This is a genomic window from Metabacillus niabensis (genome assembly GCF_020524345.1).
Classification (GTDB): domain Bacteria; phylum Bacillota; class Bacilli; order Bacillales; family Bacillaceae; genus Metabacillus; species Metabacillus niabensis_B.
The window spans coordinates 57,672-115,342 of record NZ_JAIVLH010000006.1 but is presented as its reverse complement, the minus strand read 5'-3'; the positions used below and the strand labels follow the sequence as shown (position 1 = coordinate 115,342).

The following is a 57,671-nucleotide window of genomic DNA, read 5'->3' as shown; positions in this document are numbered from 1 at the left end:
CGCGCTGCTTCAATTGAAGCATTTAAGGCAAGAAGATTTGTTTGGTTGGCAATATCTCCCACTAGAGAAACGATGCTTGAAACCTCATTGGCATGCTGTTCTAAGCGGCGTACAGCTGTCATGGATTTTTCATTTTCAATCGCTAATGTTTGGATTCCCTCAATCAATCCTTCATAAACTTCTTTACTTTCATGTAATGAAGTCACCATTTCTTTTGACAATTGTTCAGATGAAGCGGCTTTGCCTTCAACTTGTGAAGCGAATTCAATGATGTCTTCAACCGAAGTAGCCGTTTCTTGAATGGCTACTGCGGACTGATCAGCTCCACGCGAAATTTCCTGGACGGTAATTAAAATCTCATCCGCCTGCTTTGATGCTCTGCTTGATGCATTGGCTATTTGACTAACTTGATCATTTGTTGTTTGAAAATTAGCCTCGATACTGTGCACCATATTACGCATATTATGAAGCATTTCGTTAAATGCAATGCTTAATCCTCTAATTTCATCATCACTATTTGTAACAGGTACATCTTCTTCAATATGGCCTTTTGCTGCTTTATAAGCGGCAGTTTCAAGTTTTTTGAGCGCTCTAGTAATAAATCCTGATCCAAAATAAGCCAAAACCCCTGACCAAAAGATTCCCATCAACAGTGTAATAAGAGTAAAGATAGCAGGTGATACAATATGATCAACGTATTCCACGATAAAAGATATGAAAATGGCACTTGTTGAGTACGTAATCACAGCAAGTATTGTGACTAATAAAACTAGCTTCATGCGCAAGCTAAACTTGTACTTTTTGTCTTCCATGACGATTTCTCCTCCAAAGGGTTGAGTCAATTCTCTAGTTTTACAATAAGCTTTTCAATTAATTTTTCTAAATCAGTTAAGGTTTTGCGATACATTGGCAGCGGACCACCGAATGGATCTGTGATATCTTGTGTGACTCCTTCTTCAGGATCTGACACATATTCTGTAAGTGTATAGGTTTTTCGACCTACATGGGGATAATAGTCAATGACCGATTGCTTGTGCTGATTTGTCATCGTTAAAATAATTGTTGCCCAATCAGCGAGCTCTGCTGTTAAACCAGAGGACTGATGATTACTTGAAATTCCTTTTTCCCTCAAGGCTTCAACAGCATTCGGAGAGGCCTGATACCCATCAACAGCAAAAACCCCCGCTGACTTCACTTGAATATGATCAGAGCTTTTTCCATGCTTCAATAATGCCTCCGCCATCGGACTTCTACACGTATTTCCCGTACAAACAAATAGTACGTTCGTCATATAAAAACACTCCTTTTTTCTATTATAATCAAAAATTGTGTCGGAAAGTAGTCTTATGAAACGTGAAAATAACAAATATGTGTGAAGGGTCTAAATAAGCGTTTGTTGTAAAGGTTTTGTGAACATTTCTGTTATTTGTTGATGAATGTCTATGAATCACATATGATGATAGTAAATAAATCGTAATGTTTCTTATTTAAAGCGAGGGATAAAGATGAACAAGCCTATAAAGGTCTATCTATTAAGTGGATTTTTAGGAAGTGGAAAAACAACCGTCTTAAAGAGAATGGTAAAGGAATTCAAAACCAGGAATATGAAGCTAGGAATTATTCTTAACGAACTTGGTGATACGAATGTGGAGCAACACTTATTTGAAGATGAAAGAGCCTATGAATTGTTAAATGGATGTATTTGCTGTTCTATTCAGGATGATCTAAAAACAACACTTAATCAATTTGTCCAAAGTCCTGTTGATGTACTTTTAATTGAAGGAACCGGTGTTGCCAATCCGCAGGAAATTATTGATGCCCTTTCAAGCCCCGACTATATTGATTCCTTTTCCCTTACGTCTTTGATTAGCATTGTGGATGCCAGTCATTTTCTCGATTATCATAGTATTTTTTCAAGCTCAAAGGAAATTCGTCAGTTACTTAAAGAGCAAATTTCCCATGCTTCATTACTTATCGTTAATAAAACAGATCTTGTTTCATCTAAAAAGCTGGAAAAAGTAATGACAAAGATAAACGAAATGGCTAGTGATCAGGCAAAAATTATTTTGTCAGAGTATGGGGAGGTTTCGTTCGACGAATTACTGGCAGTCAGAATCAAAACGATCGACTTATTCAGTTCTAACCGTTCGAATGATCTGCCACACCACACCATAAAAGCAATTAAAATAGAGGACATTCCTTCTATTAATAAAAAGACATTTGTCTCTTGGTTAAAAGAATTACCGAAGGACGTTATTCGCGGAAAAGGATTTGTGCGTTTTCATGATGACCCTTCCCTTTATTCATTTCAATTCGCATCTAAGAACGTTTATTTCGAGAAAGTGGATGGCTCTGCAACAGAAACGCCCATTATTATTTTGATTGGCAACCACCTGGATCCGAGTACAATTCGTTCTTCTTTTGACTATGCACTTTACGTGTAAACTAAAAAAGAGACTGCCCCAAACAGTCTCTTTCAAATCTATTAAAATGGCAAAAGGAGCTTAATCCCGAATGCCAGTAGAATACTGCCACCTAATGCTTCACTATAAGACCCTAGCCAATTTTGAACCCGCTTTCCGATTAAAAGCCCCAACCATGTCAACACCATACTAACTAGTCCAAAGATCGCAACAGTGAGAAATGTTTTTGCTCCATATATCCCTAAACTTAATCCGACTGAAAAACTATCTAAACTGACACTTAACGCAAACACAATGAGGCCGAAACCTACCGGTGTAATAAAGGGATCTTCATCTTTTTTAAAGGAAGCAACCACCATCTGAATCCCTAATAAAATAAGAAGTGTACCACCTAATAGTGTTGCAATTGTGCCAAAGGTGTCACTTAACAGCCTCCCGATTAATATTCCCACTAATGGCATCCAGATATGGAAAATGCCAATTGTGATCCCTATGTAAAAAATCTGTCTAATTCTTAACCTAATTAAGCCCATTCCAAGGCCGACCGAAAATGCGTCCATTCCTAGAGCTAGTGCCATAATTAGTAAAGTTAGAAGTTCTCCCGCCATTGATTCTATACTCATGTTCCCCCTCCTCGGACACGCCTAATTCACTTTATGCGTGTCCGAAGACGAATAGAACATTGATTATTTTTCCACGATCACTTGGTTACCCGCCGCCTTTAACAGCCTGTTCATGATTGCTGTGCCAACTCCACCCTGTGGAAAACTTTCACTTATGATAAGGTCTACATCTTCTTGGTCAAACTGTCTTAGCACATCATACAACTTAGCTGCCACCGTTTGAAGGTCTGAACGATTACCGCATGAAACTACTTTCGATGCGCGATAATCATTTTCTGCTTCTTCTGTTGTAAGAACACCCACCTTTTTGCCTTCTTTTTCATACTGATCGATCTGTTGTTGAATAAAGCGATGACTTCCGTCCACAACGATAACTGGCGCATTTGGCGCATAATGGGTATACTTCATTCCCGGTGATTTAGGTGCATGACCTTCCTCAACTAATGCCTGATCTACATGAACCTCTCCAACAATTTCCTCCATTTGTTCCTTTGTCACTCCACCCGGACGAAGAATTGTTGGGATCTTTGTTGTGCAATCAATAACCGTTGATTCCACCCCGACTCCTGTTGAACCTCCATCAATAATACCACTTATGCGCCCCTGAAGGTCATGGTATACATGTGAAGCCTGTGTTGGACTCGGTTTTCCAGAGCGATTTGCACTAGGTGCCGCTACAGGTACATTGGCTTCTTTTAAAAGTGCAAGGGCAATCGGATGATCCGGCATTCGAACACCAACAGTATCAAGCCCTGCTGTCACTAAATCTGATAATTGTTCACCCTTTTTCTTTAAAACAAGTGTTAACGGACCCGGCCAAAAATGATTGATTAAGGCTATTGCATACTCTGGTATATCTTCAACAAATTCGTCAAGCTGCTCCTGTGAAGCAATGTGGACAATCAGTGGATTATCACTTGGGCGTCCCTTTGCCTCAAAGATTTTACGTACAGCTTCATCTGAAAAAGCATTTGCTCCCAGGCCATAAACCGTTTCTGTTGGAAAAGCGACAACTTCATTATCTTTTAGTTTAGCTGCTGCCTGTGTAATATGTGGATAACTAGTGGATAAGTTGGTAAGATCATCCACAGTCCAAAGTGTAGTTTTCATACCTTCAAAACTCCTTATATTCCGTTCAATTAACTAATATACTAGATGGTTAACTCTTGAAAGTATAAAAGAAGAAGCTACAGAAAACAAGCCTTATCCACAAAATGTGGATAAGGCATTATTTTTTGTGGATAACTTTGTTAATAAGTGAAACTTCTAACAATTGAAGTTTTCTGGAGCTTTGCGGGCAGTTGCCTCTTAAGTGTGGGATAAGTGGATTTTATGATGATTTAATCATTACTTTTGCATTCGGGTCCTCTAGTGAATCTTTCATATGGTTAATTGTCAGCATGTCAGCAGGTATTAAATCCGGGTTTAGCTTTTGAAAACCCATGAAAGATAAAAACTGTACAGATGCTTCTTTATTCGTAACTAAAAATAAATTTGTAATTCCCCGTTTTTCAGCCAACGTTTGAATGCTTTGAAATAGTGTCACGATATGAGCCTGCTTAAGCTTGTCCGACACCACAAGGGAACGCAACAGCCCTGTGTTTTTCACAGGCTCTACTCCAATACATGCAACAATTTCTTTATCCCCATTTTCCATTAACACGAAATAATCTATTAAATCAGCAATTCCTTCTGAACTGATTCCCGCTTTTTCCACAAACATTGTTAATCGTTCAATATCCTGATTTTCTGCTATTTTTAATTGATAAAACATGTTTTCACCTCATTTTGTTTTTTCCTACTTCAACTCTATGAGGTGAATACTAGATTTATTCTCTAAATTTCTCGAAAATCTGGTACAAACTAGTTATATGGTTTTTGTGATGGATGGTTTATTTTCGATTTTTCTGCTTTATTGACGGTTTTTAAGAATTTATTTTCGATTCTCAAGATTTATTTCCTATTTGTCAATTTCCGACAAACATCGACTCCATTAGATGCCTCCAAACAATAAAAGGCGAGGGAACCCCTCACCTTTTTAAGAAAACAATCCCTCGAACCATTCAACTAAGAAGAATTTTACTTCTACTTCTTCTTTCTCTTCTTCTTCATCCACTACTAAAGACGTTAGTTTTTCATTTGTTTTTTCTTGATCATTTGTTGTTTCTGTTTCTTCTGCTTGGACAGCTTCCCCGTTTGAAAAGTCTAAGAAACAAAGCGGCGGGAATAGGACACACCACCAGTTGGCACCTCTTGCTTCGCCAAGACTGATTAAGATCGCATTATATTCACCAGCAGGATAGATATAGCTTCCATAAAGTTTAGTTGGAAAGTTAACATTGTGATCAAATTCAACAGAATAGGATTGTTGCATGTTTTCTTGTTCTAGCACATCTTCAACAATGGCTTCGATTTCAGGCAGTCTTGATTGAATCAGTTCTTCTGCTGCTTCAACTGACGTTAATTTTTCTACCCATGTTGTGATTTCTTTATTCACTTCGTCACGTACTTTTCGTTTTAATGCTTGGTCTTCATCAGAATCGCTGTTTGCTAGAATTCGTAAGCGGATGGCTTCATCCGGTATGACAACCGGTTCCTGCGAGCTTGCAGTTGTTGTGACAGGCTCCTTGTATACACTAGTAATTGCTCCTACGAATAAGATAAAGATATATATGAGTACTAATTGATTTTGTTTTTTCATGTCTCTCACGCTCCCTTGGTAGACAGTATGGACAGCGTGAGAAATTCTTAAACTATATATTTTAAAAAATAGTTTGATAGATTAGAAAGTTTCTCAAATTAGTATGGTGCTGGTTGACTTCCACTCCAGTTAAAGACCTAGTTATTAATATAAATACTACAAAAAGAGCAGGGAATCCCCTACTCTTATTTTGTAGCAAAAACCATGCGATCCTTACCATTTATATCATAAACAACTTCTACCTTTCCATCAGGTAAGGCTTGTTCTAAGAGACTTTTCACATCTTCCCCTTGACCTGCACCGATTTCAAAAGCAATGAGTGCCCGGTCGCTCAATAGGCTCTTCATGTCATTGATCAGCCTCCGATAAAAGCCCAAGCCATCTTCTCCACCTGCAAGTGCCCGCATTGGTTCATGATCTTTTACAACTGGTGAAAGTGTTTCGATTTCCCAGTCTGGAATATATGGTGGATTTGACACTAAGAGATCAATTTTCTGTGTAACAGGTTCAAGGAGATCACCATGTAGCCATTGTACGCTTGCCCCTAAGTTCTCAGCATTCTCTTTTGCCACTGCGATTGATTCTGCGGCAATATCAACAGCCGACACTTTGAACCTGGCATTTTCTAACGCCAATGTAATCGCAATAGCTCCGCTTCCTGTTCCAATATCGACCACATGCAATGTATTAGCACCAGGAAAATGGACAGATGCTCTGTCTAAAATTCCTTCTACTAGCTCCTCAGTTTCCGGTCTTGGAATGAGCACTTCCTTATTCACGAAAAACTTTCTTCCATAGAATTCTTCATGTCCGATCAAATACTGGACAGGCTGACCTTCAGCATGTTTTTTTACATCAGATGTAAATACTTGGATCTGCTCATCTGAGAGGACCATTCTCAAATTGGACAGCAATGTTGCCCGCTCCATCTGCAAATGGTGACGAAGCAACAATTCTCCAGCATTTTCATCTCTGCCTGCTTCCTTTAAAAAAGAAGAAGCCCAGTTGAGGGCTTCGTATACAAATTTCATTTGATTTTAATCTTCCGCTGCTTGAAGGCGGCTTGATTGGTCCTCAACGATTAGTGCATCCACTACTTCATCAAGCTTACCTTCTAAAATTTGATCAAGCTTTTGAATCGTTAGGCCGATTCGGTGATCTGTCACACGGTTTTGCGGGAAGTTATAGGTTCTGATACGCTCTGAACGGTCACCTGTACCTACCGCAAGCTTACGGTTTTGATCGTATTCAGCTTGTGCTTCTTGTTGGAATTTATCATAGACACGTGCACGAAGAACTTTCATCGCTTTTTCTTTGTTTTTGATTTGGGATTTTTCATCCTGACACGATACAACTGTATTAGTCGGTAAATGTGTTAAACGAACAGCTGACATTGTTGTATTAACACTTTGTCCCCCTGGACCACTTGAAGCAAATGTATCAACACGAATATCTTTTTCATGGATTTCTACTTCTACTTCTTCTGCTTCAGGTAAAACAGCTACTGTTGCCGTTGATGTATGGATACGGCCGCCGGATTCTGTTTCCGGAACACGTTGTACACGGTGGGCACCATTTTCAAACTTTAATTTTGAGTATGCACCTTTCCCGTTGATCATAAAGATGATTTCTTTATAACCGCCAGTACCAGTTGCGTTCGCTTCCATAACTTCTGTTTTCCAGCCTTGCATTTCAGCAAAACGGCTGTACATACGATATAAATCAGACGCAAATAATGCAGCTTCATCTCCACCTGCTGCACCGCGGATCTCCATAATAACGTTTTTATCATCATTCGGATCTTTTGGTACAAGTAAAAGCTTCAGACGAGCTGTTAATTCTTCTTCACGTTCTTCTAATTCGGAAAGCTCTTCCTTTGCCATTTCACGCATTTCAGCATCAAGCTTCTCTTCAAGCATTGATTTTGTATCTGAAATTTGTTCGCGGACTTCTTTATATTCACGGTAAGCTTCCACAGTTTCCTGCAAATCTGATTGTTCTTTTGAATATTCACGCAGCTTTTTTGAATCGCTAATGATATCCGGATCCATTAAAAGCTGATTTAACTTTTCATAACGGTCTTCTACCGATTGTAAACGATCTAACATACATGTTCACCTCAATTTTCATGCATAACGTTATAATTATAGTATAGGTCACAAGAAGCGTCAAAAGCAAATTGCGCCAGGACTCTTTAAACGATAAACTTTGTTGTTCTTAATTAGTGTTGTGTCGGTTGATTTCCGCTACAGGTTGCTCGCTCTCCGCGGGGTGGACGGTGAGCTTCCCGCGGGAGTCTCGCACCTTTCGCTCCAATCAGCCTAAATAGTTTTGTTTAAGACAACAATCTATTTAAAAAAGTCATATAATATATTGTAAGGAAAAAAACTCCATTATTATCGAAAGAGGGATTCCACTTATGAAACTCAACAAAATCCATCACGTCGCTATCATAAGCTCTAATTATAAAACGTCTAAAAAATTTTATACAGAAGTACTTGGCCTTAAGATTCTTTCTGAAGTTTATCGTGAGGAACGCCAGTCGTACAAGCTTGATTTAATGGTTAATGATCTTTACCAAATTGAACTTTTTTCATTTCCGAATCCTCCCAGCCGTCCAACACAGCCTGAAGCTGCCGGATTGCGACATCTTGCTTTTGAAGTAGACAATATAAGTGAGGCTGTTCAAGAGCTGATTGAAAAAGGAATTCATGTAGAAGAGATTCGAATTGATCCAATTACAAATAAAAAGTTTACTTTTTTTCAGGATCCGGACGGTTTACCTTTGGAATTGTATGAAGCCTGATCCATCGACAAACTTATTACACAATATGTAAAACTCCCACTTTCTTTGCCGAATTCGTTCTTGTTTTGTCTAACGTGAAGGGAACTGACGCAAAACGTAGAAATTCTAGTTTTGTACGTAAAATCAAGGGAGGAATGCAAATGAGTACAGCTGCTGTTGCAAAGTCACTTGGTGTTTCCAGAAGAACGTTAATGAGATGGGTTGATCAGTTGGATTTACAGCTTGAGAAAAATGAACTAGGACATTATCAATTTTCGGATGAAGATATAGAGAAAATAAAACAAATGCAGGAAAATCCAGAATCAACTTCACCACGACCCAAAGAACAACCTCGAAAAGGAATTGTCATGACTGCATCAGTTGATGAGGATAAAACAGGTGAGCTAACGAATCGAATGGAGGAATTAGAGCGAAAACTTCAAACAAAAGCAGATGATGTTGTTTCCTATCAACTTCTTCAACATCGAAAAGAAATGGAAGAGTTAATCGGAACGATCAACAAGCTTGAACATAGAATTGAAGAGCTTGAAAGTGCACAAAAAAGACCAGAATTCTCTAAGGATCCTGCACTTGTTTTTGACCAAGGACAAGCATCCAAAAAACCTCGCAGAAAAGGTCTCATCAGCTCCATTTTAGGCTTTTAGGGGCATCTTAACGCCCCTCACTGTTTTTTTCCTTCAAATTTACATCAATACGATATCTCGGTAATGCCGTAATCATATTATCATGAACTTCTTTTTCTTTTTTCTTCATTTCGTCTGCATTAAGCTTTTCTGTTGTAAAGACATTTACATGGATGGTATCACCATTAATTATCACTCGTCCTAATGATAATGTCTTATCGTTCCGAATGGCTTCTTCTAGTTTATTCTGATCATTCCCTTGATCAGGTCTTGATTCTGTTAAATCCAGAAAATTAGGACCTGGATTTTCCGTAAACTGTTCATCCTCATCTGATTCAATTTCCTCATAATCACCATACCCTGTTTTCATTAATCTCGAACCGTTTTTATCCTCTGCCTGAGGCTCATATCCGTCACGAGCTTGAAGTTGGCAACCTGATAAACATAGGGAAACAACCATTAAAATAAGTACTTTTCTCATATTCAAACACCTCCTATATGTAGGTTGTCCGAATTGGTTTTTTTTCATGATTTTTTATTCATGCTAAAAGAAACCCCACTCACTTTGTGAAATTTAGGTAAAAATCAATAATAAACTGGGTACCTTTCTTCTACTAAAGGAGGCGTTGAACAATAGAGAGTATTTTATTATGGTAAATTGGGTCAATTGTTGTACAAAAAAGGATAGATGAATACAGGGATGTCAGTCCTGTTCATCTATCCTCTCTTTTGCCTGTGACATTATATTTGTCTATTTAATTTTATTATCCTTTAAGAGCTGATTTATTTTTCCTAAGGATGAATAATAGTATACCGCCTAGAGCAATAACCAGCGCTCCAATGATTAAGATATTAAACATATTTGTCGCTGTGTCCGGTAATGGCAACAGACTATTTTGTGACTGGTCATTTCTGTCTGGTGATTCTTTATCTTCTCCATTATCCGGTTTTTGATCTTCTTTACCTGGGTCTTGGTCTCCATTACCACGATCTTGATCTCCACCATCTGGTTTTTGATCTCCATCTCCTGGATGTTGGTTTCCGTCACCTGGGGCTTGATCTCCGTCTCCTGGATCTTGATCTCCGTCTCCAGGATCTGGCCCGTCACCCGGCTCTGTTGCTTCACCTTTCGTGAATGTCCATATGTCAGAAGCAGTTTTTCCTGTAAACTTATCCTCTGCTACTGCATACCAGGAGTACGTGTTATTTTCAGTTAATCCAGTCCATTTTACTTGAGCTGTTTCACCGCTTAAGATATTTTCTTGTTTTCCAATTTCTTTGTCAGTTTTAACGGTAACACTAAAATAATCTGTTGCTACGCGTTTTTCCTTTACTTGAAGGTCAAGGTCCATGATAAACTCGTCTTTACCTGGATATTCTTCAGGCTCATAGAAGTTATAATCATCCAAGTATGGAGAGTACGTATTTACAAAGACACGGTTATTGTCCTGATCAAAGTGAAGCAGTTTCATATATCCTTGCCCACCTTCAGGACCACCTTGATAATCTCCAAGCATTTGATAGACTTCACGGTCCGGCTGTCCATCACCATCGTCATCGATTTCACTGATCAGCGTTTCAGAGTCATGATAGTGACCACTCAACACAGCAACCACATTTTCATTTGGTTCAACAACTGCTTCGTAAATTTTGTCTCCAATCGGACTTCTATTTCCGGAAACTAATAGGTATTCGTGGAAACTGAGGATCGCTGTTCGATCTGGATATTGTGCTAAAACATCATTGATCCAATTTAAATCCTCGTCTTGTACACCCCATCCCATGTAAACCATAATGAAATCATTACCGTTTGCTGAAATCAGGTCATAATGTCCCCGATTATTTTTATAGCTGCCACCATAATAGTCTTTGTCTTTAAAACGATCTTCACCAAATCGGTTGTAATATTCTGTGTAATCATTTGATAACTGGTCAACATCATGATTTCCAGCTAATACACCGTATGGAACATTATTTCGATCTAGTACACCCATGTATTCATCAGCATGAATCCATTCTTGTTCTTGACCAAAGTTATCAACTAAATCGCCTGTGTGGAAGACATATTCAATTTTTAGTTCTTCCTGTTTTTCGGCAATCCAATTTGTTTGTCTTTCGAAAATATAAGGATAGCTTTCTGCATAATACTGTGTGTCAGACATCCAAACAAATGTGTAGTCGTATTCTTCCGGACTGCTTGGGATTTCGTCCTGTATCAACACATTGATCTTGGAGTCTTTCACATATGTTGCCACTTCAACTGTGCTCTTTAGTTCAAAATCCTCTGCACCGGCAATTTTATACGTAAGTAATGTCCAATCATTTTCCTCGTGGTTCCAAGCGTACATAGACACTTTTCTACCTTCTAGTGATTGACCGCTCCATGAGAGCTCAACTGTATCCGTCTCACTTACTGATGAGTCAAGCACGACATCAAAGCGATGATATGGGAATTGTTCACTTGAATCAGTGATTAAATATTCGCCATCTTTTTCAGAAACTAAAGTAAGATCCTCCTGAGTAAGAGCTTCTTCACCTTCCGGATTCATCGTTTGAGGCGGCTCTGTATCTGTTGCGTTTTTGAATGCCTTTACGCTTTCTGTGTTGGCTGCATCATATTTATAGCCTTCATAGAAGGTTACATTAAGATCATCACCTGTTGGATCTGTTACTTTCACCTTAAGTGTTGGATCTCCAGCAACAGGCTCTGAACTGTTATCAGCAGGTGAAATCAATTCAGGTTTATTAGGATTTTCATTTGTTACTGAGAATTGAACAACCTTTTCAGTTTTATTTCCAACTTTGTCTTCTGCCACAATCGTGACAGTATGTGCACCTGGTTCAAGTTGTGAAGAAGCTGTTTGATAAGGAACTTCAATTTGCTTTCCATCCAGCATCACCTTTACTGAATGAACTCCTGCAATTTCATCAGTAACTGTTGGATCAATTGTAAATTCACCCTTATATTCTTTTCCTTCTTCTAATCTTGTTTCAACTGTTGGTGCCGTATTATCGACTAATACAGAAGTTGAAACTGTATCATTCGAGTCTTTAGCTTCAATTGTGTGCTCACCATCATCAACAGTCGTTGTGTCCCAATTATAAGTTTGTGCTGTTGCATGTTCTTCTGTAATCGTAAAGGTAAAGTCTTCGAATGGACGGAATGTACCGTCATCACCCATGTCATATACCCTTGAAGGATCATTTTTATTTGGATCTGTAATCACAGTACCATCTGCTAAAATGAGGCGAACATTTCGCAGGCTGTAATCATCGCGATTTTCTTCATCTTCTTCCAATTGAAATGGTGATGCTTTATTTCCTGCACGAACGGTTAAGACATTTTCTCCCACCTGCAATCGGTCGGGATCAACCGGAATCGTAAATGTTTTCCAATGGGATAACAATTCCTTGTCCATTAGAAAAAGAATATCCTCACCCATTGTGACAGCATTTTGAAAATACGTATTAAGACCATTCACTTCGAGAGCAAGATAAGCCTCATTTTCTAAAGAATGATACGTATTTCCTTTAAGCTCTTCACCATCAACCGTGATGGCAACGTTCGTTGCTGCTTCATCTTTTGAAGTTGCCTTGATAATTTCCTTACCGGAGACCACATCTTTTTCTTTCACATTTAATCGCAGATCAGAGTTATCAACATCATTATTTATTGTAATTTTAAACGTATCACTGCGAACCTCATTTACTCCATCAGAAACCGCAAAGAAATATTCCACATATTCTTTTCCAATTAAATCTGAAGCATAAATCATATTTTTGTATAAATGAGACTCTGAATCAAGCGCTAATAACGTTTCATTAAACACATCTTGATCGTTTGTACGATAGAATAGACGAACTGATTTTACCTCTACATTATCGGAAGCTGCAGCTGCAATTTCAATATCTTCCGTTTGCTCTACTTCTGTCACAGCTGTTTTATTTTCAATCGTTGGAGCAATTGTATCTTTTTCAATATGAACCGGCTGTTTTGGTACTTGGAAGCCTTCTACTGAACCAGGAGTTGCATCTTCTACTCCAGCACTTACTTTAATTGCCTGTTTTGATCCGTCTTCTGGATACTTATAAAGAATGCCTTTATCCGGAACCGTATCATCAACATTTGCTACATCATTATAGTAAGAAACTGTTATTTCCTCTTTTGTATTTGTCGCTACGACAAGTCCTCTTGCACTTCCATTTGCCATTCCATCACTGTGAATTTTTACAATGTTTTTGTTTTCAACAAGATTTGTGCCAAAATGTGCGTTAAAATCCGCAACAGTTTTCTCTCCATTTTGACCATTAATAATCCAGAAAACGAGTGTTTCTTGGGCAGGAATGACAGCATCATCTGGTATGGATGGCCATACCACATCACTTGCCGGATCTGTACCGTAGCGATATTGAACCTTGTAATCTTTAAAGCTAAGATCTTGATCTGTATTATTGTAAACTTCAATAAACTCATATCCATCTGCAGATCCTACATTTGCAGTGTCAGGAACAATTTCCGTTACAAGAAAGGCAGGAATTTTTGTATAGTCTACATCTTCTTTCTTTATTTTAATTTCGTATTCTTCCGTTTTAACCGTATTTATTCCATCAGAAGCTTCAATATAATAGATAATGTTAGCGTCCACGTTTGTACCAATGATTTCAGTTGTATAGCTTGCCGAATCACTGCTGGCATTCATTGCTAAAGAAGTGAAGTTTTGTTCACCTTCTTTTTTATAGTACAAAGTAGCAAAAGGAACAGCCATATTGTCAACTACATCCGCTTGAATCGTAATCGGTGAAAATGCATCACTTTCTGCAATTGGCGTATGTGTAATCACCGGTGCTTCAGCATCCTCCGGAATTTCATCTAACTCGACCGGTTTTGTTGGAACCTGAGTTTGTTCTACCGTTCCTGGAGTTGGAGCAGCAAGTGTTTCTAGCTTCGCCATTTCCGAGCCTGAACTTGGGAATAGATACTGAATGACAGCACCTGTATTATCATTCTCTGTTCCTAAATAGCTTGCAGATATGATCTCTGTATTTGTATTGTCTTTGATAACGATGGCACGATTTCCACCATTTGCAAAGCCCGGGAATACATCTTTAAATTCAACAACATTTTCGCTGGATAGATTTAATCCAAAGTTTTGATTAAATTCTTCTAAACCACGATCTCCATTATTGAACCAGAATACAAGTGTTTGCTGTGGTTCAATCGTTGTAGCAGGCACTTGGAAAGTCACTTCTTTTCCACTATCTGTGTACTTATAAACAAAAGAATAGTTTGTGAGAGAAAGTGATTGGTTACTATTATTATAGAGTTCAAAATACTCGTAGTAATCTGTTCCGCCACCTGCTGAGTTCGGTGAAAGTTCGGTAATCAGTAATGGACGATCACTATATGTTTCTTCAGGTACCTCTATCTTGACTTGATATTCTTCTGTTTTAGAAGAATTGATTCCATCTGTTGCTTCAATATAATATATTAAGTCAGACTGTACACTTGCTGCTGGAATTTCTGCTGAAAAACTTGTGCCATCTTCACTATCAGTATTCATTTTGATCGATTGAAAATTCGCTTCATCTTTAAGTTTATAATAAAGAGTGGCAGAAGCTACGGATTCATTATCTGTTATCGAAGCATTCACTTTTACAGTGTTAAGCGCTTTCGACTCTGTTACAGCTGTATGAGTAATGACCGGAGCTTCAGAGTCTAAAGGAACCTCTTCTATTTCAACCGGCTGTGCAGGTACTTGAACAGCCTCAATCGTTCCAGGTGTAGGCTCTGCTAACACTTGAAGCTTGTCCATAATAGGTTGACCAGGTGCATACTTGTACTGCACAACTTTTCCTTCATTATCTGTTTCATCTGGTAAGTAGGCCGCAGCTACAATGCCCTTTCCTTCTTTATCCTTGATGACAGCAGCGCGGTTTCCACCGTTTGCAAAACCGGGAAATACGTCTTTATATTCAACAACCTGATCTTTTGTCAATTCTAAACCGTAATGATTGTTGAAATCCTCAAGAGTTAGTCCGTTGTTATTAAACCAAAAAACAAGTGTTTCCTGCGGTTCCATTGTTGTAGCAGGCACTTTGAACTCTACTTCTTTTCCACTATCGGTATAATGATAAATAAAAGCATAGTCTGTTAATGGTAATGTTTGATTTGTGTTGTTATATACTTCGAAATACTCAAAGTTGTCTGTTCCCTTTGAATTTGGTGAGATTTCTGTGATGAGTAAAGGGGCGTTCAGGTTAAAATCTTCTTCAACAAGCTCAGTCTTGTCGGCTTCTTGTTCCTCTGTTTCTGCAGTTTGCAGATCTTCTTTTTGTTCTGTAGATGTTTCTACTTGTGAAGTTGTCTCTTGTTGATTAGTAGTGGCAGGATCTTTTTGAAGTTCTTCTTCATATCGAGAAGCCGGTTCTTCAGTAGATTCCTCTGTTTTTGGCTGTTGTTCTGCTTCTTGGACAGCCTTCTCATCTTCTTCGTTTCCTTCTTTACTTACGGTTGTCTCTTCTTGTTGGGACTCATTGGTTTCTTTATTAGTTTCTTGTTCTGCTGTTGTTTCAGCTTGTTCCGATACATTTGTATTTGTATCCTCAACAGGCTTTTCAGTTTGAATGGCTTTTACAGGAATGACTGAAACAAAATTAGATAGCACAATGACTGCCATACAAATAAATAAAAATAATTTCTTCAACCTTTTCCTACCGATTCGTTTCCCCATAGCTTCCTCCCTCTAATATGTAGTCGTCATTGTCAATACTAATCGAAATTTGTAAAACTAATTTTAATGTAATGTAAAGGTTTTTAAACATTTCGATAAAGTACTGTTAATTTTGTAAACGCTTATTTACAATTTTATTAAAGAGAGGAAAACACACTTAGAGGAGATGTATATATACCAAGGTATGATTCAATTTCTAGGATTCTCTATTCTACTTCATCTATTTACATAATTTTTACATCACTCTTACAAATTTACAGAAGATGCGACATTTTTTGAAAAACAAAAAACCTATGCCTTCTCGTTTAAGGCATAGGTTTTGTCACGAATTAGCTGCGCTATTCTCTTTTTTAAAGGTTTTTACAGGTGCACCTGGCACTTCATGGTGATGTCTACATCTAGGCTCGTACGATTCAGATGCACCAACTAAAATAATAGGATCATCATATGATGCCGGTTGTCCATTAATTAATCTTTGTGTACGGCTTGCCGGTGATCCGCACACAGAGCATACAGCCTGAAGCTTTGTTACAAGCTCTGCAAGTGACATAAGCTTTGGAACAATACTAAATGGCTCACCTCGGAAATCCTGATCTAAACCTGCTGCAATAACACGGTATCCTTGATTCGCTAATAACGTTAACACATCAGCAATATTATCATCAAAAAACTGTACTTCATCAACAGCAATGACATCCGTCTTTTCCGTAATAAAGTCAAAAATCTCCTCAGATTTAGAGATCGGTTTACAAATGATCGCCGTTCCATTATGAGATACGACACTTTCTTCACTATACCGATTATCGATAACAGGCTTAAAAACTTTTACCTCCTGCTTGGCAAATGTTGCTCGTCTTACTCTTCGAATGAGCTCTTCAGATTTACCTGAAAACATGCTTCCGCAGATGATTTCAAGCCAACCACTTTGCTTCATAACATACATGAAACGGCCTCTCCCTTCCATTGAAAAGCGCAAGCGCCTTGATCAGACCCGACAGGCATAAAACGATTTGGAATAGAAGGCGTTCTTTGTCTTCAATTCCAAATTCACTTATGGACCTGAGGCAGTTACAAACGCGACGTCCTGTCGCTATAACTGCACTTGCACGTCCTGTGCTTCGGGTCTAGGTGCTGGAGCTAGACACCAGCACTAAGTACAAATTTTTATCCTTTGAATCAATTGACCAAATTCCTAGTATCAATATTTATCTATATGACATGCCTAAAGACAGACATGATTATTCCGCTTAAAAATCCTAACAATATATGTAGGATAACCAAATTCCCACCCAAAAAATGCAAAAGTAGGCGTGAAAAAACAGGCAAGAGCCAGTTGTCTTGCCTGTTGAGAAAATCCTTATTGTTGTTTAAGGCCGTATTTTTTGTTGAATTTATCTACACGTCCACCTGCATCTGCAAATTTTTGACGTCCAGTGTAGAATGGATGGCACTCAGAACAAACCTCAACTTTGATTTCGTTTAAAACAGAACCAGTTTCGAATTCGTTACCACAAGCGCATTTCACCATAACCTTATTAAAGTTTGGATGAATTCCTGTTTTCATTCTTTTCATCTCCTTCCGCCCTGAATCATTTCGAGACAGAGTTATATATCTAGGTAGGTCAACTCGTCCAATTGACGAACTAATATCCTAGAAAAGCACATGATGAAATTATAACAAGTGCCAGGTCTAAAATCAAGCTGAAGTTAAATATTACTAATAAGCTAAGTGTACATAGAGGAATAATCAGACAAGATTGTATGGAACTTTAATTGAAGAACTTTGGTCTTTTCTTAAACGCTGATTTTGTCCTTCATTGTCCTAATGAAAGACTTTCCTCGCTTTGCTACCTCTGATTTTGTCCTTCATTGTCCTGATGAAAGACTTTTCCCTCTTAGCTATCTTTCATTTTGTCCTTCAGAAAAACAACACTCTTATTTTCACTATCTAAATGCCCCTCATGAATGGATGAGGGGCAGAAAAACTTTATTCAACATTTACCGATTACGTAAACCTTTCATTTCCGCATCTAAGTTGCTAAAGAATTCTTCGTTTGATTTCGTTTGACGAAGCTTACGAAGGAACTTTTCAACGAAATCCGGTGAATCTGTCATGGACTTACGAATTGCCCACAGTTTTTCCAGATGATCTTTTGGAATAAGAAGCTCTTCTTTACGTGTTCCAGAACGGCGAATGTCAATGGCAGGGAAAATTCGTTTCTCTGCTAGTGAGCGGTCAAGATGCAGTTCCATGTTTCCTGTACCTTTAAACTCTTCGTAAATGACATCATCCATCCGTGAACCTGTATCAACTAATGCTGTTGCAAGAATGGTTAAGCTTCCACCTTCTTCAATATTACGCGCAGCACCAAAGAAGCGCTTAGGACGATGGAATGCAGCTGGATCAATACCACCTGATAGTGTACGACCACTTGGCGGAATAACAAGGTTATAGGCACGAGCTAAACGTGTGATGCTATCCATTAAGATGATAACATCTTTTTTATGTTCAACTAATCTCATGGCTCTTTCAAGGACAAGCTCTGCAACCTTAATGTGGTTCTCAGGAACTTCGTCGAATGTTGAGCTGACAACATCCCCGGCAACAGAACGTTCAATATCTGTTACTTCCTCAGGTCTTTCATCAATCAATAGGACGATGAGCTCTGCTTCTGGGTTGTTTGTCGTAATGCTGTTGGCAATTTCCTTTAATAGCATAGTTTTACCTGCTTTAGGAGGTGCCACAATAAGACCACGTTGTCCAAAGCCGACAGGGGCAATGAGGTCCATAATTCTTGTAGATAAATAGTTTGGTTTTGTCTCTAGAAAAATTTGTCTATCTGGATATAGAGGTGTTAGTGCTGGGAAGTGAACACGTTCCTTAGCTGTTTCTGGATCTTCCCCATTTACAGCTTCTACATGTAATAAACCGTAATAACGTTCGTTTTCTTTTGGAGGACGAACCTTACCTGAAACTTTATCACCATTCCGTAGATCGAAACGTCTAATTTGGGAAGCTGAAATATAGATATCCTCTGAGCTAGGTGAATAATTAATTGGTCTTAGGAAACCAAATCCTTCAGATTGGATAATTTCTAAGACACCTTCCATAAATAATAAATCCTCTTGCTCTGCATTTGCTTTTAAGATTGCAAAAATTAGTTCCTTTTTCGTTAGCTTGCTATAGTAGGAAACCTTGTATTGGCGGGCAAGCTCATATAATTCTTTCAGTTTCATATGTTCTAATGAAGAAATTGAAACCTGACTCATAAAAACACCACTCTTTTTCAATTTTCATAATTTTTTAACTTTCACCTATCAATGTTCAAACTCAATTCAAATTGAGAACTTGTCTAATAGTAAATACTATTTATTGCACTAATGAAGAGAAAAACTAGTTACGTTTTGGATAGAGAAGGAAATGAAGGTGAGCTTGAAGTAGTTTTTGTAGTATTCATTCAATGCAGCACTCTTTATTTTAACCCTATTTCAAAGATTTAATCAATGATTTTTGGAAAATATACATATCGTAAGAGGCAAAAATTGAAGAAACCATAAGAGAAATCAAGGATTATCCTTGATTTCTCTAAATTTATGAATTTTGCAGCTGTTCAATCTCTTTTTCCGTCATTTTTTCACGCCAGATGGTTGCGCCCAGTCCTGTTAGTTTTTCTTCTAGTTGACTATATCCGCGATCAATATGTTCTAAACCAGTGATCTCTGTGATTCCATCTGCCATTAAGCCTGCACATACTAACGCTGCACCGGCACGTAAGTCACTTGCCTTCACTTTTGCTCCTTGAAGCTTCGTTGGGCCGGATACGATAGCTGAGCGTCCTTCTACTTTTATGGTTGCTCCCATTCTTCTTAACTCATCGATATGTTTAAAGCGGGCAGAATAAATCGTATCTGTCACAACACTTGTTCCTGTTGCTTTTGTTAAAAACGATGTGAATGGTTGCTGAAGGTCCGTTGGAAAGCCCGGATAGACAAGTGTTTTGATATCAACAGCTTTTAATTCCTTTTGACCGCCAACAATGAGGATCTGGTCATTGCTTGTTTCGATATGCATACCCATTTCTCTAAGTTTGGCGATCAATGATTCGAGGTGCAATGGAATGACATTATCGATCATCACTTCTCTTCCCATCGCAGCACCGATAATCATATATGTTCCCGCTTCAATTCGATCCGGGATAATTGAATGACGACAACCGTGCAGCTTCTCGACACCATCAATGCGAATCACATCCGTACCCGCACCTTTTATTTTTGCTCCCATGCTTGAAAGCAGAGTAGCTACATCGATAATCTCAGGTTCCTTTGCCGCGTTCTCAATGATCGTTCTTCCCTTTGCCAAAACAGCAGCAAGCATGATATTAATTGTCGCTCCCACACTTACTACATCTAAATATATACGCGCGCCTTTAAGCTCATCTGCCCGTAGGTAGATAGCTCCTTGCTCATTTGTAATTTGTGCACCAAGTGCTTCAAACCCTTTAATATGTTGATCAATCGGACGGGGGCCTAAATGACAGCCGCCAGGAAGACCAATAACTGCCTTTTTGAATCGGCCAAGCATAGCTCCCATTAAATAATAGGAAGCTCTAAGCTTTTTCACTTTACCATTTGGTAAAGGCATTGAAATCATGGATGAAGGATCAACAATCATTTCATTGTTTTTCAGTTCTACCTTTCCGCCAATTTCTTCTAACAAGTCCCCTAAAATATTGACATCAGATATGTTTGGCAGTCCCTCAATTGTCACAGGAGATTCAGCGAGTATTGTCGCTGGAATGAGTGCCACTGCACTATTTTTTGCTCCACTAATTGAAACTGTACCGTTAAGTAAATCGCCGCCGGCAACTTTTAATTTTTCCATGTTAGTCTCCCTTCTAGGAAGTTGACTTTCCGGAAAGAACATCAAGGGCGAAGTTATTGCACACAGATAATACATGTGAAACCTTGTACTTAGCTTGAGTATCTAGCTCCAGCGCCTAGCCCCTCGAGCCAATTTAGAAATGAAGGCAAAGAACAACGCCTTCTTTTCTAAATCGTCTTATTTGCCTAGGGTGATCAAGGCGCTTCCGCTTTTCTCATTATGTATACGTTCACACGTCACGTCCATCATGTTTTCCGAATGAAACATTTTGTCAACATTAGTTCCGAATTTAGGATCAAGCTGTTTATTTATTTTATTGCCTTTAATTCATCTGTAAATACATAAGATTTATACTTATGTGTTAATTTCAGTAAAATGAATCATACCATCCTCCTATTATTAAACCATCTATTAGGCTGGACAACAATGTTTTAGGATAGATAATCTTTTAAAAAAAGAGTTAAATTATATGCTATGAGTTTTAGAAGATTCAAAAAGCCATTATTTGCGGATGTTATATATGAAGATTCAGCAGGACTAAAATTGAAAACGGACAAGCAAAGGCGAGTCCGTTCAACTATTATTCTATCAAGATTAGTCATCCAGGTAAAGGATTAGAAGGATTCAATGACAGATGTTAGCGCTTTCTTAATTTTCAGAATATAACCGCCTTTCTATTAAAGGCGGTTATATCATTGTTTCGTTCAGGATTAAGCTTTATTAGAAGAACCAAATTCACGCATTTTTCCGATAACAGTTTCTTTAATCGCGTCACGAGCTGGTCCTAAATATTTACGTGGATCATACTCATCTGGTTTAGCAGCTAACACTTCACGAACTGTTTTTGCAGAAGCAATTTGGTTCTCAGTGTTAACATTGATTTTAGCTGTTCCGAAAGAAATAGCTTTTTGGATATCTGTTGTTGGGATACCAGTACCACCGTGAAGTACTAATGGCATGTTTGTAAGACCAGCAATTTCTTCCATTTCTTTGTATCCTAAGTTAGGCTCACCTTTGTAAGGTCCGTGAACAGAACCAAGAGCTGGTGCTAGGCAATCAATACCAGTGCGTTTAACAAGTTCAGCACATTCTTGTGGATCAGCGTAGATTACGCCTTCTGCAACAACGTCATCTTCTTGTCCGCCAACAGTTCCAAGCTCAGCTTCAACTGATACACCTTTTGAATGAGCATATTCTACAACTTTAGAAGTTGTCGCAACATTCTCTTCAAATGGGTCATGTGAAGCATCAATCATAACAGATGTAAATCCAGCATCAATTGCTTCTTTACATTTGTCAAAGCTTGAACCATGATCAAGGTGAATCGCTACTGGTACAGTGATGTTGTAGTCTTCAAGAAGACCTTCCACCATTTTTACAACTGTTTTGAATCCACCGATGTAACGTCCAGCACCTTCTGATACACCAAGAATAACTGGTGAATTCTCTTCTTGAGCTGCTTGAAGAATTGCTTGAGTGAACTCAAGGTTGTTGATGTTAAATTGACCTACCGCATATCCTTCATCTTTTGCTTTGTTAAGCATTTCTGTCATTGAAACTAAAGGCATTTCGAAAATCCTCCTAATAGACCTTATTTTCTATACAGAAAAGTATATCATACCTAGCATGACCAAATAATTCCCTTATATGTAAACTTCGCATGATCACTTTTCACATCTTATAGCATACCAATATCTTCACAAAACGGCAACAATTCGACATATATTTGGGTAATATAATGTTACAGGGTTTGACAAAATCATACCCCTTTCACTTACAATAAACTCTTTACCTATTAGGGTTTCCCGAGTGTTTTCTCTTATTAGTTTGCTTTAAGTGGTAAATATTTCTTCACTGCATCTCGGATCTCATCGATATCAAACGGCTTGGCAAAATGCGTAAGAGCTCCCAGATCCTTTGCCTCCTGAATCATATCAAGCTCACCATAAGCTGTCATAATAATCACACGGATATCCTGATCTACAACCTTCATTCGTTTTAGAATTTCAATACCGTCCATTCCAGGTATTTTCATATCAAGCAACACTAAATCCGGAGAGTGATTTTCTACGATCTCCAGCGCTTGAAACCCATTAGCAGCTTGAAATGTTTGATACCCTTCTTTATGAAATACCTCATTTAATAAAATACGAATTCCATACTGATCATCAACGATTAATATTTTTTCTTTTAGCATCCTGCATACACCTCTTATAATTTTTATAGTCATTAGAAAAAAGGAAAACCTTCCGCCCATGTATCACTTCATCAATTATAACGAAGGGTCAATTACTCACCCACCTGCGCTAATCTACATAATTAATTCGTCTCAAACATTTATTTCCCTTCATGATTTCCTATTCTTTTATCGACAATTTCTGAACGTTTTGTTTTACTCATATTTAAGTTACCATAAAAAGCTATATTTCGATAACGCCTGACTTTCTTCTCTATTCTTTTATCGATATAATATACGATACAGGAGAAAGGAGATTGTCTCTTATGATGAAAATATTTACAACACAATTAACAGGACATTTCAACCGAATCTTAGATCAAGAGGAATTTTCTATAGAGGATAGTGCCAGGCTATTGGCACAGGCGCTAATGGGTGAAGGAACTTTATATATTTATGGACACAAGGAGTTACAAGCAATAGTGACAGAAGCACAGAACAGTAGTGAGCCCCTGCTTCGAACTGAGGCACTTATTGATGGAAATGGTAAATTGAAAGAACTGTCTCAGGCAGATCGAGTCCTCCTCTTTTCATACCATTCAACAGATTCTGATACCATTTCACTTGCAAAACAGTTAGCAGATATGGGAATTCCAACTGTCGGGGTATCTGCCATTGTTAAAGGAGAAGCGGCAGGCTTAGAGGCTGTAACAGATTTTCATATTGATACGAAATTACGTCAAGCTTTAATTCCTGGTGATGATGGTCAAAGATACGGCTATCCAGCACTAATGACAGCTTTATATGTGTATTATTCTCTAAAGTTTACTATCAATGAGATTTTAAGTGAATATACTGAGGAATATTAAGTTATTTCCTTTTAAACCAAGAATAACCCTGTTCAAATTGCTGGACAGGGTTACCCTATTGTCTTCTGTATTTACTTGGATGATAAGTGTTTTACATAAATAGCTTGGGAAGTATTGATCGTTTTGCAGCCTTCTAAATCTTCTTCATGCAGCAATCCTAGTTGGATGGCTGCTCTTATTTTCTCTTCATCCGGCTTTTTTTCAATAAGATCGAGTAAATGTAACTCTTCAAGTTTTTTAACGGTCTGCTGTTGTTTAAATTTCACTGTATTTCTTATTTGTCTTTGCAGCTTGTATTCCCTCAGGACCATTTCTCCTTTAACGTTTTCCCCCACTGACAAATCAAAATATTCATTAAAGGCTCTCTTCAATTCATCAATTTCTGATTCTACTTCTTTTTTCTTATATTGAAGTTCAAGAAAATGAGCAAGCATCTCTCTTGTGATGACCGTGTCAATCGCCAACCATATCCCCTCATTTCACAGATGATAATTCATCATATTGTGAAATGAGGGGATATATTCACAAATGAACAAATGCTCCCACTTTATTCTTTCCCGCAAATAGGAGTGAGATCTATTTTTTCCAGATCATCAAAAGCCCAAGCACCTGATCAGCCTCGGTCAAATAAGACGTAATAGAAGACTTCCCTTGTCTCCAATTCATTTGTGGCTAGGCGCTGACAGTCGAGAACGGCCAATCTGTGCTTCAAAATAAATCCCCCTTGTTTGATGTGGGATTTCCACGGAAATCGGTTTCTTAAATAAAAAAATTCAGAAACCTTTTTTTCACACAGTTAAAACACCCTTTGTAAAGGCTAACAAAAAATTCAGTATACTATAGACCTTTTTAATAGAAAGCAATATAGTTTAAGTATTCTAACAATTCATTCTAAACTCTAAATTTCTTTACCAGCTCCTGAAGTGCTAATGCCTTTTGACTTAATTCTTCTGATGACAAAGTAACTTTCGTCATAATCGCATTTTGTTCTTCAACTGATGCCGCCACTTCTTCTGTATTTCCTGCTGAAAAAACAGATATGTTTGCGATTTCCTCGATTAAACTCACCATACTTTGCGTGCTAGCATTTACTTGCTCCACAATAGCTGATACTTCCTGTGATTGTGATGCAACATCAGCTACCATTTCAACAATATTCTCAAAGGAATTCCCCGTTTTATTGACCATTATAATTCCTTCATTAACAGCATTGATTCCATCTGTCATTGACTTTAGTGCATTTTCAACTTCTGTTTGCATTTCAAAGATTACTTTTTTAATTTCCTCAGCCGCTTGACCTGATTGCTCCGCAAGCTTTCTGACTTCATCGGCTACAACTGCAAATCCTTTACCATGCTCGCCAGCTCTTGCTGCTTCAATAGCTGCATTTAGAGCTAGTAAATTGGTTTGATCAGCCACATTTGTTATTAAAGAAAGGATCTTGCCGATTTGGCTTGATTTGTTGCCTAATGAATTCATGACAGAAGAGGTGTGTTGGACTTTATGTTGCACTTCATTCATTTGAATAACTGTTTGCGAAACAATTCCTTGACCAGTTGTTGCTTTCTCGTTTGTTGCTAATGTTAGGTCTGAAACAGATTGTATCGAACGTGCCGCTTGTGTCATTCCTTTTGAAATCTCTTGTATCACATTATTTGCTTCTGAGGCACGTGATACTTGGTTTTCTGCACCGCCTGCAACCTCTTTAATCGCAGTTGAGATAGAATCATTTCCTGTTTGTGTTTGCTCTGCACTGACTGCGAGATCTTCTGACGTTGTTGCCACCTGCTCAGAATTTTTCATCACTTCTACGATCAATTGCTTTAAGTTGTCTGTCATAGTGTTAAAATCCGTTGCTAGTTTACCAATCTCATCCCTATTTTTAATAGAAATTGGCTCTATCATTAAGTTCCCTTGAGCTACCTGCTTCACACTCATTGACATCGCTGACAATGGTCGAGATATGCTTCTTGATAGAAGGAGCCCCATAATGATTGAGATGACTAAAGCAACCACAATTAAAATAGCTATAGTGGATAATACATTTGTTGTTACATGATGTCTCTCTTCCGCAGCTTTCTTTGCCTTTGCTTGATTAAACTCGACTAGCTTTTGTAGATAGCCTTCAACCGTTTCAATCTGTTGTCGCGATTGTTTAATCATTTCACTAGCTTCATCGTCTTGATTGGCTCTTGATAGTACAAGAACTTCCTCGTGAACAAGAAGGTATTTATCCCATTCTGCTTGAAATTCGTTATAAATGGTTTCCTCTTCTTTAGTTGAGATCGTTTTCTCAAACTGTTCAAACAACTCGTCTAACCTATTAAAAATCGTATTAAAGCGGCCATCAAATTGTTTCAATTCTCCGAGTGTTTCGGCACTAGCATAAAACAGTTGAAATGCAGTAACCTGTTCAACGAGATACCTCATTTCCCCTAGCCTCTCAACTGATGGAAGCCACACATCCTCAACTTCAATTGATTTCTTATTCATCGTATTTAATCCATTAAGAGTCGAAACGCTAAGAACGGCAATTAAAATAAAAATGATAGCAAATACAGTGAAAATCTTCCTTCCAACAGGTAGCTTTAAGGGTAATTTAACAGCATTTTGATGATTGCTAGTATTTCTAAGCTTCTTCATATATTTATGTAAGGGCTTTCTCAATATAGATCCCCCATCCCACAGCCATATTATACTGGCTTTTTATCTTATCTATTTTTTCTTTTATTATGATGATAAAAATCCCCTTTCGGAATCGAAACCGGTTTCCGAAAGGGGTGAATTTCTTAATAAAACATATCAAACCAACCATTTTTAATTGTTTGCTTGTACCAATAGTAGCTATCTTTCTTTGTTCTTTCTAATGTATTGAAATCAACATGAATAATTCCAAAGCGCTTATCATAGCCTTCTGCCCATTCAAAGTTATCAAGCAACGACCAAGTTAAATAACCTTTAATATTTACACCACTATCCATTGCTCGTTTTAATGATGTTAAATGTTGTTTCAAGTAGTCAATACGTCTTTGGTCCTTTACTCGGCCATTTTCTACTCCATCATTGTAACATGCACCGTTTTCAGTGATGTAAATCGGCACTGAACCGTATTGCTCGTTTAATTTAGTTAACACTTTATAGAAGCCTTCAGGGTAGATATTCCAATCAAAGTCTGTTTTTTCATAGCCGATATCAACTTTTTCAGCGTCTAGTAAACCATCATTTTCTTTGTATCTAGTTACACTTCCTGTATAGTAGTTGATTCCAACAAAATCGATTTTTTGGTTTATTATGTCCATATCGCCTTCTTGAATTGGAACTGTTACATCTATTTTCTCAAACCATTCCACCATAAATTGTGGATAGCTACCTTTGAATACAGGATCAAAGAACCATTCAATGAACCAACCATTCGCTCTATTACAAGCATCAATATCTTCTTGTTTATTGCTAAATGGTTCATTCCATTCAGTGTTGGGTGCATAACCAATTTCACCTTCATAATTTCCATCTCTAAAACGGGTTACTGCTTGACCATGTGCAAGAAGCAAGTGATGAGATATAGTTGTTGCAAGTTGTAAATTTTTATATCCCGGTGCATGAATACCTATAAAGTTTGATAAAAAGGAAACACACCAAGGTTCATTAATTGTTATCCATTTTTTTATCTTTCCATTAAACTCTTTGAACATTAACTCTGAATAATTAGCAAATGCTTCAACTACTTCTCGATTTTCCCAACCGCCCCTGTCTTGAAGAGCTTGTGGTAGATCCCAATGATATAGTGTACACATAGGCTCAATTCCATTAGCTAATAACTCATCAACAAAATCATGGTAATATTGAAGTCCCTTTTGGTTCACTTCACCTGATCCTGTGGGAAAAATACGTGGCCACGAAACAGAAAAACGATACGTATCAATTCCAAGTTCTTTCATTAATGCAATATCTTCCTTGTAACGATGGTAGCTATCACAAGCTACGTCTCCGTTATCACCATTTAATACTTTTCCAGGGGTGTTAGCAAAGGTATCCCAAATTGAAAGGCCTCTCCCATCCTTTGTAGATGCACCTTCGATTTGATAAGCTGCTGTTGCTGCTCCCCATTTCATATCTTCTGGAAATTCTATGATTGCCATTTGAGTTACCTCCACTAAATCATTTCTATATTTGTCCACAAGATTCTCTAACAATTAGTTCGGAATCGATAAATAGAGGTTTAAGTTGTGATTTTCCGTTTATTAAATCATCTAGCATATACGCAGCCAACTTCCCTAGTCGGTCTTTATCCTGTCTTACGGTTGTTAATTTTGGACAGCTATAACGGCAAGCATCAATGTCATCACACCCAATTACCGAGATATCTTGTGGAACATTTAAACCTTTTTCCTTAATTGCGTCTATAGCACCAAGTGCCATTAAATCAGAAGCTGCATAGATCGCACGAGGATATGGCTTTGTTTCTAAAATCTTCTTCATCGCATTATATCCACTTTCTTCGTGGAAATCTCCGTATTGCACCCAATTCGGATTAATCTCAAGTCCAAGCTGCTGCATCGTTTCTCTATATCCTTTTTCACGAAAAGATGTAATAGCAGCTCCTATATTTCCACCGATAAACCCAATATCACGCATTCCTTGTAAATAAAAATGTTGTATCACTTTTCTTGATAAATTCACATTGTCACTCATAACAAAGCTTGCTTTTGGGCCATTCAACTGAATATCGATTCCCATACAAGGAATCTCCTCTCTTACTAACTCATAAATGGCATCTTCTACTTCTTCACCAGAGATAATAATGCATCCATCAACGTGAAAGTGTCTACATCTAGCGATATAACTACCATTATCTTTGAAAAATTGTTCATTAGAAAACATAATGATATCGTAGCCTAATTGGCCAATTGTTTTTTTAAATGAGGTCACAACCTCATTAAAGTATGGATGGGTAAAGTCAACATTCACTTTTCCCGCATAGATTAACCCAATTAAATTGGATTTTTTTGTAGCTAATACTTTAGCGGAAAAGGTAGGTTGGTAACCTGTTTCCTTTATTATGTCCATTACCTTCTTCTTCGTCTTTTCACTAATTCCACCATAATTATTTATAATCTTTGATACGGTACCAGGTGAAACTCCAGCCTTTTGTGCAATATCTTTAATCGTTAAGTTCATAATTTGTCCCTCTATTGCCTTCTAAGATTCAAATGGTTTTACCTAAGTTAAGATTACTATTATTTACTGCATAATTCAATTTCATAAAAGGCAAATATATAGCAGGAACCCTTACTTAACAGCGCCGTCTGTAATGCTTGAAATAAACAGTTTATTAAATAGTAAGAATATAACTATTAAAGGTACTGTTGCCCAAAAGACTCCAGATAGGATCATCCCAAAGTCAACTTTAAACGTATTACTTAATGTTGCTAAAGCAACCTGAATTGTGTACATTTCTGGATCTCTCAGAATCGTGAATTGCCACAGGAATTCTCCCCACACAGCTGTAAATACAATAATTCCCAATGTTGCGAAGGCAGGTAGTATAATTGGCAAGACAATGCTTCGATAAATCCTAAAGTTTGAACACCCATCAAGCTTTGCCGCTTCTAATAATTCATCAGGTACAGAACCGTTGACATACTGTCTCATCAAGAAAATCCCAAGTGGATTCAAGAAGAACAATATCGCCACCCCTTGAAGTGTATCTAACAATCCCGCTTTGGAAATCATATAAAATTGTGGAATTAAACCTAACTGAGGCGGAATAACCATTGTTAATAAAATTCCTAAAAAGAAGATATTTTTTCCCGGAAACCTAAACTTTGCAAATGCAAACCCTGCAAGAGAACTAATTAGGAGTACTACGAGTGTTACTGAAGTACATAGAATAATTGTATTTAACATCGCCTTAAAGAAGTCAATTTGCCCAAGTACCTTCTGAAAGTTTTCAACTAGCAAATTCCCAGGTGTTATAGTAGGTGGAATCGAGTTGTAGGCAGCACTTGGTCGTGTAGCCATAACAAACATCCAATAAAATGGGAATAATGAGAGTAACGATGCTAATGACAGAAACAAATAGATAGCGATTCTTCCTAAAGAAAACTTTTTTGTTCCAGCTACATTACCCATCAGTTTTCTCCTTTCTTTCTACCAAAACCAGATGTTGCAAGTGTATTAATGGCAGAGCAGATAATAATAATAAATAACAAGATAACAGCTGTAGCAGATGCTGTTCCAAAAGATTGTAATCTAAATGCATCACGGTATAAGTACATAACAACTGTCATCGCTTCGTCACGAGTGAAAGCCCCTGTACCTAAGAAAATCGTTGGTTCAGCAAAAAGCTGTAGTGCACCAACAGTTGAGAAGAACACAGTTAATACAATAAATGGTTTCAACATCGGCATTGTAATATAGATAAGCTGCTGGAATTTACTAGCTCCATCTATCGTTGCCGCTTCATATAAATCATTTGAAATAGATTGTAATCCTGCTAAATATATGATTGTGTTGTATCCAATCCATCTCCAGAAAACCATTATTGAGATTGCAATCTTCGTACCCCACTCAGAAGTAGCCCAGTTTACAGGATCAAATCCAAATACTCCTAATATATAGTTAGCCAGTGAAGATTCATGATTACTAAATAACACACTAAAGATAAGTGCTACTGCAACCATTGACGTAATATACGGCATGAAGATTGTGACTCGAAAGAAATTCTTAAAACGTAGAAAGGTTAAATTTAATAAGAAAGCAATGATTATTCCCACAATTAGTTGTGGTGCTGTACCCATTAATCCAATAATGACGGTGTTGTACAGAGATTTCCAAAATAGAGGGTCTTCTAAGACAACAAAAAAGTTCCTTAAACCGACAAATTCCATTGACCCTAATCCATTCCACTTTTGAAAAGCTAAAAAGATACTAAATAGTGACGGATATAAACCAATTACAGCAAAGATAAGAAAGAAAGGAGCAATATATAAGTAACCCGAAATCATATCCTTCTTTTCTTCTGATAAAAATCTTTTATTTTTGAGAGTACTCTCGTTTGAAGAAGCCATTTTCACTCCCCGTTTCTTTGTAAGAATTAGATATGGCCTTTAAGAACCATATCTAATTCTATATTCATTATTATCGAGCAATTAAATCTTTTGCATCTTTGACAGCAGCTTTCCATTCTTTTTCTGGATCTCCACCGTTTTGTACGTTACTTAATGCATCAAGTACACGTTGGTGAATTGGGAAGAACTTTTCACCTCTGTATGCAACACCGTTAATATCTTTTGCAGCTTTTGCAAATACTTCAGCAGTTACTTGACCACCAAAGAATTGATCTTCATTTGCAGTGAATTCTTCCATATCATACACAGAAGGCGCAGATGGGAATAATCCATGTGATTGTGATGACTTTAATTGATTTTCAGGTGATACTAACCATTCGATGAAATCATATGCCTCTTGTGCATTCTCAGTTTCAGATGGAATGGAGATGAAAGATCCACCCCAGTTAGCAGCAAATTCCGTTGGTAATGTTGCAACTCTAAACTTACCCGTAGCGTCTGGAGCATTTTCTTCAAGGTATCCTTTTAACCAACCTGCTCCTAATTCAGCTGCGAAATCTCCAGTGTTAACTGCACTAGCCCATTCAGGAGACCACATAGTATATTTACCAACAATACCAGCTTCGTGTAATTCTACTGCATAATCATATGCTTTTTTAACTGTGCTACCTTCTTTATCAAGAATCAATTCTCCATCTGGATTTAAGTATGTTTCAGTAGCAGGGTCCATAAGGGCTCTGTATGCCATTTCAATACTATCTACGAAAGGTTTACCCGTTTTTTCAGTCAATTTAATACCAGCTTCTTTGAATGCTTCTGGACTAGAAATTAATGCTTCAACTTCAGCAGGATCAGTTGGTAGTCCTGCTTCTTCAAATAAATCTGTACGGTAGTATAATGCTTTGGGACCAATATCTGTTGGGAGACCAATTAGAAAGTCACCATCAACATTTTCAGCCGTGTCCCATTTCCATTCTAGGTATTGATCTTGTACATCTTTTGCACCAAGATCATATAAGTTATTGAAACGATCTTGTGCTGCTTTGAATCGATCTAGTTGGTCAACCTCCAGCATAGCGATATCCGGTGCACCGCTACCTGCTGATAGAGCTGTGAATAATGCATCATGATGTTCTGCTGTTTCAGAAGACTTGAACTTAATTGTTACGTTAGGATTTAGTTCTTCATATTCTTTCACTAAATCTTCGTATCCTGTAGCTCCAAATGCCCAGAAATTAAGTTCTACTTTCTCATTTCCACTTCCACCTTCTGAAGAAGATTTTTCTTTATCCCCACCGCTACATGCAGCTAGTGAAAATGCCAAAACTAAAGACAAACCAGTTGCTAACCACTTTTTCTTGCTTTTCATTCAATTTCCCCCTTAAACCCTGTTTTATAACTATCTCCACAACGAAACCGTTTTCGTTATTATCGAAAATAAAAAGCGGTTTTATTCGTGGAAACCGTTTTCAGTTATGATTATATAATCATAGAATAGGAAAATCAACCCTTTTTATCTGAAAATTTGACAATTTTTATAAACCGGTTTCCTAAACCTGAATTTATACTAGATTAAGTAAAGCTTAATTACTTTTTAAGTTTATCGTGATGGACGGTATCGAAGAATATTTCAAGGTCAATGTCGGCTACCCAATCATTCCCGCCCTTTAGAAATTCCAGGCTTTTTATAATTGCCATCTCACAACTTCTTTTTGGTCTGAAACCGTAACTGAATTCGCTGAACTGTTCTTCGAATATCGGACTGAGAACTTGATGAATGGCTTGTTGAACGACTCTACCCACTACTGTTGGTATTTCCAATTTGCTCACCTTTCCCGAGCTAGGTCAGTCTCCTCAGGAATGAATTTCCACCATTTGGGATTTTCATTCGTTTCCTTCAACCAGTCGTTTCACCAAAATGACGTCTCTGTCAGAAAAGAAAATAAGAGTGATAATTAACTTATCACTCTGTGACTGCCCGTCACACAAAAAGCAACTCCCAAGGGAATTGCTTTTTATTTGGATGAAATTAGATCTGCGACGAGGATATAGCGCTCTGGTGATGCGCCGATAAAATCAAACGGATAGCATGTAGAAACAGTTAGTGTTGCTCTTGGTTTCGGAACAATGACTGTTCGGTCATCCTTGTCAACAATACGTACCTTCTTCACTTTATACGTAAATTCTCCTGCGGATGTTTTAACAACTAATAGATCACCTTTTCCAACTTCACCAAGCTTACGAAACACTGTATCGCGATGCCCTGATAGGACGGAATTATCTTTTTCACCAGGCAGAACACTACCTGCGAAATGACCAACTCCTTTTTCCAATTCTTCTTCAGCTGTTCCGTGATAGATTGGAAGCTTTGCCTCTAATTTTGGAATAATAAGCTCCCCAATATTTTCTCCCTTTTCAGGAGGTTTCAGGTAAAGAGGTTTCTGCTCTTGCTCTTTATTTTGTTCCTCCTCATTAGTTTCAATCAAATCTGATATTATTTTATTGTTCTCGGCATTAACTTGACCTGTTTTAAAAAGAAGATAGCCTTTTAAAAAAGTATAAGCATTTGTACTTCCAAACCACAATCCAAACAAAACGAACGAAACAGATATAGAAAGAAGAAGCAAACGTTTTGGGCGTTTGCTCCGCTTGCTTTTTCTACTTCTTGTCCTTCTCATTTAAGAAATCCCTTTAGCTTTTACACGTCGGAATATCCCCAAACCAACTACAACAAGTGCAAGTCCAACTATAGCATTTCCAGCATGGTCGGAAGCTGTCTTTGGCAGCTTGCCTCCTTTGACTGTTTTAACAGATGGTTTCACCGTTTCTGGTCCTTTAGATACGTTTTGATTCTCTGTTACAATTTCCTCTGCTTGCTTAATGTCTTTTCCTGTTTCCTTAATTAATTCGGAGCCAAACATGTCGGCTGTTAACAGTATATCAGCAAGAAACTCGCCTTGTTTGTTATATAATTCAATTAACAGATCATAACCGTTTGTTGTATCCATTGTCATCAAAGTTTCAAATGACACGGCTTGTTTTTCACCGTCTTTAACAAGATAATACTTTGTTTCAATTTGGAAAAGATCAAGCATGTCACTAAAAATATCAAAAAGCTCTGCGATTTGTTCAGCTGATAGTTCTTCAGCAGATTCAAAATCTTCAAACGCCACCATTCTATCGCTAAGCTCGATCAGTTTTTCTAAAAAAGCAGGATCTTCAAAATCGAGCGTTTCAAGATGAGCAAACAGTTTCTCAACTTCCTCATCCGTCAGACCAATCTCTGTAAAAAGTCCATAAATTTCGTCTAAATACTCGTCACCGTTTACATAAAAGTCAACAGCCAACTCTAGATCTTCAATATATTCATAATTTTCAATAGAATCTTCATTTTCATTTAAAAACTTTTCAAGATCCTCTTTTGAGTCAAAACCATAATCGTCAAGAAGAATCTGAAGGTTTTCTTCATCAATCGGAGTTCCTTCCATGCCATTTAAATAAAAATCAACATATTCAAGAAGTTCCTCTTCAAATATAATATAGGTTCCATCTAATACATCCTGCCCTTCTTCAATATCACCATATTCGACAAGAAGCTCATTTAACTCATCACGAGTCAGTTCAAATCTCTCTAGTACAGGTTGAATAGATTCTTCCGTAAGAGGGGTTCCAAGCTCATCAATAGACTCAAAATCTATTAAATACCAATCTTTGCTTTCAATATAAATGATATATTCTTGCTTGTCCCAACCAATATCCTTTAAGAACTTTTCAAATTCAGGTTCGTTTGACTCAATAGCAAAAGTTGAAACAGGCAAAAGTCCAAGTCCAAGTAAAACCCCCAAAAGAACCGATAGTAAACGTTTCATTCCCTTTCCCCCTAAGATTATTTATATAATATCTAGAATATTATAATTCTAAAGGTCTTATTTAGATAGAGGATTTTATGTCGATTTTTAGAAAAATTTTAATAATTTGTAAATCAACAAGAAGTCATTAGAAAAACACGACTTACCGCCAAGAATGGCGGGAGCCGATGTCTTTCTTATACTTTAATCATTTAAAGTTAAATATTATTAAATATGTAAAAAATAAAGGGTGGAACATATTAATCAATCTAATATGTCCCACCCTTTTCCTTCTTGTTCAATATACACGCCAGTTCGCTGTACAGAAAAAATCTCTAGTCATTCTTCAATTTTCTTAGAACTATCAACAGTTTTTAACCAACCTATCGGACTCAGGTTAACTTTATTTGCCCCTGCATAGTTTTCAAGTGTTGCCACAACACTATTTAATGGAAGCACATTATACGTATAAGGTAACTCCTCGTTAAATGGATATTCGAAGGTGAAGGGATCAGAAGGCGGATTCTCTTTACTCATATTTTCACTTCCAACAATATGTGATGACCATGCCCAATTTCCAATCGTTGATTTGTCATACCATGTAAATCCTTTATTGAATAGATTTTCACCATTATTGTCCCAGCTGCTACCTGTATAAGTCCCATATTTATTTGTTATGTGGGAATTAACTATTAAATTTCTGTTATAAGCGCTTTGAAATAGCTCAGCCCATTGTTCATCCATGTTTGTAGTATCTAATCCTTGAATTTCAGCACCTGTAATTGGCTCGTTAATCCCATAGAATACACAGGTATCTGCTGCAATAGAAGCTCCATTTCTTGCATTAAGTGCTCGTGACAGAGTATCAGTCCCGTATTCAGCAATAGCACTTACATTCTCCAATACATCATAGTGAGTTGAGTTATCAAGGTAACAGTTGTACATATGACCAGTACCTTGGCGGATCATGGGTATTCTCTGCCCAATATTGGTATAACGGTTATATGCTAGTGTTAACCGAATTCTTTGGTTGCCATCCTTTATCTCTGTACCACTGCCACTCACATAATTCACATAGTCTTTATCTCCAGAACCATTTAAGTGCACCTTGCTGTGGTAGGCGGCATACGCCATGATCTGTTCTTTGGTCGCACCGCCATTGCGCATTTTATAGTAGACACTATCAGAATTGAGCTCATTTGCGGCATATTTTCCTTCCATAAACTGAATCGATTGATAAATATCACTATCTTCTGGTGGATTTTCATTTGCAGGTAATCCGAACTCAGACCAAGAGATGGTAATATTTGAACCACCATTCTCAGTGTCAATCAATCCATCTGCTGCAATAGTGAATTTACAATGGTCAATCCAAACATTATTCGCCCCATTTATTTTAATAAATGTCCAGCCAACTTCCTTATGTTTTCCAGTGTCATCCCATTGCCACATTCCATCAAAATTTAAATTCCTTATCACAATATCATTCGTTGATCTTTGAAGTTTAAATTCTGCACTTCTAATTGTTTTACCTTTTTTTGAAAAAATCGTTAACCCATCTACATTATTTATGTCTAGTTGAGAAACACCTGATGCAGCTAACTTCGGATTTGTAAATCCGTTCATAGGATCCCGATATTTTCTTATAAACCGGTATTTTTTAGCTTCTTCTGAACTTAAATTTAATGATTTCCATCCCAGGTTTAGATTTTTCGCTACTTCAATGACTTTCACACTTCCCTTTTCAGCATCCAAAATCGCCTGCAAAAACTCTCTTTCAGTTTTAACCTGCCGATAATAAGTAGTATCCATGTAGTGGCTTCGGTCATTTACCCCTAATGATGCGTAACCAGTTACTGAAAGATAACTATTGTCGTAGTCTTTAACATTTCTTGTTGTATTTGGTATAGAATCAATTTCTGCTGCATGCCCTAATGTATTTACCCCAAATAGGAACGATGACGCAATAAATGATATTATCACCAGCCAGATTATTCCGCTTTTAAATTTCAAACGATTCCCTCCCTCAAATAGTATTTATATATGCTTTCTACTATAATCAATCGTCATCTCTTTTCCTTATAACATCACCTCCTTAAAATAACTAAAAAGACTTCAGGTGGTAATACAATAAAAGATTACCCCCCCCTCATGAAAGCGCTCATATTTTATGAAATGACGAGAATACTTTTAATAGGAATGATATACAAGATGCTTTTCAAGATATATAATCAGTTTCTTAGAAATAAGTAAAAAGACTTACTCTGTACTAGAATAGGAAACGAAATGAGCATGTTTCATGAGAATGATTATGTCTATTTATTTAATCCATGAAAGCTGTAGATAGCCTTAAATTCCAGCAATCTCCTCGACTATATTTTCTCAGACTAAAAAAGATCAGCCCATGATGAGCTGACCTTATTTTTTACTAGATTCCCTTATAATGAGTTCCGTATCAATAAAAACAGGTTTTAAGTCTATTTTACCGTGAATTAAATCATGTAACATATGAGCAGCAAGCTTTCCTAATTGTTCTTTATTTTGCTTAACTGTTGAAAGCTTTGGACTACTGTAACGACATGCATCGATGTCATCACATCCAATAACTGATATATCTTCAGGTACACGCAATCCTTTTTCTTTAATCGCCGCAATCGCTCCAAAAGCCATTAAATCAGAAGCCGCAAAAACTGCTTTCGGATATGTCGTGTCTTCAAGCATCTTGTTCATTGCAACATAGCCACTCTCTTCTTTAAAATCACCGTATTGAAACCATTTTGGAGTGATTTGAATCCCTAGTTGATCCATGGCATCTTTAAATCCTTTTTCACGCAGCTCGGTAATGAGATAATGCTCTCTTCCCCCGATAAAACCAAGTTCACGAATTCCTTGTCCGTAAAAGTGTTGAACAACCTTTCTGGCAAGGTTTACATTATCACTCATAACATAGCTTGCTTTAGATCCTTGTAGCTCTAAGTCAATCCCAAGACTTGGGATACCTTCCCTAACAAGCTCATAAATATCATCCTCGATATCTTCCCCAGAGATAATGACACAACCATCTACATGAAAGTGTCGACATCTCGCTAGATAACTTCCATGATCTATGGATATTTGTTCATTTGAAAACATGATAATGTCGTAGCCCAATAATCCAATCGCTTTTTTAAAGGATGTGACGACTTCATTAAAAAAAGGATGAGTGAAATCCACATTTACTTTTCCTGCATGTATAAGCCCGATTAAATTGGATTTTTTCGTCGCTAAGGCTTTAGCAAAAAAGGTGGGCTGATACCCGGTCTCTTTGATAATGTCCATGACTTTTTTTCTTGTGTTTTCACTAATGCCACTGTAGTTATTGATGATTTTCGAAACAGTACCCGGAGAAACTCCGGCCATTTCAGCAATATCTTTTATCGTTAGATTCATCGCATTCCCTCTATTATGATCTTTCGGCCACTTTCATATATTTGTTGTTTTTAATAAAGTTGAAAAATTAGTTCACTAGCTACCTAAACATTACTATGAATTATTGTATTATTCAATCCGTTTTTAAAGCCCTTACAGTAATAATATATAGCGATATTATTCTTCTATAAATCTTTTTAGAATCTTCCACTCGATTCAACATATTTTTTAATTTATTCCTTGCTAAAACAACTATTCTAAAGAAATTAAATATATGAACTCATTTTTCAATAGAAGCTCAAAAATAAAAAAACTACCCTTGTCCCACTGATTAATAGTAGGTACGAGGGTAGTTTTTATATGACTTATCATTTTTCTGCTGCTGTTAATGATGCTTGAACAAAGTCACGGAATAATGGTTGTGGTTTTGTTGGTCTTGATGTGAATTCCGGGTGGAATTGGGATGCCACGAACCATGGGTGATCTTTAAGTTCTACGATTTCCACTAAGCGGCCATCAGGAGTTGTTCCTGAGAAAACAAAGCCTGCGTCTTCCATTGCTTGGCGGTATTCGTTGTTAAATTCATAACGGTGACGATGACGCTCATAGATTACTTCATCCTGATATGCTTCAAATGCACGTGTACCTTCTTGAAGCTTACTTGGAGATAAACCAAGACGTAATGTTCCGCCTAAATCTTCAATATCCTTTTGTTCAGGTAAAAGATCGATAACAGGGTATTTGGTGTTTGGATCAATTTCAGATGAGTTTGCACCTTCCAACCCTAGTACATTACGTGCATACTCGATTGATGCAACCTGCATACCTAAGCAAATGCCTAAGAACGGCACTTTGTTTTCACGAGCATATGTTGTAGCAAGGATTTTTCCTTCTACTCCACGATCACCAAACCCGCCAGGTACTAAGATACCATCAACATCTGATAATTCATCTTTCACTGTTTCCTGTGTTAAACTTTCAGCATTTACCCATTTGATTTCAATATCAGAATCGAATGCATAGCCCGCATGGCGTAATGCTTCAACAACAGAAATATAAGCATCCTGCAGTTCAACATATTTCCCTACAAGGCCGATTTTTGTTTTTTTGGATAGGCTTGTTACACGTTTTACAAGCTCTTTCCATTCTGTCATGTCTGCCTCATTGCAGTTCAATTTTAAATGGTTACAAACAATTGTATCCAGGTTTTGTTCTTGTAAATCTAAAGGAATAGAGTAAAGAGTTTCCGCGTCACGACATTCAATAACTGCATTTGTATCGATGTCACAGAATAACGCAATTTTGTCTTTCATGTCTTGAGAGATTGGCATTTCTGTACGAACAACGATGATATTTGGCTGAATTCCTAAACTGCGTAATTCTTTTACACTATGTTGTGTTGGTTTTGTTTTTAGTTCACCTGCAGCTTTAATATAAGGAACAAGTGTACAGTGGATGTACATGACATTATCACGGCCGATGTCACTTTTAATTTGGCGGATGGCTTCAAGGAATGGAAGAGATTCTATATCCCCGACTGTTCCACCGATTTCAGTAATAACAACGTCCGCACCTGTTTCTTTTCCGGCACGGAAAACACGGTCTTTGATTTCATTTGTGATATGTGGAATAACTTGAACAGTTCCTCCAAGATAATCACCGCGACGTTCTTTCTTTAAGACAGTAGAATAAATTCTTCCTGTTGTTACGTTATTGAATTTTGTTAAGTTTACATCAATAAAACGCTCATAGTGACCTAAATCCAAGTCAGTCTCAGCGCCATCACCTGTAACAAACACTTCCCCATGCTGGTATGGGCTCATTGTTCCCGGATCAACATTTATGTACGGGTCGAATTTTTGAATTGTTACACTCATGCCGCGATTTTTTAATAGTCTACCCAGTGATGCTGCTGTGATCCCTTTTCCTAGAGATGACACAACGCCACCTGTTACAAAAATATACTTTGTCATGGTCTTCCCCCTCAGAAGCTTGTATGTTTATTATTTTGTACAAAAGATGAAGAAATCATTTAAGAACATAAAATGGGTTCATCTGAAAAACCAATAATATAGAAGCATTACTTAAAAATATTAGAAAAACTTGGCTTATCGCCAAGTCCTAATGGTGAAAGCCTTAGTTTTTCTTATATCATCAATAAAATCTTATACGTTCTGATAGTATAAAATAAGAAAGCTCCCTTCCAAAACCATTTGAAAGGGAGCTGTAATTGTGTAATTGATAAAACAATTGCTTTTTTAAGAGCCCAAAATAGATTCTACCTAGTTAGAAATAGAAAGTCAAGACGATTTCCTTTTATTTTTCGTCGTCGTCTAAATCGTCCTCTTCGTCTTCATCCTCTTCGTCGTCTAGATCATAGTCCTCATCATCATCGTCAATGAGATCATCATCATCTAGATCGTCATCATCATCTGCGTCATCCAGATCATCGAAATCTTCCTCTTCGTCTTCATCTGTGTCATCGAAGTCATCTAGATCATCATAATCAAGATCTTCTTCAAGCTCATCATATACATCATCCAGATCTTCATCATCATCAGACTTCTTAGCTTTTTTCTTCTTCGGTTTAGCGACCGGTACAATTTCTTCTTCAATTTGCTCATATGGGTACCAAGTGCGTAATCCCCACATGTTTTCACCTACACAAATAAAGCGGCCATCAATGTTAATATCTGTATAGAATTGTGCAATTTTATCTTCAACTTGCTGTTTTGTTAAACCTAGTAATCCTTTTATTTCCTCTACTAACTCACTGAAAATATAAGGCTTTTTGCTATCTTCAAAAAGCTCATAGGCAACTTCTACCATTGCCATTTCTTTTATTTGTTCGTCTGTTAATTGTTTTAGACTCAAGTTCCGGCACTCCCTTTCAAGGTCATCAATATCTATCGGCTAACCTCTTAACCTTCTAGCATTAGGGTAAGAAAGCCATACAAACAAGATTATGTACAAAATAAACCTAACAAATCATACCATTCATTATAAACAATTTCTAGCGGTTTATGCCACCTTTATCAACTAAAAATTTGGTTGTTATCAACTTATCTAAATTTGTTAACTTTGTTGCTAGAATAATTTGTATTGTGCTTGGTTGATTGCAGCTCCAGGTTGTTCGCTTTCTGTGGGGCGGGCGGTGAGCTTCCTCGGCGTAAACACCTGTGGGATCTCACCTATCCCGCATCTCCTTACATCACATATTCCGTCTATATTGTCCGCCGACTTCGTATAGTGCTTGTGTAATTTGGCCAAGGCTTGCTACTTTTACTGTCTCCATTAGTTCTGCAAATATATTTCCGTTGTGAATGGCAGTTTGTTTTAATTTTGATAATGCCTCGCTTACCTCGCTTTCATGTGTTTGATGGAAGATTTTAAGGTTTTGAATTTGGGTTTCTTTTTCCTCTTTTGATGCACGGGCAAGTTCCATTGTATCCATCATTTCTTCAGTTGGCGGATTTGGATTTAAGTAGGTGTTAACTCCAATGATCGGCAGTTCTCCAGTGTGCTTTTTCATTTCATAGTGCATTGATTCGTCTTGAATTTTACCACGTTGATATTGAGTTTCCATTGCACCCAGCACACCGCCGCGTTCATTGATTCGATCAAATTCCTGAAGGACAGCTTCCTCTACTAAGTCTGTTAATTCTTCCACGATAAATGATCCTTGAAGAGGGTTTTCATTTTTGGTTAATCCATGCTCTTTTGTAATGATCATTTGAATCGCCATCGCACGACGAACCGATTCCTCTGTTGGCGTTGTTATGGCTTCATCGTAGGCATTTGTGTGGAGAGAGTTGCAATTATCATGAAGAGCCATTAATGCCTGCAGTGTTGTACGAATATCATTGAAATCTATTTCCTGTGCATGCAGGGATCGTCCAGATGTTTGGATATGATACTTTAATTTTTGACTTCGTTCATTTGCGCCATACTTATCTCTCATAACCGTAGCCCAAATTCTTCGGGCCACCCGGCCGATGACAGTATATTCCGGATCCAATCCATTACTAAAAAAGAACGACAGATTTGGTGCAAAGGAATCTATATCCATCCCTCTGCTTAGGTAATATTCTACATACGTGAACCCATTTGAGAGGGTGAAAGCGAGCTGAGAAATAGGATTTGCTCCGGCTTCCGCAATATGATACCCAGAGATGGACACTGAGTAGTAATTTCTCACATTGTGATCAATAAAATATTGCTGAATGTCTCCCATAAGCCTTAAGGCAAATTCCGTTGAAAAAATACATGTATTTTGACCTTGATCTTCTTTTAAAATATCAGCCTGAACTGTACCTCTCACGGTTTGAAGGGTGTACGCTTTTACTTCGTTTACCTCTTCATCAGATAAAGCACGGCCAACCTCAGCTTCCTTCTTTTTCACCTGCTGATCGATCGCTGTGTTCATAAACATCGCTAAAATAATTGGAGCCGGACCATTAATTGTCATCGAAACGGAGGTGGATGGTGCGCATAAATCAAAGCCTTCATACAGCTTTTTCATATCTTCAAGCGTACATACACTCACACCGCTTTCACCTATTTTCCCGTAAATATCAGGGCGGTAAGCAGGATCTTCACCATATAATGTCACAGAATCAAAGGCTGTGCTCAGACGCTTTGCTGAATCGTCTTTTGATAAATAATGAAAACGCCGGTTTGTCCGTGCAGGTGTGCCTTCACCTGCGAATTGTCTTTTCGGATCCTCACCTTCTCGTTTAAATGGGAAAACTCCTGCAGTAAACGGAAAAGCTCCTGGTACATTTTCTTTGTATAACCAAGTTAAAATATCACCATCATTTTTGTATGTTGGTAGTGAAACCTTTGGTATTGAGAGACCGGAAAGTGAAGTCGTACGTAGCTTTGTGGCCATTTCCTTATTGCGAATAACAGTTGTAAATTCAGCTTGTGCATACTTATCTCTTAAGTCCGACCAATTAGCCAGCAATTCCTTTGATTGTGGTGTCAACTGCTGTTCAAGCTTACGTTGAAGTGCCCGTAATGAAGTCACCACTTCCTCATTTTTTTCATGATCTGCTAAAGCTTCAATCGTTCCTTTTACTTGAAAAAGCTTTGTGGCAAGATCTGCTTGCTTTTCTGCATGATGATGATAGTTTCTGACGGTTTCACTAATTTCTCTTAGATAATATCTCCGTTCTGGCGGGATGATGACATTTTGCTTTTCAACTTCTTTTATGACAGGTAATGTTGACTGCCAGTTCAAGCCCGACTTTTCATTTATCAACTCTAAAATTTTAGCAAACAACGTGTTTGTTCCCAGATCATTAAACTGGCTTGCAATGGTGCCAAAAATGGGCATATCATCTATAGGTTTATCAAACAGCATCCGGCTGCGTTGATATTGCTTTTGTACTTGGCGCTTTGCGTCCTCTGATCCTTTGCGTTCAAATTTATTAATCACAACCAAATCGGCATAATCGAGCATGTCGATTTTTTCTAATTGAGATGGTGCACCAAATTCACTTGTCATCACATACATTGAAAGGTCACAAATCTCGGCGATCTCTGCATCTCCTTGACCGATTCCACTCGTTTCCACGATCACAAGATCAAATCCAGTTGCCTTCACAATTGAAATTGCATCGTGAATCGCAAGGGAAATTTCTGATTTAGATTGACGAGTTGCCAAACTTCTCATAAAAACCTGTGGTGAGAAAATGGCATTCATCCGAATTCGATCCCCGAGTAGAGCTCCCCCTGTTTTTTGCTTTGTAGGATCTACAGATAAAATAGCAATTCGAATATCCTCTATTTCATTAAGAAACCGTCTGATTAATTCATCTGTTAGGGAACTTTTCCCCGCTCCACCGGTTCCCGTAATACCTAGAACGGGTATGTTCTTAGTTTGTGAGATCATTTTCTGGAAAATAGGTGCTACGTTTTCAGGTAATGCTTGCTGTGAAATTTTTGCTTCAGCATAGGATATCAGTTTTGCAACTGTTTTTATATCCCCAGATGTTAGCTGATTGACCTCTACATCATCTGACCCTATTGGCGAGAAATCACATTCCTTTAACATGTAATTAATCATCCCCTGTAACCCAAGCTCACGGCCATCTTCAGGTGAAAAAATCTTCGCAATTCCATACTCGTGAAGTTCTTTTATTTCTCTGGGAATAATCACCCCGCCTCCCCCACCAAAAAGGCGGATATGTCCTGCTCCTTTTTCCTGCAGCAGATCATACATATACTTGAAAAATTCAACATGTCCTCCTTGATAAGAAGAAATCGCAATTCCTTGGACATCCTCTTGAATAGCAGCAGAGACAATTTCTTCTACAGAACGATTATGTCCTAAGTGAATCACTTCTGCTCCGCTTGCCTGCAAAATCCGCCGCATAATATTGATTGATGCATCATGACCATCAAACAAGCTTGAAGCTGTGACAAATCGAATATGATGTGTTGGCTTATACCTATTAGCTACTACCATCTAATCACCCCTTTGTTCGTTCTGTTTCTCTCCTACCCCTTGTAAAATCACCTTGGTTTGCAGCTCAATATAGTCATCAATTGTATATATTTTTTGGAGAGCCCATCTGCGAAAGCCCCACATTTGTCCTTGCACAAAGATGTTATGGGCAATTAATTCAGATTCTTTTTCCGAAAGTGTGAGCTCTCCATTTTTCACACAGCAATCAATAATGTGTTTAAACATCCCGACCATTTCAATTTCTTTTTTTAATACATAAGGCAGAGCATCTTTTGAAAGAGATTTTGCTTCTTGGTACATGACAAGGACTTCATCCTGCATGTCGTCCATGACTTTAAAGTAGTTTTCAATCGCCTGCTTGAGGCTTTCGATTGTTCCTTGCTTTGTATCAAGATTTTCTTCAAGACGGATGTGGACCTGGTCATAAATCCTGTCACAGACTAGGTACAGCACATCTTCTTTTTGTCGGATGTATTCATATAATGTGCCGATGCTGAAGCCAGCCGCCCGGGCAATTTCTCTTGTTGTTGTTCTGTGAAATCCTTTTTCTTTAAAAAGGGTTACTGCACCCTTGATCATTTGCTCTCTGCGTTTTTCAATTAATTTTTCATCTTTTACAGATGCGACAACTTCTCGTTTTTTCATCTGCGTTTCCCACCTAACATTGACACTTTCGCATACTTTGTTGATTTTAAAATAGTTAACGGTAAAAATAGTTCGTTCCATTGCGCTCCAGACACTCACTTTCCGCGGGGAGGAAGCTGAGTGTCCTTCAGCTTCGCTTGCGGGTTCTAAGCCTTTCCTCATTTCCCGCAGGAGTCGAGTGTCTTCCGCTCCATTTCACTCTTGTTTTGAAATAAGATTTCTAAAGCAACAAACACTAAGGACTTATAAAATCTACTTTGTTAGCATTCTAGAAATAACTAATCGCTGGATTTCCTGGGTTCCTTCGTAGATTTGGGTGATTTTTGCGTCTCTCATGTAGCGTTCTACAGGGTAGTCTTTTGTATAGCCGTAGCCTCCGAATACTTGGACAGCTTCTGTTGTGACCTTCATTGCTGTGTCTCCTGCAAAGAGCTTTGACATAGCCGATTCTTTTCCATATGGAAGTCCTTTTGATTCGAGCCATGCGGCTTGATAGGTTAACAGACGTGCTGCCTCAATGCTTGTCGCCATATCAGCCAGCTTGAAACTAATTCCCTGCTGCGCGGCAATGGGCTTGCCGAACTGTTCACGTTCCTTTGCATAGGCAACTGCTGCATCCAGTGCGCCTTGTGCGATTCCTACTGCTTGTGCGGCAATTCCGTTTCTACCGCCATCTAAAGTCATCATCGCAATTTTAAATCCTTCCCCAATTTGACCTAATATGTTGTCCTTTGGCACTTTGCATTCTTCAAAGATAATTTCTGTTGTTGGTGAGGAACGAATGCCCAGCTTGCTTTCTTTTTTACCGACAGAAAAGCCTTCAAAGTCTTTCTCAATAATAAATGCGGTTGTGCCCTTATGTTTACTGGAAGGGTCCGTTATGGCAAAAACGATATAAAGGTCGGCAATTCCACCGTTTGTAATAAAGATTTTTGATCCATTTAATACGTAGTGATCTCCGTCTTCCCTGGCATGTGTGCGCATTCCGCCGGCATCTGATCCTGAACCGGGCTCTGTTAATCCGTAAGCACCAATTTTTTCTCCAAGTGCCATTGGTGTTAAATATTTCTGTTTTTGCTCCTCTGTGCCGAATTTAAATAACGGCCACCCCGCCAGTGATGTGTGAGCTGATAATGTCACACCTGTTGATGCGCATACCCTTGAGAGCTCTTCAACTGCAATCACATAAGCTAAATAGTCACTTCCGATTCCGCCATATTCCTCAGGCCAGGGAATACCGGTTAATCCCAGGTTCGCCATTTTCTTAAAAATGTTCCTATCAAATCGCTCTTGTTCATCTCGTTCAGCTGCTGTTGGTTCAACTTCTTTTCTCGCAAAATCCCGAACTGTTTTTCTTAACATTTCATGTTCTTCAGATAGCTTAAAGTACATTGTGCTCTCCCCTTTGTTACCGCTTAATTTATCGTTCTTTTAATAGATGTTTACTGATGACGATTCGTTGGATTTCACTTGTGCCTTCATAGATCTCACATACTTTTGCATCACGGAAATACCGTTCAACAGGGTAATCCTTTGTATAGCCGTATCCTCCAAACACCTGTATCGCCTCTGTTGTGACGTCCATTGCCGTTTTGGAAGCAAATAATTTGGCCATTGCTGCTTGCTTTCCACAAGGCATGCCCTGGTCCTTTAACCAAGCTGCTTGATAGACTAATAGTTTCGCCGCCTCCACATTTGTCGCCATGTCAGCAAGCTTAAAAGAAATACCCTGTTGAGCAGAAATTGGCTTGCCAAATTGCTTTCGCTCCCCGGCATATTGTACTGCTTTTTCAAGTGCTGCTTCCGCAATGCCCAATGCCTGTGCGGCGATGCCAATTCGGCCGCCATCAAGATTTGCCATCGCAATCTTAAAGCCTTCCCCTTCATGTCCAAGAAGGTTTTCAATTGGAACCTGTGCATCTTCAAAGATAAGCTGAACCGTTCTCGATCCATTTAAGCCCATCTTGTGTTCATCCTTGCCGATAATTAAACCGGGTGTATCTTTTTCAATAATAAACGCAGAGATGCTGGTACTCGTTTTCTCTTCCCCTGTTCTGGCAAACACGATATAGGTGTCTGCTTCCCCGCCATTTGTAATGAACATCTTTGATCCATTCAGCACATAAAATTGCCCCTTTTTGACAGCTTTTGTTTTCATGCTTGCCGCATCAGATCCTGATCCCGGTTCTGTTAAACAAAAGGCTCCTAAATGCTCACCTCGCGCCAGCTTTTTTACGTATTTTTCTTTTTGCGCTTCCGTGCCAAACGACAAAATCGGATACGTTCCAACCGACGTATGAACTGATAAAATAACCGCCAATGTTGCACTTACCTTTGCCAGTTCATGAATAACCATCATATAAGAGGTAAAATCCAGATCGGCTCCATCATATTTGTTTGGAACCGGGATTCCCATCAATCCCAATTCCGCCATTTTGTTGAGGATTGCTCTAGGAAATACCCCTTGCTCCATTTTCTCAACAAACGGCTCTACCTCTGTTTTGGCAAAATCACGCACCATTTTTCGTAACATTATTTGTTCATCTGTTAACGCCACATTCATAGATGCCCACCCCTTTGGTCATATCAGATGTATTACGAATACTGATAAAATCCTCTGCCTGATTTTCGGCCGAGCCACCCTGCTTTTACGTATTTTCTTAGTAATGGACATGGTCGGTACTTATCATCACCGAAGCCCTCGAGAAGAGTTTCCATAATATAAAGACACGTATCTAAGCCAATAAAGTCAGCAAGGGTTAGCGGTCCCATCGGATGATTCATGCCAAGCTTCATTACTTCATCAACCGCTTCCGGCTCTGCTACACCTTCATACACCGTAAAAATGGCCTCATTAATCATTGGCATTAAAATCCGGTTTGACACAAATCCCGGAAAGTCTTGAACCTCAACAGGTGTTTTATTAAGTTTCCTTGTCACGGTTTCAATTTGCTCATACACCTCATCTGATGTTGCTAATCCCCGAATGATTTCAACCAGCTTCATGACCGGAACAGGATTCATAAAGTGCATGCCAATGACACGATCAGGCCTGGTTGTTGCGGCAGCAATTTCTGTGATCGGCAATGACGAGGTGTTTGTTGCTAAAATCGTCTTTTCACTCGCCAACTGATCCAGTTTTTCAAATAGACTGGTTTTGACTTCCATTTTTTCGATAATTGCTTCAATGATTAGATCTGCTTTCTTCACATGATCAAGAGTTGAGGAAAAGTTTAGTCTTTGAATGATTTCTTCTTTTTCGCTGTTTGTTAGCTTTTCCTTCTCCACCTGTTTTTGAAGCTGTTTTTTAATGGAGTTGATACCTTTATGGACGATTTCCTCATTTAGATCATGAAGAACAACTTCATAGCCTGCCATTGCACAAACTTGGGCGATCCCTGAACCCATTTGCCCTGCGCCGATCACCATGATTTTTTGAATTGTCATCGAAACCCTCCTTAATTTAACTTGATTAATCTCTATTAAACTTCAATCATAATCGCATCACCTTGACCGCCACCTGAGCAGATTGCCGCAATCCCAATTCCTCCGCCTCTTCGCTTTAATTCGTGAATAAGAGTAATAAGAATTCTCGCTCCGCTCGCACCGATCGGATGTCCGAGCGCTACTGCTCCACCATTTACATTGACCTTTTCAGGATCAAGATTTGCCAATTGGTTTGCAGCCAATGCCACTGTCGCAAAAGCTTCATTGATTTCAAATAAGTCAATATCTTCAACCGTTTTTCCTGTTTTCCTTAATAGTTCATTAATGACAAGTCCAGGTGTTTTGGGAAAGTCTTCTGCCTCACCTGCGATGGCTGTATGAGCTAAAATGGTTGCAAGAGGTTCTCTGCCTTCTTTTTGAGCCTTTTCATCACTCATAAGAACAAGGGCAGCTGCTCCATCATTTATTCCCGGGGCATTTCCGGCTGTAATTGTTCCGTCATGGTCAAAAACGGGAGACAACTTAGCTAAACGTTCGATTGATGTGTCCTTTCGCGGTGCTTCATCTTTGTCCACGATGATTGGATCTCCCTTTCGTTGTGGAACTGATACAGGAATGATTTCTTCTGCCAGTATCCCTGACTCTTGGGCAGCAACTGCCCGCTTATGGCTTCTTAATGCCCACTCATCCTGCTGTTCTCTCGTAATCTCGAGCTCCTTTGAGGTGCTGTTTCCGTATGTCCCCATATGAACGCCAGTAAAGCTGCAAGTTAATCCGTCATGAATCATTAAATCCTTGACTGGATGATCACCCATTCTTAAGCCCCATCTTGCCTTTGGCATGATATAGGGTGCATTGCTCATTGATTCCATCCCGCCTGCGACGATCACTTCTTCATCACCGGCACGAATGATTTGGTCAGCCATTGTGACACTTCTCAAACCGGATGCACACACTTTATTCACAGTTTCTGTTTTCACATTCCAAGGTAAGCCTGCAGCTCGTGCGGCTTGGCGTGAAGGAATTTGTCCCTGCCCGCCTTGCAGGACATTTCCTAAAATCACTTCTTGTACATCTTCAGCTCTAACCTTTGCTCTTAATAGTGCTTCTTTTATCGCAATTCCGCCTAGTTCTGCGGCTGTTAATGTTGACAATGCTCCACCAAATTTTCCAATCGGTGTTCTCACTCCACTTAAAATCACTGTTTTCACCATATATAAACTCCCCTTCGATGTTAGTAAACGCTTACAACTTTGACTGAACGCTCGCTCAATTTTTCTTCAAGGCAAAGAGGGGTATGCCCCCCCTCTTTTTATTTTAGCTTATCAATCTTTGAAAATGTCTATGAAACTTGCTCATTTCGTTCGCCAAAAATCGACTTTTCTAATAGTTCTGCTACATCATAGGTGCCCACGGCTTCTTCCACTTCCTTCGCCTTCGTGCCATCACTTAGCATTGTTAAACAGTACGGACATCCAGAACTGATAACAGACGGGTTAACAGCCAATGCCTGCTCTGTTCTTGCGACATTGATGCGGCTTCCTGTATCTTCCTCCGTCCACATTAAGCCTCCGCCTGCACCACAGCACATGCCTTTTTCACGATTTCGTTCCATTTCGACAAGCTTAACACCAGGTATTGCTTTTAAAATATTTCTTGGTGCATCATACACTTCATTGTATCTTCCTAAATAACAGGAATCATGGAAGGTAATCGTCTCGTTAACCGGCAGTGTTGGTTTTAACTTTCCTGATGCCACTAACTCAGCAAGTAATTCGGTATGGTGATATACTTCAGCTTCAAGACCGAAATCCGGATATTCATTTTTAAAAATATTGTAAGCATGAGGGTCAATCGTGACGATTTTTTTCACATCATTTTTCACAAATTCATCGATATTTTTTGTTGCAAGCTCTTGGAATAAAAATTCATTTCCTAAACGGCGCGGAGTGTCTCCCGAGTTTTTCTCTTTGTTGCCAAGAATTGCAAACTTCACATCTGCTTCATTTAAGAGCTTGGCGAAAGATAGGGCAATCTTTTGGCTGCGATTATCATATGATCCCATGGAACCAACCCAGAATAAGTAGTCGAACTCTTCTCCCGCTTTGCTCATTTCTTTCACTGTAGGAACGATCACATCGGGACGAGCTTCACGCCATGTTTCTTTTTCCTTACGGTTAAGCCCCCACGGATTTCCTTGGCGTTCTATATTCGTCATCGCACGCTGTGCATCTGCGTCCATTTTCCCTTCTGTGAGCACAAGATAACGGCGCATATCAATGATTTTATCAACATGCTCATTCATTACAGGACATTGATCTTCACAATTACGACATGTCGTACAAGCCCAGATCTCTTCTTCTGTAATCACATCTCCGATTAAAGAAGCGTGATATCCCGAAGTGGTAGCCGCAGATTCCTGTGCACCGGAGCTTGATGCCATCATTGCAATTTGATTTCCCTTTGTGTTACTAAATGCAACGGCCGGTACCCATGGTTGCTTTTGCGTTACGGCGGCACCTGTAAAGGTTAAATGGTCTCTCAGTTTAATAATTAAATCCATTGGGGACAGCATTTTTCCTGTTCCTGTTGCCGGGCACATATTTGTACAACGGCCACATTCTACACAGGCATATAAATCAATTAATTGCGGTTGAGTGAATTCCTCAATTTTTCCAACTCCAAAGGTTTCCTTTGTTTCATCTTCAAAATCGATTTTTTCAAGCTTCCCCGGGTTTGTTGTACGATTAAAATACACATTTGCCGGTCCTGCAATTAAGTGTGCATGCTTTGATTGAGGTACATATACTAAAAATGTTAATAAAAACAGTAAGTGAACCCACCAAGCAATATAGAAAATAACAATTGATCCGGTTTCCCCTACAAATCCCAAGATATAGGCAAAAGAAGAAGCGAGCGGCTCAGACCAAGTAAGATCATGACCATGCCAAATGAGTCCCATTCCATTACCCAGTAACACCGAAAGCATAAGTCCACCGATAAAAAGTAAAACAAGCCCTGATTTAAAGCCTCTTTTTAATCGTACAAGCTTTTCAACATAGCGGCGATGAAATGCCCAGACAACTGCCACTAAAATCATAAATGTGACAATCTCCTGGAAAAATGTAAAAGCCGTGTACAGTGGTCCAAGCGGTAGATGTGCTCCCGGCATAAGGCCCTTGATAATGAAGTCAATCGCCCCGAATTGAACAAGAATAAAACCATAGAAAAACATCACATGGATCATTCCGCTCTTTTTATCCTTTAACAGCTTTTTTTGACCAAATACATTCACCCATATTTTTTCAAGCCGCTCCTTCACTTTCCCATCAAATTCAACCTTTTTTCCAAGCTTGATGTACGCCATCCTCGTGCGGATTAAATAAACAAAAAGATGAATTGCGTAAGCGGTTACAATTAAAAATGCTACAAAATTAATCCATAATAATGCATCCACTTTTGTTTCCCCCAATCTCCCATTTGTTGCGGTCTATGTCTTTTCCCCTACTGCCAAGCTCCAGCGCCTAGGCCCGAATCACAGGACGTCGCTTTAATACCTGCCTCTAGGGTCTAGCCACAAATGATTTGAAGACAAAGAAACGTCTGCTATTCATTTGCGTCTTATTTGCCTGAGGCTGACCAAGGCGCTTACTTTTTTCTTAATAAAAGACATTTCATTATACTCTTATCATAATAAATGAATGAGCATTCAGTCAATACCTTTTGTTTCTTTGTACAATGTATTCTATTCTATATGGAATATGCCATGTACATAAAAATACGAAGTTGCGCAAAACCTATTATGAAATGGTGCAGGAAGCTGCTAGGAGGTATGCGGGTTGAAACTATTTTTCATCTTGAGCTTTATCATAGTGGCGATTATTTGTTGGTGTATTGTCGATTATCACCTTGGGCGAAAAAGTCATCTTCTTAAGTCTAAATATGCACAATATCCACCTAGAAATAGTGATATTACCTTATACACCGATGGCGATTCTTTATACAAAGACTTGTTTGAACACATTAAAAATAGCCGAAAAAGTGTTCATGTGCTATTCTTTATCATAAAAAATGATCAGATTAGCCATGAGTTCCTGTCTCTTTTAGGTGAAAAGGCGAGTCAGGGTGTTGAAGTCAGACTTCTTATTGATTATGTTGGCAGCTCTAAATTAACAAAAAATAAAATGAACCTTTTAAAAGAAAAGGGTGTGAAGGTTGTTTACACTCATAAGCCGAAATTTCCGTTTCTTTTTTACACTCTTCAAGCCCGAAATCACCGAAAAATTACCGTTATTGACGGTGTAATCGGCTATTTAGGCGGTTTTAATATTGGTAAGGAATACATTGGACAAGATCCAAAGCTTGGGTTTTGGAGAGACTTTCATCTTAAATTAACAGGTGAAGGTGTGACAGATTTACAGACGCAATTTTTAACGGATTGGTTTGATTCAACAGGTGAAAATGACTTGAAGGAAACGCGGTATTTTCCAATACAGGTTGCAGGTAAAAGCTCCCAAATGTTTATTTCAACCTATGGTGAAAACCTGGAAAAACATTTTATCTCATTTATCCAAGACGCAAAATATGAAATTATCATATGTTCTCCGTATTTTATTCCCGGGAAAAAAATACTCAATGAATTGTTAGCTGCTTTATCAAGAGGGGTAAAGATTAAGATTACAGTACCCATGAATAAAGATCATCCGTTAGTGAAGGAAGCATCTTTTCCTTACTTCCGCCCCCTTCTGTTAGCAGGATGTGAAATTTATCAGTTTTACCATGGTTTTTATCATGCCAAGATGATTATGATTGATGACCATTTTTGTGATATTGGGACAGCAAACTTTGATAAAAGAAGCTTTTATTTAAATGATGAAATGAACTGTTTAATTTACGATAAAAGGTTAATTGGAGAGATCAAACAGTTTGTTTACACAGATTTTCGTCGCTCACAATTATTAACATATGAGAAGTATCAAAAGAGACCGGTTTTTCAGCGGATAAAAGAGGTGTTTGCTACATTAGTGGCTCATTTTTTATAGAAATATCAGCAAAGGAGGAGTCCCATGATTATTCGATTTGGATATGTATCACATGCACTTTCCCTTTGGGACTGCTCCCCTGCTAAATCCCTAACGTTTACTCGATGGAAAAAACTCGACGAACAAGAGCGGCATGACCAGCTTTTATATGTCACAAAGCAAAACCTGGAACATACATTACGGATGCTACACTACAATATTGCCCACGAAATATGGGTCTATCGTCTATCCTCATCCATTGTTCCATTAGCGACACACCCTGAGGTGCTTTGGGATTATCGGACACCATTTAAGGAACTTCTTTTGGAAATTGGGTCACTGGTGAAAAAATATAAGCTGCGTGTAAGCTTTCATCCAAACCAATTTACACTATTTACGAGTGATAAAAAGCATATTACTGAAAATGCTGTTAGCGACATGTCTTATCATTATGATGTTCTGGACGCAATGGGTCTTGCGGATGAAGCCATTATTAACATCCATGTTGGCGGTGCTTATGGGGACAAACAAAAAGCAACAGAGCGCTTCTATCAAAACATAAAAAGCTTGCCTGTACATATCAAAAAGAGAATGACACTCGAAAATGATGATAAAACCTATACAACTTCGGAGACATTGACTATTTGCCAGAAGGAGCACATACCGCTTCTCTTTGATTACCACCACTTTATGGCGAATAAAGAAGAGGATGAAAAGGTTGAAGAGCTGCTTCCTAAGATCTTCCCAACATGGGAATGGGTTGGGCTGCACCCTAAAATTCATGTTTCTTCCCCTAAGTCTGAGAAGGAATTTCGAAGCCATGCTGATTATGTAGACGCTGATTTTTTAATGCCTTTATTGAAGGTATTGAAAGAAATGAATGTTGATGTCGATTTCATGATTGAAGCGAAGCAAAAAGATAAAGCGGCACTGAAGCTTTGTGAGGACATCTCCAGGGTTCGCGGGGTAAAACGGATTGGTGGGGCTACGATTCAGTGGTAGCTTGTACTCGGGCTAGGCCGAGTTTGGGATTTATTTTCGATTTTAGTGGTGTATTTACGATTTCGGACTGACTATTTACGATTCTGAGATTTTATTTTCGATAATTGAAATTTATTTACTATTAGACATTATTCGACGCATTTCATGCGTACTTAAAAAACTCAGATGCCTCCCAGCATCTGAGTTTTTCTTTTACATTTTTTCCGGAGCAGATACCCCAATAATTGTTAACGCATTTTGTAGTGTTACTTGTGTTGCCTTCATTAGCCCAAGTCTTGCACGGCTTTTTTCTGTATTTTCAGGATCCAATACTTTTTCAGCGTTGTAGAAGCTGTGTAGTGTGGATGCCAAGTCATAAATATAATTTGTAATACGGTGAGGAATTCGTTTTTGCGCAGCTTCTGTGACAGCTTGCGGGAATTCTCCAAGCTTTTTCAATAAGTCGAATTCTTTTTCAGAAGTGATTTCATCTAATTTTAGATTCTCTTCATATGAAAGTCCTTGTTCTTCCCCTTGGCGCAGCATGCTGCAAATACGTGCATGAGCATATTGCGCGTAATAAACCGGGTTTTCGTTTGATTTAGATACCGCTAAATCTAGGTCAAAGTCCATATGTGTGTCCGCACTTCTCATCGCAAAGAAATAACGTACTGCATCAAGGCCAACTTCTTCGATTAAGTCTCTCATTGTGACAGCTTTTCCCGTACGTTTGCTCATTTTCATCTTCTCACCGTTTTTGTATAGGTGAACAAGTTGAATGATTTCCACTTCAAGTGTATTTTTGCCATAGCCTAACGCTTCAATGGCAGCTTTCATACGTGGAATATAACCGTGGTGGTCTGCTCCCCATACGTTAATCAGCTTTGTGAAGCCGCGGTCAAGCTTGTCCTTGTGATACGCGATATCTGGTGTTAAATAGGTGTAAGAGCCATCGTTTTTGATTAATACACGGTCCTTATCATCACCGAACGTTGTCGAACGGAACCATGTTGCTCCCTCTTCTTCATAGATATGGCCTTTTTCTTTTAATGCTGCTAGAGCATTGTCAATTTTCCCGTTATGGTAAAGAGATGTTTCTGAATACCATACGTCAAAAGGTACACGGAACTCTTCCAGGTCCTGTTTTAATTTTGCCATTTCGTATTTTAAGCCGTATTCTCTGAAGAATGCTAAACGCTCTTCACTTGATTGCTCAACAAATTTATCGCCGTACTCTTCTGCTAGCTTTTTCCCGATGCCAATGATATCTTCTCCATGATAGCCATCTTCAGGCATTTCCGTTTCTTTTCCTAAAGCTTGTAAATAACGAGCTTCAACAGATAGAGCCAGATTATTGATTTGGTTACCTGCATCATTAATGTAATATTCGCGGGATACATCATAGCCTGCTTTCGCTAATACATTACATAATGAATCACCAACAGCTGCTCCACGTGCGTGACCTAGGTGAAGGTCACCGGTCGGGTTTGCCGAAACGAACTCAACTTGTACTTTTTCACTGTTGCCCACATTCGTTTCACCATAGCTTGTGCCAGCTTTTAGAATGGATGGAATCAAATCCGTTAAATAGCTATTGTTCATATAAAAGTTAATAAAACCAGGACCAGCGATTTCAATTTTATCAATAGAGCCTTTTTGCTTATCAAAATTTGCCACAATATCTTCTGCGATCATACGCGGAGCTTTCTTTGCGACACGTGCCAGCTGCATCGCCATGTTAGTAGCGTAATCTCCATGTGCTTTTTCCTTAGGAAGCTCTAATAATACTTCGGGAATCTGTGCTTCTTCTGCTAAACCGGCTTTTATGACGGCCGCTTTAATTTCTTCTTTTAACCGTTCTTTTACTTGCTCAACGATGTTCATTTTTTATCCTCCTTGTATGTGATCATCAACTTATGTACATGTTTCTCTTTTTCGTCTATTTGCAAATCATATAAAATAACGAGCCTATCTTCAAGCTCTGTTTTATCTATTGTTAATGAGTTGGTGTTGATTTCAAGCTGAAGTTTACCAAAAGGTGTCGCATAATCTGTCATCGTTTTTTGTCCTTGAATGAACCGCTGTTTCATTGTAACGGCCCCTGATCGCATGACCATGACTTCTCCAGGTACGATTTTCACTGTCGTTTTAACAGATCCAAGTTCATGATCTTCACCATATCGCAGGTAAACAGTGTTACCCTTTAGAAATTGCTCTCCTGTTGTGTTCATTTCAATTATTTCTTTATCTTGTTCATGCTCTTTACAGATTTCAGATAAAACATGGATTTGAATAGGCGTGCTTTCTGACATATCGACACTCCCTTCCCATCATTTCCTTTAACTTTAATAGTATAAAGAACCAAATGCAACTGCGCAAGAGGTGTTTGGGACGGAGGGACAGGTTCCTCGTCCCGATTTTCCATTTTATTACGGGACACGGTACCTGTCCCCCTGTCCCAATTACGACAAAAAGCGGCTAATCCTATACAAGGATTAGCCGCTTTTTCTTATTATTTTCCGATAAATTGTTGAGTCCAGTAGTTACCTTCCGCTACGTAGCCTACTCCGATGTGAGTGAAGTTTGAGCTTAGGATGTTTTGGCGGTGGCCTGAGCTGTTCATCCATGCGTTAACGACTTCTTGTGGAGTACGTTGGCCTTTGGCGATGTTTTCGCCCGCTGCTTTATATGAGATGCCAAACTGTTTCATCATGTCAAATGGTGAACCATATGTTGGGCTTGTATGTGAAAAGTAGTTATTCTTTTGCATATCTAGTGATTTTTCACGTGCCACTTTACTTAATTCAAGGTCTACCTTTAAAGCTGGAAGTCCTTGCTTTGCACGCTCTTGGTTAGTTAAATCAACGACTTGCTGTTCATACTGACTTAATTGATAGCTAGCTTGTTCGTTTGTTTCTTCTGTTTGTGCCGGTTGCTGTTGAGCA

General features: G+C 38.4%; 47 protein-coding genes (2 of these 47 cut by a window edge). 7 read left to right on the top strand and 40 right to left on the bottom strand.

Annotation, left to right across the window (positions count from 1 at the left end):
* Together LC095_RS09425 and LC095_RS09420 are read right to left on the bottom strand one after the other, a co-directional pair.
* Positions 1 to 812, bottom strand: the 5' portion of a protein-coding gene (locus LC095_RS09425; protein ID WP_226527950.1) for a methyl-accepting chemotaxis protein. The gene continues 475 nt to the left of window position 1, outside the view; 812 of the gene's 1,287 nt are visible here — the first part of the coding sequence; the start codon lies at positions 810 to 812; its stop codon lies beyond the left edge, outside the window.
* 26 nt (positions 813 to 838) lie between these two features.
* A complete protein-coding gene (locus LC095_RS09420; protein WP_226527949.1) occupies positions 839 to 1,291 on the bottom strand; it encodes a low molecular weight protein arginine phosphatase in 453 nt (150 codons plus the stop codon).
* Between the two features lie 214 nt (positions 1,292 to 1,505).
* On the opposite strand from LC095_RS09420, the gene LC095_RS09415 reads away from it, so the two are divergent.
* Positions 1,506 to 2,444 carry a CobW family GTP-binding protein gene (locus LC095_RS09415; RefSeq protein WP_226527948.1) on the top strand — a complete coding sequence of 313 codons (939 nt, stop codon included), beginning with the start codon at positions 1,506 to 1,508 and terminating at the stop codon, positions 2,442 to 2,444.
* 41 nt (positions 2,445 to 2,485) lie between these two features.
* Here the strand turns inward: LC095_RS09415 and LC095_RS09410 are convergent, their stop codons facing one another.
* The 6 genes from LC095_RS09410 to prfA all read right to left on the bottom strand — a co-directional run bounded on the left by LC095_RS09410 (position 2,486) and on the right by prfA (position 7,855).
* Positions 2,486 to 3,046: a manganese efflux pump MntP family protein gene (locus LC095_RS09410; RefSeq protein WP_226527947.1), complete on the bottom strand. Its 561-nt coding sequence runs from the start codon at positions 3,044 to 3,046 to the stop codon at positions 2,486 to 2,488.
* A 63-nt stretch (positions 3,047 to 3,109) separates the two neighbouring features.
* Positions 3,110 to 4,156 (bottom strand): L-threonylcarbamoyladenylate synthase, encoded by a 1,047-nt coding sequence (locus LC095_RS09405; protein WP_226527946.1) that lies wholly within the window; start codon positions 4,154 to 4,156, stop codon positions 3,110 to 3,112.
* A 220-nt stretch (positions 4,157 to 4,376) separates the two neighbouring features.
* A complete protein-coding gene (locus LC095_RS09400; RefSeq protein WP_226527945.1) occupies positions 4,377 to 4,820 on the bottom strand; it encodes a GNAT family N-acetyltransferase in 444 nt (147 codons plus the stop codon).
* Between the two features lie 264 nt (positions 4,821 to 5,084).
* Complete coding sequence (gene spoIIR / locus LC095_RS09395; RefSeq protein ID WP_226527944.1) at positions 5,085 to 5,747, bottom strand: stage II sporulation protein R; 663 nt, start codon at positions 5,745 to 5,747, stop codon at positions 5,085 to 5,087.
* Between the two features lie 185 nt (positions 5,748 to 5,932).
* The gene (prmC, locus tag LC095_RS09390) at positions 5,933 to 6,778 is read right to left on the bottom strand and encodes a peptide chain release factor N(5)-glutamine methyltransferase (protein ID WP_226527943.1); all 846 of its coding nucleotides are present in this window, start codon (positions 6,776 to 6,778) and stop codon (positions 5,933 to 5,935) included.
* A gap of 6 nt (positions 6,779 to 6,784) precedes the next feature.
* A complete protein-coding gene (gene prfA, locus LC095_RS09385; RefSeq protein WP_216775124.1) occupies positions 6,785 to 7,855 on the bottom strand; it encodes a peptide chain release factor 1 in 1,071 nt (356 codons plus the stop codon).
* A 311-nt stretch (positions 7,856 to 8,166) separates the two neighbouring features.
* Between prfA and LC095_RS09380 the strand changes: the two genes are divergently transcribed.
* On the top strand, positions 8,167 to 8,553 hold the full coding sequence (locus LC095_RS09380) for a VOC family protein (protein WP_226527942.1): 387 nt from the start codon (positions 8,167 to 8,169) through the stop codon (positions 8,551 to 8,553).
* 140 nt (positions 8,554 to 8,693) lie between these two features.
* Entirely contained in the window at positions 8,694 to 9,197 is a 504-nt protein-coding gene (locus tag LC095_RS09375) for a MerR family transcriptional regulator (protein ID WP_226527941.1), read from the top strand.
* 7 nt (positions 9,198 to 9,204) lie between these two features.
* Here LC095_RS09375 and LC095_RS09370 read toward each other — a convergent pair whose 3' ends face one another.
* From LC095_RS09370 to LC095_RS09345, 6 genes are all read right to left on the bottom strand, one after another.
* Complete coding sequence (locus LC095_RS09370) at positions 9,205 to 9,657, bottom strand: hypothetical protein (RefSeq protein ID WP_226527940.1); 453 nt, start codon at positions 9,655 to 9,657, stop codon at positions 9,205 to 9,207.
* Between the two features lie 283 nt (positions 9,658 to 9,940).
* Complete coding sequence (locus LC095_RS09365; protein ID WP_226527939.1) at positions 9,941 to 15,907, bottom strand: lamin tail domain-containing protein; 5,967 nt, start codon at positions 15,905 to 15,907, stop codon at positions 9,941 to 9,943.
* Between the two features lie 322 nt (positions 15,908 to 16,229).
* Positions 16,230 to 16,850: a thymidine kinase gene (locus LC095_RS09360; protein WP_226527938.1), complete on the bottom strand. Its 621-nt coding sequence runs from the start codon at positions 16,848 to 16,850 to the stop codon at positions 16,230 to 16,232.
* 414 nt (positions 16,851 to 17,264) lie between these two features.
* Complete coding sequence (rpmE, locus tag LC095_RS09355) at positions 17,265 to 17,471, bottom strand: 50S ribosomal protein L31 (protein WP_078432012.1); 207 nt, start codon at positions 17,469 to 17,471, stop codon at positions 17,265 to 17,267.
* Positions 17,472 to 17,905: 434 nt separating this feature from the next.
* A complete protein-coding gene (gene rho, locus LC095_RS09350) occupies positions 17,906 to 19,177 on the bottom strand; it encodes a transcription termination factor Rho (RefSeq protein WP_026563086.1) in 1,272 nt (423 codons plus the stop codon).
* Positions 19,178 to 19,499: 322 nt separating this feature from the next.
* On the bottom strand, positions 19,500 to 20,789 hold the full coding sequence (locus LC095_RS09345) for a UDP-N-acetylglucosamine 1-carboxyvinyltransferase (protein ID WP_026563085.1): 1,290 nt from the start codon (positions 20,787 to 20,789) through the stop codon (positions 19,500 to 19,502).
* Positions 20,790 to 21,263: 474 nt separating this feature from the next.
* Here LC095_RS09345 and LC095_RS09340 point away from each other — a divergent pair, with 474 nt between their 5' ends.
* Positions 21,264 to 21,407, top strand: a complete 144-nt coding sequence (locus LC095_RS09340) for a hypothetical protein (protein WP_226527937.1) — start codon at positions 21,264 to 21,266, stop codon at positions 21,405 to 21,407.
* A 92-nt stretch (positions 21,408 to 21,499) separates the two neighbouring features.
* Here LC095_RS09340 and LC095_RS09335 read toward each other — a convergent pair whose 3' ends face one another.
* Positions 21,500 to 22,357 (bottom strand): class II fructose-bisphosphate aldolase, encoded by an 858-nt coding sequence (locus LC095_RS09335; protein WP_226527936.1) that lies wholly within the window; start codon positions 22,355 to 22,357, stop codon positions 21,500 to 21,502.
* 254 nt (positions 22,358 to 22,611) lie between these two features.
* Complete coding sequence (locus tag LC095_RS09330; RefSeq protein ID WP_078432015.1) at positions 22,612 to 22,986, bottom strand: response regulator; 375 nt, start codon at positions 22,984 to 22,986, stop codon at positions 22,612 to 22,614.
* Between the two features lie 305 nt (positions 22,987 to 23,291).
* Here LC095_RS09330 and LC095_RS09325 point away from each other — a divergent pair, with 305 nt between their 5' ends.
* Positions 23,292 to 23,834 carry a DUF2529 domain-containing protein gene (locus LC095_RS09325; RefSeq protein WP_226527935.1) on the top strand — a complete coding sequence of 181 codons (543 nt, stop codon included), beginning with the start codon at positions 23,292 to 23,294 and terminating at the stop codon, positions 23,832 to 23,834.
* Positions 23,835 to 23,905: 71 nt separating this feature from the next.
* Here the strand turns inward: LC095_RS09325 and LC095_RS09320 are convergent, their stop codons facing one another.
* The 21 genes from LC095_RS09320 to LC095_RS09220 all read right to left on the bottom strand — a co-directional run bounded on the left by LC095_RS09320 (position 23,906) and on the right by LC095_RS09220 (position 52,181).
* The gene (locus tag LC095_RS09320) at positions 23,906 to 24,298 is read right to left on the bottom strand and encodes a hypothetical protein (protein ID WP_226527934.1); all 393 of its coding nucleotides are present in this window, start codon (positions 24,296 to 24,298) and stop codon (positions 23,906 to 23,908) included.
* Positions 24,299 to 24,725: 427 nt separating this feature from the next.
* Positions 24,726 to 26,477, bottom strand: coding sequence for a methyl-accepting chemotaxis protein (locus LC095_RS09315; protein WP_226527933.1), 1,752 nt, complete (start codon positions 26,475 to 26,477; stop codon positions 24,726 to 24,728).
* Positions 26,478 to 26,623: 146 nt separating this feature from the next.
* On the bottom strand, positions 26,624 to 27,973 hold the full coding sequence (locus LC095_RS09310) for a GH1 family beta-glucosidase (RefSeq protein WP_226527932.1): 1,350 nt from the start codon (positions 27,971 to 27,973) through the stop codon (positions 26,624 to 26,626).
* Positions 27,974 to 27,998: 25 nt separating this feature from the next.
* Positions 27,999 to 29,012 carry a LacI family DNA-binding transcriptional regulator gene (locus LC095_RS09305; protein WP_226527931.1) on the bottom strand — a complete coding sequence of 338 codons (1,014 nt, stop codon included), beginning with the start codon at positions 29,010 to 29,012 and terminating at the stop codon, positions 27,999 to 28,001.
* A gap of 111 nt (positions 29,013 to 29,123) precedes the next feature.
* Positions 29,124 to 29,966, bottom strand: a complete 843-nt coding sequence (locus tag LC095_RS09300; RefSeq protein ID WP_226527930.1) for a carbohydrate ABC transporter permease — start codon at positions 29,964 to 29,966, stop codon at positions 29,124 to 29,126.
* Complete coding sequence (locus LC095_RS09295; RefSeq protein WP_226527929.1) at positions 29,966 to 30,904, bottom strand: carbohydrate ABC transporter permease; 939 nt, start codon at positions 30,902 to 30,904, stop codon at positions 29,966 to 29,968. Before LC095_RS09295 ends, LC095_RS09300 begins: the two co-directional genes overlap by 1 nt.
* 70 nt (positions 30,905 to 30,974) lie before the next feature.
* Entirely contained in the window at positions 30,975 to 32,273 is a 1,299-nt protein-coding gene (locus tag LC095_RS09290) for an ABC transporter substrate-binding protein (RefSeq protein WP_226527928.1), read from the bottom strand.
* A 218-nt stretch (positions 32,274 to 32,491) separates the two neighbouring features.
* Positions 32,492 to 32,725 (bottom strand): reverse transcriptase domain-containing protein, encoded by a 234-nt coding sequence (locus LC095_RS09285; RefSeq protein ID WP_413467475.1) that lies wholly within the window; start codon positions 32,723 to 32,725, stop codon positions 32,492 to 32,494.
* Between the two features lie 194 nt (positions 32,726 to 32,919).
* On the bottom strand, positions 32,920 to 33,582 hold the full coding sequence (locus tag LC095_RS09280) for a class D sortase (RefSeq protein WP_226527927.1): 663 nt from the start codon (positions 33,580 to 33,582) through the stop codon (positions 32,920 to 32,922).
* Entirely contained in the window at positions 33,583 to 34,773 is a 1,191-nt protein-coding gene (locus LC095_RS09275) for a processed acidic surface protein (protein ID WP_226527926.1), read from the bottom strand.
* 318 nt (positions 34,774 to 35,091) lie between these two features.
* Positions 35,092 to 36,765 carry a hypothetical protein gene (locus tag LC095_RS09270; RefSeq protein WP_226527925.1) on the bottom strand — a complete coding sequence of 558 codons (1,674 nt, stop codon included), beginning with the start codon at positions 36,763 to 36,765 and terminating at the stop codon, positions 35,092 to 35,094.
* Positions 36,766 to 37,170: 405 nt separating this feature from the next.
* Positions 37,171 to 38,181 (bottom strand): LacI family DNA-binding transcriptional regulator, encoded by a 1,011-nt coding sequence (locus tag LC095_RS09265; protein ID WP_226527924.1) that lies wholly within the window; start codon positions 38,179 to 38,181, stop codon positions 37,171 to 37,173.
* Positions 38,182 to 38,528: 347 nt separating this feature from the next.
* Entirely contained in the window at positions 38,529 to 40,133 is a 1,605-nt protein-coding gene (locus tag LC095_RS09260) for a CTP synthase (RefSeq protein ID WP_226527923.1), read from the bottom strand.
* A 343-nt stretch (positions 40,134 to 40,476) separates the two neighbouring features.
* Complete coding sequence (gene rpoE / locus LC095_RS09255) at positions 40,477 to 41,034, bottom strand: DNA-directed RNA polymerase subunit delta (RefSeq protein WP_226527922.1); 558 nt, start codon at positions 41,032 to 41,034, stop codon at positions 40,477 to 40,479.
* A 337-nt stretch (positions 41,035 to 41,371) separates the two neighbouring features.
* Positions 41,372 to 44,632: a fused isobutyryl-CoA mutase/GTPase IcmF gene (gene icmF / locus LC095_RS09250; protein ID WP_226527921.1), complete on the bottom strand. Its 3,261-nt coding sequence runs from the start codon at positions 44,630 to 44,632 to the stop codon at positions 41,372 to 41,374.
* Complete coding sequence (locus tag LC095_RS09245) at positions 44,633 to 45,277, bottom strand: TetR/AcrR family transcriptional regulator (RefSeq protein ID WP_226527920.1); 645 nt, start codon at positions 45,275 to 45,277, stop codon at positions 44,633 to 44,635.
* A 252-nt stretch (positions 45,278 to 45,529) separates the two neighbouring features.
* A complete protein-coding gene (locus tag LC095_RS09240; protein WP_226527919.1) occupies positions 45,530 to 46,669 on the bottom strand; it encodes an acyl-CoA dehydrogenase in 1,140 nt (379 codons plus the stop codon).
* Between the two features lie 28 nt (positions 46,670 to 46,697).
* Positions 46,698 to 47,840, bottom strand: a complete 1,143-nt coding sequence (locus LC095_RS09235) for an acyl-CoA dehydrogenase (RefSeq protein ID WP_226527918.1) — start codon at positions 47,838 to 47,840, stop codon at positions 46,698 to 46,700.
* Positions 47,841 to 47,872: 32 nt separating this feature from the next.
* Positions 47,873 to 48,724, bottom strand: coding sequence for a 3-hydroxybutyryl-CoA dehydrogenase (locus tag LC095_RS09230; RefSeq protein ID WP_226527917.1), 852 nt, complete (start codon positions 48,722 to 48,724; stop codon positions 47,873 to 47,875).
* Between the two features lie 35 nt (positions 48,725 to 48,759).
* Complete coding sequence (locus LC095_RS09225; protein ID WP_226527916.1) at positions 48,760 to 49,938, bottom strand: acetyl-CoA C-acetyltransferase; 1,179 nt, start codon at positions 49,936 to 49,938, stop codon at positions 48,760 to 48,762.
* A 128-nt stretch (positions 49,939 to 50,066) separates the two neighbouring features.
* Positions 50,067 to 52,181: a (Fe-S)-binding protein gene (locus LC095_RS09220; RefSeq protein WP_226527974.1), complete on the bottom strand. Its 2,115-nt coding sequence runs from the start codon at positions 52,179 to 52,181 to the stop codon at positions 50,067 to 50,069.
* Positions 52,182 to 52,563: 382 nt separating this feature from the next.
* Here LC095_RS09220 and cls point away from each other — a divergent pair, with 382 nt between their 5' ends.
* On the top strand, positions 52,564 to 53,766 hold the full coding sequence (gene cls, locus LC095_RS09215) for a cardiolipin synthase (RefSeq protein WP_226527915.1): 1,203 nt from the start codon (positions 52,564 to 52,566) through the stop codon (positions 53,764 to 53,766).
* A gap of 24 nt (positions 53,767 to 53,790) precedes the next feature.
* The gene (uvsE, locus tag LC095_RS09210) at positions 53,791 to 54,747 is read left to right on the top strand and encodes a UV DNA damage repair endonuclease UvsE (RefSeq protein ID WP_226527914.1); all 957 of its coding nucleotides are present in this window, start codon (positions 53,791 to 53,793) and stop codon (positions 54,745 to 54,747) included.
* A 192-nt stretch (positions 54,748 to 54,939) separates the two neighbouring features.
* Here the strand turns inward: uvsE and argS are convergent, their stop codons facing one another.
* The 3 genes from argS to LC095_RS09195 form a co-directional block, all read right to left on the bottom strand.
* A complete protein-coding gene (gene argS / locus LC095_RS09205; RefSeq protein ID WP_226527913.1) occupies positions 54,940 to 56,610 on the bottom strand; it encodes an arginine--tRNA ligase in 1,671 nt (556 codons plus the stop codon).
* Entirely contained in the window at positions 56,607 to 57,038 is a 432-nt protein-coding gene (locus LC095_RS09200; protein ID WP_226527912.1) for a DUF1934 domain-containing protein, read from the bottom strand. Before LC095_RS09200 ends, argS begins: the two co-directional genes overlap by 4 nt.
* 200 nt (positions 57,039 to 57,238) lie before the next feature.
* A protein-coding gene (locus LC095_RS09195) for a CAP domain-containing protein (protein ID WP_226527911.1) crosses the window boundary here: on the bottom strand, positions 57,239 to 57,671 show its 3' portion. 278 nt of this gene lie beyond the right edge of the window; the window shows 433 of its 711 coding nt (coding positions 279–711); its start codon lies beyond the right edge, outside the window — the gene reads right to left on this strand; its stop codon occupies positions 57,239 to 57,241.

Coding starts and splice junctions, on each gene's coding strand:
- LC095_RS09420 (WP_226527949.1), bottom strand. CDS start 1,291: ATGACGAACGTACTATTTGTTTGTACGGGAAATACGTGTAGAAGTCCG.
- LC095_RS09415 (WP_226527948.1), top strand. CDS start 1,506: ATGAACAAGCCTATAAAGGTCTATCTATTAAGTGGATTTTTAGGAAGT.
- LC095_RS09410 (WP_226527947.1), bottom strand. CDS start 3,046: ATGAGTATAGAATCAATGGCGGGAGAACTTCTAACTTTACTAATTATG.
- LC095_RS09405 (WP_226527946.1), bottom strand. CDS start 4,156: ATGAAAACTACACTTTGGACTGTGGATGATCTTACCAACTTATCCACT.
- LC095_RS09400 (WP_226527945.1), bottom strand. CDS start 4,820: ATGTTTTATCAATTAAAAATAGCAGAAAATCAGGATATTGAACGATTA.
- spoIIR (WP_226527944.1), bottom strand. CDS start 5,747: ATGAAAAAACAAAATCAATTAGTACTCATATATATCTTTATCTTATTC.
- prmC (WP_226527943.1), bottom strand. CDS start 6,778: ATGAAATTTGTATACGAAGCCCTCAACTGGGCTTCTTCTTTTTTAAAG.
- prfA (WP_216775124.1), bottom strand. CDS start 7,855: ATGTTAGATCGTTTACAATCGGTAGAAGACCGTTATGAAAAGTTAAAT.
- LC095_RS09380 (WP_226527942.1), top strand. CDS start 8,167: ATGAAACTCAACAAAATCCATCACGTCGCTATCATAAGCTCTAATTAT.
- LC095_RS09375 (WP_226527941.1), top strand. CDS start 8,694: ATGAGTACAGCTGCTGTTGCAAAGTCACTTGGTGTTTCCAGAAGAACG.
- LC095_RS09370 (WP_226527940.1), bottom strand. CDS start 9,657: ATGAGAAAAGTACTTATTTTAATGGTTGTTTCCCTATGTTTATCAGGT.
- LC095_RS09365 (WP_226527939.1), bottom strand. CDS start 15,907: ATGGGGAAACGAATCGGTAGGAAAAGGTTGAAGAAATTATTTTTATTT.
- LC095_RS09360 (WP_226527938.1), bottom strand. CDS start 16,850: ATGTATGTTATGAAGCAAAGTGGTTGGCTTGAAATCATCTGCGGAAGC.
- rpmE (WP_078432012.1), bottom strand. CDS start 17,471: ATGAAAACAGGAATTCATCCAAACTTTAATAAGGTTATGGTGAAATGC.
- rho (WP_026563086.1), bottom strand. CDS start 19,177: ATGAGTCAGGTTTCAATTTCTTCATTAGAACATATGAAACTGAAAGAA.
- LC095_RS09345 (WP_026563085.1), bottom strand. CDS start 20,789: ATGGAAAAATTAAAAGTTGCCGGCGGCGATTTACTTAACGGTACAGTT.
- LC095_RS09340 (WP_226527937.1), top strand. CDS start 21,264: ATGAGTTTTAGAAGATTCAAAAAGCCATTATTTGCGGATGTTATATAT.
- LC095_RS09335 (WP_226527936.1), bottom strand. CDS start 22,357: ATGCCTTTAGTTTCAATGACAGAAATGCTTAACAAAGCAAAAGATGAA.
- LC095_RS09330 (WP_078432015.1), bottom strand. CDS start 22,986: ATGCTAAAAGAAAAAATATTAATCGTTGATGATCAGTATGGAATTCGT.
- LC095_RS09325 (WP_226527935.1), top strand. CDS start 23,292: ATGATGAAAATATTTACAACACAATTAACAGGACATTTCAACCGAATC.
- LC095_RS09315 (WP_226527933.1), bottom strand. CDS start 26,477: ATGAAGAAGCTTAGAAATACTAGCAATCATCAAAATGCTGTTAAATTA.
- LC095_RS09310 (WP_226527932.1), bottom strand. CDS start 27,973: ATGGCAATCATAGAATTTCCAGAAGATATGAAATGGGGAGCAGCAACA.
- LC095_RS09305 (WP_226527931.1), bottom strand. CDS start 29,012: ATGAACTTAACGATTAAAGATATTGCACAAAAGGCTGGAGTTTCACCT.
- LC095_RS09300 (WP_226527930.1), bottom strand. CDS start 29,966: ATGGGTAATGTAGCTGGAACAAAAAAGTTTTCTTTAGGAAGAATCGCT.
- LC095_RS09295 (WP_226527929.1), bottom strand. CDS start 30,904: ATGGCTTCTTCAAACGAGAGTACTCTCAAAAATAAAAGATTTTTATCA.
- LC095_RS09290 (WP_226527928.1), bottom strand. CDS start 32,273: ATGAAAAGCAAGAAAAAGTGGTTAGCAACTGGTTTGTCTTTAGTTTTG.
- LC095_RS09280 (WP_226527927.1), bottom strand. CDS start 33,582: ATGAGAAGGACAAGAAGTAGAAAAAGCAAGCGGAGCAAACGCCCAAAA.
- LC095_RS09275 (WP_226527926.1), bottom strand. CDS start 34,773: ATGAAACGTTTACTATCGGTTCTTTTGGGGGTTTTACTTGGACTTGGA.
- LC095_RS09265 (WP_226527924.1), bottom strand. CDS start 38,181: ATGAATCTAACGATAAAAGATATTGCTGAAATGGCCGGAGTTTCTCCG.
- LC095_RS09260 (WP_226527923.1), bottom strand. CDS start 40,133: ATGACAAAGTATATTTTTGTAACAGGTGGCGTTGTGTCATCTCTAGGA.
- icmF (WP_226527921.1), bottom strand. CDS start 44,632: ATGGTAGTAGCTAATAGGTATAAGCCAACACATCATATTCGATTTGTC.
- LC095_RS09245 (WP_226527920.1), bottom strand. CDS start 45,277: ATGAAAAAACGAGAAGTTGTCGCATCTGTAAAAGATGAAAAATTAATT.
- LC095_RS09240 (WP_226527919.1), bottom strand. CDS start 46,669: ATGTACTTTAAGCTATCTGAAGAACATGAAATGTTAAGAAAAACAGTT.
- LC095_RS09235 (WP_226527918.1), bottom strand. CDS start 47,840: ATGAATGTGGCGTTAACAGATGAACAAATAATGTTACGAAAAATGGTG.
- LC095_RS09230 (WP_226527917.1), bottom strand. CDS start 48,724: ATGACAATTCAAAAAATCATGGTGATCGGCGCAGGGCAAATGGGTTCA.
- LC095_RS09225 (WP_226527916.1), bottom strand. CDS start 49,938: ATGGTGAAAACAGTGATTTTAAGTGGAGTGAGAACACCGATTGGAAAA.
- uvsE (WP_226527914.1), top strand. CDS start 53,791: ATGATTATTCGATTTGGATATGTATCACATGCACTTTCCCTTTGGGAC.
- argS (WP_226527913.1), bottom strand. CDS start 56,610: ATGAACATCGTTGAGCAAGTAAAAGAACGGTTAAAAGAAGAAATTAAA.
- LC095_RS09200 (WP_226527912.1), bottom strand. CDS start 57,038: ATGTCAGAAAGCACGCCTATTCAAATCCATGTTTTATCTGAAATCTGT.